59 protein-coding genes and 1 riboswitch (1 of these 60 running past the window's edge) are annotated in these 57671 nt (G+C 35.8%); of the genes, 13 read left to right on the top strand and 46 right to left on the bottom strand.

The window, feature by feature from the left end; genetic code table 11:
* The 3 genes from SH601_RS04945 to SH601_RS04955 form a co-directional block, all read right to left on the bottom strand.
* Positions 1-68, bottom strand: partial view of a hypothetical protein gene (locus SH601_RS04945; protein ID WP_319957143.1) — the beginning only. It extends 403 nt beyond the left edge of the window; only the first 68 of its 471 coding nucleotides appear in the window; it begins with the start codon at positions 66-68; its stop codon lies off the left edge, out of view.
* Between the two features lie 8 nt (positions 69-76).
* Entirely contained in the window at positions 77-256 is a 180-nt protein-coding gene (locus tag SH601_RS04950) for a hypothetical protein (protein ID WP_319957145.1), read from the bottom strand.
* A 156-nt stretch (positions 257-412) separates the two neighbouring features.
* The gene (locus tag SH601_RS04955; RefSeq protein ID WP_319957146.1) at positions 413-610 is read right to left on the bottom strand and encodes a hypothetical protein; all 198 of its coding nucleotides are present in this window, start codon (positions 608-610) and stop codon (positions 413-415) included.
* A 236-nt stretch (positions 611-846) separates the two neighbouring features.
* On the opposite strand from SH601_RS04955, the gene SH601_RS04960 reads away from it, so the two are divergent.
* Positions 847-2424 carry a cation:proton antiporter gene (locus SH601_RS04960; protein WP_319957147.1) on the top strand — a complete coding sequence of 526 codons (1578 nt, stop codon included), beginning with the start codon at positions 847-849 and terminating at the stop codon, positions 2422-2424.
* Between the two features lie 77 nt (positions 2425-2501).
* Here the strand turns inward: SH601_RS04960 and SH601_RS04965 are convergent, their stop codons facing one another.
* The 4 genes from SH601_RS04965 to SH601_RS04980 form a co-directional block, all read right to left on the bottom strand.
* Positions 2502-2774: a hypothetical protein gene (locus SH601_RS04965; protein WP_319957148.1), complete on the bottom strand. Its 273-nt coding sequence runs from the start codon at positions 2772-2774 to the stop codon at positions 2502-2504.
* A 129-nt stretch (positions 2775-2903) separates the two neighbouring features.
* Complete coding sequence (locus SH601_RS04970) at positions 2904-3158, bottom strand: hypothetical protein (RefSeq protein ID WP_319957149.1); 255 nt, start codon at positions 3156-3158, stop codon at positions 2904-2906.
* A 4-nt stretch (positions 3159-3162) separates the two neighbouring features.
* The gene (locus SH601_RS04975) at positions 3163-3528 is read right to left on the bottom strand and encodes an SHOCT-like domain-containing protein (RefSeq protein ID WP_319957150.1); all 366 of its coding nucleotides are present in this window, start codon (positions 3526-3528) and stop codon (positions 3163-3165) included.
* Between the two features lie 153 nt (positions 3529-3681).
* On the bottom strand, positions 3682-4053 hold the full coding sequence (locus tag SH601_RS04980) for a DUF2089 domain-containing protein (protein ID WP_319957151.1): 372 nt from the start codon (positions 4051-4053) through the stop codon (positions 3682-3684).
* A gap of 377 nt (positions 4054-4430) precedes the next feature.
* Here SH601_RS04980 and SH601_RS04985 point away from each other — a divergent pair, with 377 nt between their 5' ends.
* Positions 4431-4949 carry a TetR/AcrR family transcriptional regulator gene (locus tag SH601_RS04985; protein ID WP_319957152.1) on the top strand — a complete coding sequence of 173 codons (519 nt, stop codon included), beginning with the start codon at positions 4431-4433 and terminating at the stop codon, positions 4947-4949.
* Between the two features lie 436 nt (positions 4950-5385).
* Positions 5386-6342, top strand: a complete 957-nt coding sequence (locus SH601_RS04990) for an SDR family oxidoreductase (protein WP_319957153.1) — start codon at positions 5386-5388, stop codon at positions 6340-6342.
* A 374-nt stretch (positions 6343-6716) separates the two neighbouring features.
* Here SH601_RS04990 and SH601_RS04995 read toward each other — a convergent pair whose 3' ends face one another.
* The 6 genes from SH601_RS04995 to SH601_RS05020 form a co-directional block, all read right to left on the bottom strand.
* A complete protein-coding gene (locus SH601_RS04995; protein WP_319957154.1) occupies positions 6717-7280 on the bottom strand; it encodes a histidine phosphatase family protein in 564 nt (187 codons plus the stop codon).
* A gap of 56 nt (positions 7281-7336) precedes the next feature.
* On the bottom strand, positions 7337-8320 hold the full coding sequence (locus tag SH601_RS05000) for a ketoacyl-ACP synthase III (RefSeq protein ID WP_319957155.1): 984 nt from the start codon (positions 8318-8320) through the stop codon (positions 7337-7339).
* A gap of 442 nt (positions 8321-8762) precedes the next feature.
* Positions 8763-9323 (bottom strand): class I SAM-dependent methyltransferase, encoded by a 561-nt coding sequence (locus SH601_RS05005; protein ID WP_319957156.1) that lies wholly within the window; start codon positions 9321-9323, stop codon positions 8763-8765.
* 125 nt (positions 9324-9448) lie between these two features.
* Complete coding sequence (locus SH601_RS05010; RefSeq protein WP_319957157.1) at positions 9449-9754, bottom strand: DUF2178 domain-containing protein; 306 nt, start codon at positions 9752-9754, stop codon at positions 9449-9451.
* Between the two features lie 117 nt (positions 9755-9871).
* Positions 9872-10576 (bottom strand): dihydropteridine reductase, encoded by a 705-nt coding sequence (locus SH601_RS05015; protein WP_319957158.1) that lies wholly within the window; start codon positions 10574-10576, stop codon positions 9872-9874.
* A 133-nt stretch (positions 10577-10709) separates the two neighbouring features.
* Positions 10710-11909: a DUF819 family protein gene (locus tag SH601_RS05020; RefSeq protein WP_319957159.1), complete on the bottom strand. Its 1200-nt coding sequence runs from the start codon at positions 11907-11909 to the stop codon at positions 10710-10712.
* 281 nt (positions 11910-12190) lie between these two features.
* Between SH601_RS05020 and SH601_RS05025 the strand changes: the two genes are divergently transcribed.
* Positions 12191-13291, top strand: a complete 1101-nt coding sequence (locus SH601_RS05025; protein ID WP_319957160.1) for a M24 family metallopeptidase — start codon at positions 12191-12193, stop codon at positions 13289-13291.
* 59 nt (positions 13292-13350) lie between these two features.
* Here the strand turns inward: SH601_RS05025 and SH601_RS05030 are convergent, their stop codons facing one another.
* From SH601_RS05030 to SH601_RS05110, 17 genes are all read right to left on the bottom strand, one after another.
* Positions 13351-13968 (bottom strand): hypothetical protein, encoded by a 618-nt coding sequence (locus tag SH601_RS05030; protein WP_319957161.1) that lies wholly within the window; start codon positions 13966-13968, stop codon positions 13351-13353.
* 13 nt (positions 13969-13981) lie between these two features.
* Positions 13982-15196 carry an ABC transporter permease gene (locus tag SH601_RS05035; protein WP_319957162.1) on the bottom strand — a complete coding sequence of 405 codons (1215 nt, stop codon included), beginning with the start codon at positions 15194-15196 and terminating at the stop codon, positions 13982-13984.
* Positions 15193-15870: an ABC transporter ATP-binding protein gene (locus SH601_RS05040; RefSeq protein WP_319957163.1), complete on the bottom strand. Its 678-nt coding sequence runs from the start codon at positions 15868-15870 to the stop codon at positions 15193-15195. Before SH601_RS05040 ends, SH601_RS05035 begins: the two co-directional genes overlap by 4 nt.
* A gap of 67 nt (positions 15871-15937) precedes the next feature.
* The gene (locus tag SH601_RS05045) at positions 15938-17641 is read right to left on the bottom strand and encodes an alkaline phosphatase (protein ID WP_319957164.1); all 1704 of its coding nucleotides are present in this window, start codon (positions 17639-17641) and stop codon (positions 15938-15940) included.
* A 379-nt stretch (positions 17642-18020) separates the two neighbouring features.
* Positions 18021-18110 carry a putative holin-like toxin gene (locus SH601_RS05050; protein ID WP_319957165.1) on the bottom strand — a complete coding sequence of 30 codons (90 nt, stop codon included), beginning with the start codon at positions 18108-18110 and terminating at the stop codon, positions 18021-18023.
* A 393-nt stretch (positions 18111-18503) separates the two neighbouring features.
* Positions 18504-19517: a 2,3-butanediol dehydrogenase gene (locus SH601_RS05055; protein WP_319957166.1), complete on the bottom strand. Its 1014-nt coding sequence runs from the start codon at positions 19515-19517 to the stop codon at positions 18504-18506.
* Positions 19518-19574: 57 nt separating this feature from the next.
* The gene (locus SH601_RS05060; protein WP_319957167.1) at positions 19575-20402 is read right to left on the bottom strand and encodes a methyl-accepting chemotaxis protein; all 828 of its coding nucleotides are present in this window, start codon (positions 20400-20402) and stop codon (positions 19575-19577) included.
* A 15-nt stretch (positions 20403-20417) separates the two neighbouring features.
* On the bottom strand, positions 20418-21251 hold the full coding sequence (locus SH601_RS05065) for a methyl-accepting chemotaxis protein (RefSeq protein WP_319957168.1): 834 nt from the start codon (positions 21249-21251) through the stop codon (positions 20418-20420).
* A gap of 427 nt (positions 21252-21678) precedes the next feature.
* A complete protein-coding gene (gene tnpB / locus SH601_RS05070; RefSeq protein ID WP_319957169.1) occupies positions 21679-22812 on the bottom strand; it encodes an IS200/IS605 family element RNA-guided endonuclease TnpB in 1134 nt (377 codons plus the stop codon).
* 1070 nt (positions 22813-23882) lie between these two features.
* Positions 23883-24065 carry a putative holin-like toxin gene (locus tag SH601_RS05075; protein ID WP_319957170.1) on the bottom strand — a complete coding sequence of 61 codons (183 nt, stop codon included), beginning with the start codon at positions 24063-24065 and terminating at the stop codon, positions 23883-23885.
* A gap of 134 nt (positions 24066-24199) precedes the next feature.
* Positions 24200-24370, bottom strand: a complete 171-nt coding sequence (locus SH601_RS05080) for a hypothetical protein (protein WP_319957171.1) — start codon at positions 24368-24370, stop codon at positions 24200-24202.
* Between the two features lie 454 nt (positions 24371-24824).
* A complete protein-coding gene (locus SH601_RS05085) occupies positions 24825-25241 on the bottom strand; it encodes a hypothetical protein (protein ID WP_319957172.1) in 417 nt (138 codons plus the stop codon).
* Positions 25241-25429 (bottom strand): hypothetical protein, encoded by a 189-nt coding sequence (locus tag SH601_RS05090; RefSeq protein ID WP_319957173.1) that lies wholly within the window; start codon positions 25427-25429, stop codon positions 25241-25243. Before SH601_RS05090 ends, SH601_RS05085 begins: the two co-directional genes overlap by 1 nt.
* Before the next feature lie 139 nt (positions 25430-25568).
* Positions 25569-25883 (bottom strand): hypothetical protein, encoded by a 315-nt coding sequence (locus SH601_RS05095; protein WP_319957174.1) that lies wholly within the window; start codon positions 25881-25883, stop codon positions 25569-25571.
* A gap of 449 nt (positions 25884-26332) precedes the next feature.
* Positions 26333-26557: a hypothetical protein gene (locus tag SH601_RS05100; RefSeq protein ID WP_319957176.1), complete on the bottom strand. Its 225-nt coding sequence runs from the start codon at positions 26555-26557 to the stop codon at positions 26333-26335.
* A gap of 380 nt (positions 26558-26937) precedes the next feature.
* The gene (locus SH601_RS05105; RefSeq protein WP_319957177.1) at positions 26938-27843 is read right to left on the bottom strand and encodes an ABC transporter ATP-binding protein; all 906 of its coding nucleotides are present in this window, start codon (positions 27841-27843) and stop codon (positions 26938-26940) included.
* Positions 27844-28536, bottom strand: a complete 693-nt coding sequence (locus tag SH601_RS05110) for an ABC transporter permease (RefSeq protein ID WP_319957178.1) — start codon at positions 28534-28536, stop codon at positions 27844-27846.
* Between the two features lie 152 nt (positions 28537-28688).
* Between SH601_RS05110 and SH601_RS05115 the strand changes: the two genes are divergently transcribed.
* Together SH601_RS05115 and SH601_RS05120 are read left to right on the top strand one after the other, a co-directional pair.
* On the top strand, positions 28689-29405 hold the full coding sequence (locus tag SH601_RS05115; RefSeq protein ID WP_319957180.1) for a response regulator transcription factor: 717 nt from the start codon (positions 28689-28691) through the stop codon (positions 29403-29405).
* Positions 29392-31107 carry a sensor histidine kinase gene (locus SH601_RS05120; protein ID WP_319957181.1) on the top strand — a complete coding sequence of 572 codons (1716 nt, stop codon included), beginning with the start codon at positions 29392-29394 and terminating at the stop codon, positions 31105-31107. The genes SH601_RS05115 and SH601_RS05120 overlap by 14 nt, the downstream gene beginning before the upstream one ends.
* A gap of 456 nt (positions 31108-31563) precedes the next feature.
* Here the strand turns inward: SH601_RS05120 and SH601_RS05125 are convergent, their stop codons facing one another.
* The 3 genes from SH601_RS05125 to SH601_RS05135 all read right to left on the bottom strand — a co-directional run bounded on the left by SH601_RS05125 (position 31564) and on the right by SH601_RS05135 (position 33853).
* Positions 31564-32184, bottom strand: coding sequence for a DUF3298 and DUF4163 domain-containing protein (locus SH601_RS05125; protein ID WP_319957321.1), 621 nt, complete (start codon positions 32182-32184; stop codon positions 31564-31566).
* A 419-nt stretch (positions 32185-32603) separates the two neighbouring features.
* Positions 32604-33329 (bottom strand): ribose-5-phosphate isomerase RpiA, encoded by a 726-nt coding sequence (gene rpiA / locus SH601_RS05130; RefSeq protein WP_319957182.1) that lies wholly within the window; start codon positions 33327-33329, stop codon positions 32604-32606.
* A 356-nt stretch (positions 33330-33685) separates the two neighbouring features.
* The gene (locus SH601_RS05135) at positions 33686-33853 is read right to left on the bottom strand and encodes a hypothetical protein (protein ID WP_319957183.1); all 168 of its coding nucleotides are present in this window, start codon (positions 33851-33853) and stop codon (positions 33686-33688) included.
* 114 nt (positions 33854-33967) lie between these two features.
* Positions 33968-34066, top strand: a riboswitch (purine riboswitch).
* 61 nt (positions 34067-34127) lie between these two features.
* Between SH601_RS05135 and SH601_RS05140 the strand changes: the two genes are divergently transcribed.
* On the top strand, positions 34128-35303 hold the full coding sequence (locus tag SH601_RS05140; RefSeq protein WP_319957184.1) for an MFS transporter: 1176 nt from the start codon (positions 34128-34130) through the stop codon (positions 35301-35303).
* A gap of 306 nt (positions 35304-35609) precedes the next feature.
* Here the strand turns inward: SH601_RS05140 and SH601_RS05145 are convergent, their stop codons facing one another.
* Positions 35610-37136: a glycine betaine uptake BCCT transporter gene (locus tag SH601_RS05145; RefSeq protein ID WP_319957185.1), complete on the bottom strand. Its 1527-nt coding sequence runs from the start codon at positions 37134-37136 to the stop codon at positions 35610-35612.
* Between the two features lie 994 nt (positions 37137-38130).
* On the opposite strand from SH601_RS05145, the gene SH601_RS05150 reads away from it, so the two are divergent.
* Entirely contained in the window at positions 38131-38403 is a 273-nt protein-coding gene (locus SH601_RS05150; RefSeq protein ID WP_319957186.1) for an endonuclease/exonuclease/phosphatase family protein, read from the top strand.
* Between the two features lie 316 nt (positions 38404-38719).
* Here SH601_RS05150 and SH601_RS05155 read toward each other — a convergent pair whose 3' ends face one another.
* The 4 genes from SH601_RS05155 to SH601_RS05170 all read right to left on the bottom strand — a co-directional run bounded on the left by SH601_RS05155 (position 38720) and on the right by SH601_RS05170 (position 43856).
* A complete protein-coding gene (locus tag SH601_RS05155; protein ID WP_319957187.1) occupies positions 38720-39772 on the bottom strand; it encodes a 5-methylcytosine restriction system specificity protein McrC in 1053 nt (350 codons plus the stop codon).
* Positions 39759-41855, bottom strand: coding sequence for an AAA family ATPase (locus tag SH601_RS05160; protein ID WP_319957188.1), 2097 nt, complete (start codon positions 41853-41855; stop codon positions 39759-39761). The genes SH601_RS05155 and SH601_RS05160 overlap by 14 nt, the downstream gene beginning before the upstream one ends.
* Before the next feature lie 52 nt (positions 41856-41907).
* Positions 41908-42402 (bottom strand): LURP-one-related/scramblase family protein, encoded by a 495-nt coding sequence (locus tag SH601_RS05165; RefSeq protein WP_319957189.1) that lies wholly within the window; start codon positions 42400-42402, stop codon positions 41908-41910.
* A gap of 167 nt (positions 42403-42569) precedes the next feature.
* Positions 42570-43856 (bottom strand): type II restriction enzyme, encoded by a 1287-nt coding sequence (locus SH601_RS05170; RefSeq protein WP_319957190.1) that lies wholly within the window; start codon positions 43854-43856, stop codon positions 42570-42572.
* A 313-nt stretch (positions 43857-44169) separates the two neighbouring features.
* Here SH601_RS05170 and SH601_RS05175 point away from each other — a divergent pair, with 313 nt between their 5' ends.
* A complete protein-coding gene (locus tag SH601_RS05175; protein ID WP_319957191.1) occupies positions 44170-44913 on the top strand; it encodes a hypothetical protein in 744 nt (247 codons plus the stop codon).
* Positions 44914-44932: 19 nt separating this feature from the next.
* On the opposite strand, the gene SH601_RS05180 is transcribed toward SH601_RS05175, so the two are convergent.
* Positions 44933-45877: a DNA adenine methylase gene (locus SH601_RS05180; RefSeq protein ID WP_319957192.1), complete on the bottom strand. Its 945-nt coding sequence runs from the start codon at positions 45875-45877 to the stop codon at positions 44933-44935.
* Positions 45878-46005: 128 nt separating this feature from the next.
* Between SH601_RS05180 and SH601_RS05185 the strand changes: the two genes are divergently transcribed.
* The gene (locus SH601_RS05185) at positions 46006-46239 is read left to right on the top strand and encodes a helix-turn-helix domain-containing protein (RefSeq protein ID WP_319957193.1); all 234 of its coding nucleotides are present in this window, start codon (positions 46006-46008) and stop codon (positions 46237-46239) included.
* A gap of 553 nt (positions 46240-46792) precedes the next feature.
* A complete protein-coding gene (locus SH601_RS05190; RefSeq protein ID WP_319957194.1) occupies positions 46793-47089 on the top strand; it encodes a hypothetical protein in 297 nt (98 codons plus the stop codon).
* A 167-nt stretch (positions 47090-47256) separates the two neighbouring features.
* Here SH601_RS05190 and SH601_RS05195 read toward each other — a convergent pair whose 3' ends face one another.
* Positions 47257-48702: a carbon starvation CstA family protein gene (locus SH601_RS05195; protein ID WP_319957195.1), complete on the bottom strand. Its 1446-nt coding sequence runs from the start codon at positions 48700-48702 to the stop codon at positions 47257-47259.
* A gap of 629 nt (positions 48703-49331) precedes the next feature.
* On the opposite strand from SH601_RS05195, the gene SH601_RS05200 reads away from it, so the two are divergent.
* Both SH601_RS05200 and SH601_RS05205 read left to right on the top strand, forming a co-directional pair.
* Positions 49332-50300: an aromatic acid exporter family protein gene (locus SH601_RS05200; RefSeq protein WP_319957196.1), complete on the top strand. Its 969-nt coding sequence runs from the start codon at positions 49332-49334 to the stop codon at positions 50298-50300.
* 1683 nt (positions 50301-51983) lie between these two features.
* Positions 51984-53108 carry an NADH-dependent flavin oxidoreductase gene (locus SH601_RS05205; protein WP_319957197.1) on the top strand — a complete coding sequence of 375 codons (1125 nt, stop codon included), beginning with the start codon at positions 51984-51986 and terminating at the stop codon, positions 53106-53108.
* Between the two features lie 177 nt (positions 53109-53285).
* On the opposite strand, the gene SH601_RS05210 is transcribed toward SH601_RS05205, so the two are convergent.
* From SH601_RS05210 to SH601_RS05235, 6 genes are all read right to left on the bottom strand, one after another.
* Entirely contained in the window at positions 53286-54122 is an 837-nt protein-coding gene (locus SH601_RS05210; RefSeq protein WP_319957198.1) for a hypothetical protein, read from the bottom strand.
* A 169-nt stretch (positions 54123-54291) separates the two neighbouring features.
* Positions 54292-54390 (bottom strand): DALR anticodon-binding domain-containing protein, encoded by a 99-nt coding sequence (locus SH601_RS05215; RefSeq protein WP_319957199.1) that lies wholly within the window; start codon positions 54388-54390, stop codon positions 54292-54294.
* Positions 54391-54450: 60 nt separating this feature from the next.
* Positions 54451-54573 (bottom strand): hypothetical protein, encoded by a 123-nt coding sequence (locus SH601_RS05220; RefSeq protein ID WP_319957200.1) that lies wholly within the window; start codon positions 54571-54573, stop codon positions 54451-54453.
* A gap of 453 nt (positions 54574-55026) precedes the next feature.
* The gene (locus tag SH601_RS05225; protein ID WP_319957201.1) at positions 55027-56430 is read right to left on the bottom strand and encodes an STM3941 family protein; all 1404 of its coding nucleotides are present in this window, start codon (positions 56428-56430) and stop codon (positions 55027-55029) included.
* A gap of 148 nt (positions 56431-56578) precedes the next feature.
* Positions 56579-57106, bottom strand: a complete 528-nt coding sequence (locus tag SH601_RS05230) for a hypothetical protein (RefSeq protein WP_319957202.1) — start codon at positions 57104-57106, stop codon at positions 56579-56581.
* A gap of 194 nt (positions 57107-57300) precedes the next feature.
* Entirely contained in the window at positions 57301-57597 is a 297-nt protein-coding gene (locus SH601_RS05235; protein ID WP_483401884.1) for a hypothetical protein, read from the bottom strand.
* Positions 57598-57671 lie beyond the last annotated feature (74 nt).

Raw genomic sequence — 57671 nt, forward strand, 5'->3', positions numbered from 1 at the left:
AAAAAGAGTCTTAGTATTAAAATGTTACCTGTAGTTAGGGCACTTGAAAAAGGGTGTTTTATCTTCAACACTCCCTTTATTTATTCTTCATCATTACTCCGAAATCATATGCTGCACTTTCGTTTTTCCCTGGTTCTGGTGCATATGTCACCATCATTAAGATGTTAGCATATTGGGAGCTTTGCAACATATCCCGAAGATTAAATACATCACGATCACGCATATTTAATAAATCTGGGAATTGAATAACTTTCACATCACTGCCTTTCCTTTCTTAAATCCGGCAAACTGTACGTTGGATACATACTAGCCATCTTCAGTATGTGATCAATTCTACTTTAATTAACAAAATAAATAAAAACGACATTAGGAATCATTCCCTAATGCCATTTTACGTTTTAAACGAAACCATTCAATCGTTAAAGTCTTTATTCCATTGAATAATGCCTAAGTGCAAAATTAATCCGATAATACTCCAAACTTTTAATATAGCACCTATCGATAATAAAACTATCTCCATAACCTGTGGTAATGCTGTCCTAGAAGAAATAAGCGTTACACCACAACCTATTGTAAACATAGCGATTAACAAAGGTAAATTTTTAACCATTTGAATTACTCCCTCGCCGAAAAATATTCCGTTAACCGTGATACAAATAAAAATCGCATATTACTAAAAAAATGAGACAACTTAAGTGTATCATAACCTTCCATATTATACATTAATTTTCCATACGCAATTCATTTTTTCTCGTTGTTTTATCTAAGGAAATGAGTCCTTACATCTTTTCCCGCCATCTGGGGAACCTAACTCCCATCAGCCTAGTAACAGAGGAGGAACAGAGCGTGCACGACTTAGATTTACATCATATCTTTCAACTTGGTCTTATCTTAGTCATGATAGCTGCGGGAATTACCGCCATTGCGAAGAAATTTAAACAACCATATCCGATTGCCTTAGTTATTGTCGGAACAATTATTGGGTTAAGCAATATTCCTGTGTTACAACCATTAAAAACCTTTATAACAGAGGGAGAAGTATTTAATTTTGTTATTATTACGTTGTTCCTGCCTGCTTTATTAGGTGAAGCCGCATTAAAGATGCCTTTTTCCCATTTAAATGAAAATAAGAAGCCTATTCTTGCTTTAGCTTTTGGTGGAACCTTTTTATCATTTATTATTATCGGCTTTTTATCGATTTGGCTCTTACAATTTTCCATCCCTGCCGCATTCGTATTTGCTGCATTAATGAGTGCTACTGACCCTGTTAGTGTTTTGTCTATCTTCAAAAGCGTTGGTGTGAAAAAAAGACTTGCGACAGTAATTGAAGGAGAGAGTTTGTTTAATGATGGACTAGCCGTTGTATTATTTAATATTTCAGCATTTTCGTTGATTTATTATTTGGACCTCGGTTTACTAGGTGCAGGCTATGGTATATGGGAGTTTGTCAAAGTAATCTCACTCGGCCTTATCACTGGTGCTTTATTAGGCTACCTGTTCTCACGTCTGACAAAATACTTTGACGATTATCCATTAGAAATCATCTTTAGTATTATTTTGTTTTACAGTGCCTTTTTAATAGCAGAAACGATTGATGCATCTGGTGTTATCGCTGTCGTTGTTGCTGCTCTTGTCTTTGGTAACTATGGCGCAAAGATTGGGATGAGCCCTACAACAAAATTGAATATTAATAACTTTTGGGATGTCGCTTCACTCCTTGCCAATTCACTTGTCTTTTTGATGGTCGGCTTAGAAATCACGAGAATCAATGTGGCGGAGAATTGGATTTTTATTCTACTTGCTATTGCCATCGTGCTAGTTGCTAGAAGTATTGCCGTATATAGTAGCCTTCTTTTTATCAAAAACATTCCTATCGCATGGAAACATATTTTGAATTGGGGTGGACTAAAAGGGTCATTGTCGATTGCTCTTGTACTAAGTCTTCCGAAAGATTTTGATGGCCGGGAAGAGATATTGCTGATGGCTTTTAGTGTTGTATTGTTTTCCCTTGTAGCACAAGGCCTGTCCATTAAGCCCCTTATTGCACGATTGGGTGTGAACAAACAGGAACAGAGCTATGAAAAATATGAAGCGCTCATCGCCAGATCCCATCAATTAGAGACAGGAATTCAGGAAATTATTAGAGTGAAAAAGAATCTGTTTGTTTCTGAATTCTTAACAGACGAGTTGATTAGTGACTATGAACAACAACGTGAGGCCTTACATCATGATATCGAAGAGCTGTTCCAGCACTATCCAGAACTGAAGGAAAAACAGAAGATCGCTTTACTAAAACATGCACTGTACGCTCAACATGAAGCAGTGAATCATTTGTTGCGAGAAGAAATCATTTCTGAAGACGTGGCAGAGCGTGAGCAAGGAGTGATTATGAATCGAATTGTAGCGTTGGAGGATGGGGAGTGAAGGAATTCTTTTATTACAGACACTAACAATCAGTGGGAGCTGACAACTCCTACTGATTAGAAGTCTTTTATAATGAATCATCTTTTCCTTTTTAAATGTTCCAGCACTTTCTTTTTCATTACTTCTTGCAAATCAGTATGATGCAAAATTTTAGCATGTTTATAGGATCCAGCAATTCGTTCGATTTTTTTGTCATGATTAATAGCATTTGCCCACTCAGATCCTTTTTCAAACCATCCTTGTTTTTTCATCCACTTAATATTTTTTTGTGCATCTTGCTTATTATATTTTTTACGAAAACCTAAAAAATCAAACAAACTAAATAAACCGTCAAAAATATGATCAAGCATATTGATTCCCCTCCAATATGTTAAATTATAACATATCTTTTCTGTATCTATTTATTAAACGCTGATCATTAGATTCAAAATAACACAATAAATCCTTACCACCCATATTGATGGTAAGGATTTGTTTCATTATAACGTAATCTTCACTTCTGTCCCATCTTTCGCTTTCACATTGACTAGCTCTGTTCCTTTATATTCTTTGAACGTTTTAAATACTTGCTTTAACGCTTTACGATCCAGTTGATGAAGGATTTCTTCGCCATTATCTACACGCTTTAAGAAGATTTTCAACATTCGTTTTGAAGTGAAAAAACGCAAAAGAACATTAGGAAGAAAAATACGTATCGGAAACCTCAACTCGTTTGTTACCACTTTTATTTTCATAGCATTACTCAATCACAATTTTTACGACTTCGCCACTTGAACTGTTTATATCCACAATTGGTCCCTCCACATTATTGGAGATGGCCTCAAGGATTAAGTTGATGTCCGCTCCACCTAAATGTTCTTGCACTGCAGGGATGTTCTCAACAGCACCATGTAAAGATTTCACTAATTTTAACGGCAAGTTAACATTCACTTTATCACCATCCGAATCAACGATGATTTTCAAACTTTTAGACATATAGCTATCGTTCTCTACTGTGGGCGCTACGGATTCTTCCTTTAATGTAGCTATAATTTCTGCTGCTTCATCTTTACTTAACTTACCTTCTTGGACAAGCTCTAGCACTTTCATCATTTCGTTTTCCATTTTGCTCGCTCCTTATTTAGTTTTTGTATTGGTCTGACCATTCAAAAAAAATCAACTGAAGAAGGAATGCGCATCTTGTTGCTTTGATTTCTTTTTGTTACAATGAACATATCAATTTTTTTCTTGCCTTCACTTTTTTGAGTGGAGGTTTTTTTATTTTTTCTTTAACAGCTTAATCGCTTCCTCGGCACTTAATTCGCCACCAGCTAGTCGATCAATAACATCCTTCTTCTCATCCTCTTTAGCCTGCTTGACTTGGTATGGATCACCTAATTCCGCAATGACCTCTTCCAGCTTATTTCGTACGGTTGGATAAGAAATATTAAGAGCTTTCTCTACTTCTTTAATACTTCCACGGCATAAAATGAACGTCTCGACAAACTCAATCTGCTCTTTTTTTAATGAAAGTAACTTCGGAAACTCAAATGTGTTTTCCATTGTTGTATGGCAATGCCCACATGTTAGTTTCGTAACATTTAACCCCTCCCCACAAACGGGACAAGTTGTAATAACTGGTAACCCCACTTTTTCACCTCCTTTTTATTTAGTATATGATTATAAATAATAAAAATCAACTCAGAAATTAATTTATTTAATTAAACAATTGATTTATTTAATTTTTCTTTGGTGTTACAAATCTTTAAGGAGATATACTTATCTTACTGGATTGAATAATTGAGGAGGATTAGATTACAGGATTGCTACTCATGATAAGGCCCTTGTAGTTTTTTGATAGACAAATAATACTCAGTAGTGTTTGAACATTGATATTTTACGAGCAAGAATAATGCTATTTAGGAATTAGGATTATATATTTTAGGAAGAAAATTTGTATTTGCATTTAGTCATATAGTTAATTATAATGTAATTGAGTAATAAATAACTATGAGTAGGTGTTTGGTATGGCTAGGTTGAGTGGGGAAAATCGTAAGGAGGAAATCCTTGAAGCGGGATTAGAAGTATTCGCAAAAAAAGGCTATTATAATACAACTACCGCACACATTGCAGAAAAGGCAGGTATATCACAACCATATGTCTTTAGATTTTTTAAAACAAAGGAAGAATTGTTTATCGCAGCTTTAGATCGAGCATTTGAAAGGATTCTTCATACTTTCAAAAATGTAGAAGCGAGTCCAGAACAACTTGTCGAAAAAATGATTGAAGCATATGAAAAACTGTCTGAATTGCATCCTAATGAAATTGCACTACAGGTGATAGGAATTTCTGTAACAGAAGAGGCTATCCGAAATGTAACACAAAAAGGATTGTCAAGCATTCAAAACTACACCTTAGAGCGATTTAAAGCTGCAGGAATTAGAAACGTTGAAAATGAAGTTACTACCTTCTTAGCGCGAGGGATATTATGCAATATCTCTTATTTCTTGAATCTCCCAGAGCTTATTGATAACAAAAATAAATAATCGAATTTAGTAGATTATTTATTTTTTTAAATGTTATTTATTGTTCAATCAATAACAAATATAAGGAGCTGATATCATGAAATTAAACAAACTTGACTATGTTTCTATCGGAGTAATTATCGTTTGTATCATTAGTTGGTGGGATTAAATGTTTATTATCAATCATATTAAAAAGGGAGGGATTACCGATGTTTAAAAACGATAAGGAAAATTCTATTTCCACTTTGTCCATTGGATTAGGTATATTAGCCATTGTAATTATATTGTTCACGTTTTGGGATTAATAAACGGCAACTACTAATGAGAAGTATTCGGTTAGAAAGTTCTGAAGGAAGTGCAATACAAAATGTATAAATCATAGTGGCGTAAAATGATATCATATCATTTTTTAAACCGTTTGTTATTGATTAATCACTAACATAAAGGGGTGGTATAAATGAAATCAGCGATTGTGTTAGGTGCAACAGGTGGTACAGGTCAGGTTATTGTTTCTGAATTATTGAATAGAGGAATAGAAGTCATTGCTTTCGGACGCTCTCAAAGTAAATTGAGGGCACTAAAGGCAGAACATGATAATCATCCAAAATTAACATACAAACTGGGAGATATATTTGATTATCAAACAATTATAGAAGCTGCAAAAGATGTGGATGTTATTTTCCAATGTGCAAATGTTAAATATCAGGAGATGAAGACGAAACTCTTATTACTTGGAGAAAGTGTGATGATGGCAGCTGATACTTTAGGGAGGAAGATCGTCATTGTAGATGGTATTTACGTATATGGACATCAAGTTGCGAAGGGGGATGAAAATCATCCATACCAGCCCCATACGAAAAAAGGTAAAATTAGAATGGAATTCGAGCAACTGATATTTGGTACCAAGTGGAAAAGGGCTAAACCATTAATTGTCAGGTTGCCTGATTATTATGGGCCAACATCACAAAATTCTTATCTACAACCCACACTTGAAGGAATAGCAGCCGATAAAATTTCTATTTTTATTGGTAATTTGAGAACATCTCGTGAATATGTCTATCTACCAGATGCCGCTAAAATGATTGTAAATATAGCTGAAAAGGATGATTCCTATGGGGAGAATTGGAATATACCAGGGGCAGGATTAATTTCGGGGAAAGAGATTATCAAGATAGCTCGTCAAATAACAGGAAATAAAAAGTTAATTATTCCACTGACTAAAAATGCTATTCGTTTTATTGGTTTGTTTGATGTATTTATGAGAGAAATTGTTGAAATTATGTACCTTACTAAAGAAGGGTTTATTTTGAGTGGAGAAAAATATGAAAAACGAATCGGCCCCATTCCTAAAACTCCCTTTAAAGAAGGCATGGAACAGACATTACAAACATTAATGTATAAAGAAAATTGTTGATGAGGCCTATGAAAAAAATAGGGACGGTTATTTGTTGAAGTGGCTAGACCGTCCCGATGATTTATTATCTTTTTGGAGCATTAATTCTGGAATTATATTAACTAGCAGAAGTTGACCATCTATCAATTCAACAGTTAACATTTCTAAAATCTTCCCTAACAACATAAGAGAGGAGACATGATAACCTAAATTGTTGAGTTGGAATGGACTACTGGATTTTACTTACGACAAGGCTCACCATAGTTATTTAAGAGTACAAAAGCTGATAGAATAATATTTTCCTGTCTGTTTGAATTGTTAAAATGGATAGGTCCATTGATTTATACAAAGTGAATTACTTATCCAAGATTTTAAATTTATTAGTTTGAATTGAATTAGGTATTAAAGTAATATGTCGTGCAGTTCCAGTGTTTACTACTTGTTTTTCTTTTACCTATCCAACCATTTTTTAATAATTCTTTTGCTATTAACATATTGAAAAAACCATGTCCAACTAAGGCAATGGAATTATGTTCTTGAGCATGTTCAATTAATAATTGAGCTGCTTTTTGCGCTCTCCTTTTAGCATTAAATATAGACTCACAATCCTTGGAATACCCCATAAACCATAAACATCTTAAAATAAGTGCCCAAATACTGGGGTTTAACTTAACACCTTTTACTAAAGGAATAGGCAGTTCCGTTTCACGAAAAATTGGTATGGAGGTAATTTTAATAGCTTGATGTAATAGCTTTGCTGACTCTATTGACCTTTTTAAGTCACTTGCCATTACCATATTGGCTGATTGTATCTTGATAAGTGTCTCTTGAGGATAAAAATCTTCTTCAAATACTCCCTTATCATCGTAATTTTTCACCCAATTATTAAACTCATTAACTGTTATACGGTGACTATCAGTAAATTTAGATTTACCATGTCTAATTAATGAAATCTCCATACACAAACTCCTGAATACTATTTTTTTAAACTACTATCAAAAAATCATCACTTAAATTACAGAGTCCAATTAATTAGTAATCCTGCGTGTGCTAAGCCGCCACCAAAACCATACAACAATACTTTATCACCATTCTTAATTTTCCCATTTTTCACCCCTATATCTAAGGACAATGGGATAGTAGCTGAGGATGTATTTCCATAATCGACTAAGCTATATAATGTTCGTTCAATAGGGAAATTGCTTTTTTCACAAATAGACTCAAGCATTCTTAAATTAGCACTGTGAGGAACAAACCAATCAACTTCGTCCAAATTAATCGAAGCATTATTTATAACTGATTGCATTCCCTTTGGTACAGTTTTCACAGCCCATTTATAGACCTCTCTACCATTTTGTACAATATATCCACTATCTGTTAAATCTTCATTATTCATTCTTTTGGATAGATTGGTACAATATAAATTTTGTCCACTCTCTCCTTCTGACCCCAAATGTGCTGAAATAAAACTTGGTTGTTGTTCATCATATTCTACAAGAGCCGCTCCTGCACCATCACCAAAAAGTACACAAGTCGTTCTATCCGTATAGTCAGTTACTTTTGATAAAGTTTCAGCGCCAACTACTAGAATTTTCTTGTTTAAACCAGATGTTATCAAACCGTTTGCCACATATAATCCATAAGTAAAACCTGCACAAGCAGCATTTAAATCCATTGCTCCTGTATTCTTTATGCCTAGTTTAGCTTGAAGATACGAAGCTACACTAGGAGTTTTGAAATCAGGGGTTAAAGTACAAACAATTATTAAGTCAACATCTTCAACAGATTTACCGTAGCGTTCCATTAAGTTTAATACAGATTTATAGCTAATATCACTTGTAAACTCTTCTTCATGGGCTATTCGTCGCTCTTTAATACCTGTACGCGTAACAATCCATTCATCATTTGTATCCACAATCTCTTCTAAATCATTATTTGTTAATCTTCGCTCTGGTACATATGAACCTAATGCAGTAATTCTTGCTTTGGAACTTAACATTGAATGTCACCTCATTAGCTTTTATGTTTTAGCACCTATTACTATTACCTGGTACTAATTCTTTGTAAAAGTCTACCACTAACATAAACTTCTCGCAACTCTTTTTATACACAAGAGCCAGTGCTATGTTAGTAAAGGGAAATTCAACGAGTGTATTTACAGGCTCACAGGACTTCTAAACTTCATCATACACTTTTGTGAACACCTCGACCATTCTTGTAAATTCTTCTCCATGTAGCTAAACGTCTGCCCGCCACTTTTAACAGCTAGCTGCATTGTGGCTATAACCATATCATCGCCCATCTGCTAGACTTTCTCTAACAATTGGGCTTAGCACGCCAAGATTGACTTCAAAAAAAGGCTAACATATAACAACTTTTCTTTTTTCTTATTCAACTCAAGCACCAATTATTTTACGTACATTTATTCACAAAAGTACTTTTTATAGCTTCAGAGCGTCAATAATCAGAGAGGGAAAAGTGAGGCTTTCACCTTGATTTCTTGGGTCATATTTCTTAGAACGAAAAATTACACCGTCAGCTCCATCCCATTGATTTTGATAGAACTTTCCTTCTTCATCACAATACTCAAGTAATTTAACTTCATATCCAGCAGCTTCAAACATTTTCGTCACTGTCTTATAATTATGAACAATTTTATGAGTAGCCGCTGCGTGATCTTTTGGACCAGGACCTCCTACTTGCACTATACGCTGATACGTTTCATCTGGAAAATATCCATCAGGTACTGCACACCGAATATACCCAGAATGTTTTAAGTACTTATAACACATTCTAGCAGCCTTAACACCTTCTTCATATGTGAGGTGCTCCCAGACGTGTTCAGCCAAAATTGCTTTAATGGATCTTTCGTTAAACTTGCTTTGCCACGTATTTTCATCTAATAAATTTAATTCGTCTTCCTGTGTGTGTATCCATCCAGGATTGTTAATGTATTCCCCTGCTCCAATGACCACTCTAATGTCCTCTTCATCGTTAGGCAATTAGGGCTCATCCTTTCACTATTAATTATCCTATCTTCGTTATATATTAAATTCTACAAAAAAAGCGTTAATCCTTCCTGAATTAACGCGACTTTTAACGGTGTACCTACAACTATTTCATTAAGCTAAGAAAAATCTATTTTATATTTAATAGCTAGATATATTCCCGAAGCAGTGAATCCCAAACCATATTTAAATAAGAAGAAAATTTGCCACATGTAATCTTTCGGGAAAATCAGATCACATAAAACTATTCCACATAACATAAAGAGGGAACTTTTTAAGTTTATATAATTTGTTCTTTCATCACCTTTACCCATTTTCTTTGTAAATACGAGTATCAGAACCATTCCAACTATAAGCAATACAAAGCCACTACCAAGAAGTATATTCCAATTCCCCTGTGATTCTTCCGCCCAAGTCTTATACAAATTAACAGAAAACTTATTTAATTTTCACAACAGCTTCCCAAATCAAATAACGCAAAAAAAGCCTAGCCTCCCCTTATTTCCCAAGAGGAACTAGACTCACACCAATAATCTTCTCTTTTAAAACGCTAAAAACTCTGATTTCGTTTGTTCATGCTTATCGAGCATAATTTGTTCGGCTTTGACACCTTGTGCTCGCAACACCTCAATGTTATGAACAAGGAATTCATCACTTCCTACAACATAGAAGATACCATCTTTATCAGCCGCAAGCTTTTTCACTTCGTCATAGTAATCATTGCGGTTATCAACGAATTGTGATGTGAACTTCTTGTTAGGTAAAGATGCAAAAATGTTCGTGAATAAGAAATCTCTGGATGAATCAATATTCAACGAATGAATGTGGTTGACATTGTCAGCACGCTCGAAATAATCAAGCACAAGTGGTCGAAATGTTGCTAGACCAACACCTGATGATAGCAAGTAAACATTTTTATCTTCTCTTTTAAGTGGTACATTGGAATGTGTCTTGAATACTGCTACTTCTTCGCCAATCTTCATGTTTCGCAAAATTGATTTGAATTCAGAACACTCTTCCTTAATACGTGTTGTAATGCCAATTGACTTTTCATGAGGCAACGTCGAAATCGACATATGGCGAATCAGGTTACGGTTCGGTTTCTCTCCTGCATTAAAACCTTCCAGTGCCAAATGAATATGTGAACCTTCTTCCCATGTAAAACCTTCTGGGCAGTCAAGCATATATGTTTTAATCTCAGGTGTTTCTTCAATAATTTTATTGATTTTCGTCCAATATATTTGCATCATACATTCTCCTTATCACATTATCGTATTGCTACTATCTACTATACACCAAATGATAATAATTCTCAATTAAATAATTCCAGAAAAAAACCACCCGTCAAAAAACGGATGGTTCGCTGTACAAAATATGAAGTTATCCCCCGATAATCATCTGTGCTAATTTTCCACACAGTAACGCTGCATAAGTTCCGACAATGTTACCTAAAATACCCATCAATAGCCCTACAGGCGCTAATGCTGGTTGGAATACCGATGCAACAATTGGAGCAGAACTTGTTCCACCAATATTACCTTGCGATCCAACAGCTACGAAGAACAACGGTGCTCTTAATAATCTCGCAGCAATAAAGATACAAAGAACATGAATAGCTAACCAAACAGCTCCCATTAAGATAAATTGCGGAGCTTGCACAATATCTGCTAAATTAGCCTGTGCGCCAATACCAGTTAAGAATAAATAGATGCCTAGATAACCTATTTTACTAGCACCATAATATTCAAGTTTTCTTACTTTTGTAAAGGAAAGGATAATTCCCACTGCCGTAATAATAATAAACGTCCACGTGGAAGTACTCATTACATCACTTTTCGGAATAAAGTCCATACCTGCGAAAACACGGATCAAATAAGAACCAGCAATTCCAATTCCTAAAATTCCGAATAGCTGCGGAAGTTGTAACGGCTGAGCATTTTGCTCAATTTCTGTTGCAATATCTGCATTCACTCGCTTAATTGTAGAATTATCCGCGCCATTCCACTTATTAAACTTATCTTGGTAATTAGCTAATGCGATCATAACACCCATCCAGCCAATGCCGACAATTGTATCCGTCAAAATTACTGGACTTAATATATGATCAGGTGTTTGGAATGCTTCAATCATTGCACCCATATTGGCTGATCCACCAATCCAACTTCCGGCAAGTGCACCAACTCCACGCCAAGCTTCATCTGGCAATATCCCTTGGAAAAGGGCAAATGCAATTGGTCCACCAATTACAACACCAAGTGTTCCTACTAAGAACAAGATAATTGCTTTTCCACCAAGCTTAAATGTCGCTGGAACATTCGTACTAAGCATAAGTAATAACAAACCTGCTGGTAGAATATACGTACTTAAAAAGCTATATAGATCCGAGCTCTGTGGAATAATACCAAATGTCGTAGAAAGCATTGGTAAAAAGTACATCCAAATTAATGGTGGAGCATATCGGAAAAATGTACGAAAAAATTTATTATCAATTGTAGATAACATAAATACTATTGCGACAATTGCGCTTAAGTAAGCAAAAATCGCCATAGGATCTTGAATTAACACCATATCCTCATTCATGATGATAAACACTCCTTGCTATTTTATGAAAATTTTCAGATAATTAAATATTAGCACTAGAGCATTTTATCATCTTTTGTCGAAATTTCAACCGATAAATATTGTTAAACTTACTATTCAACCCCAAATGATGAACTTTATACTGGTTTCATCCTGTTCTCCCCCTTATTTACCATCTGTTTTTGACGTGATAAGTCTAATCAACAAGTTAGACAAGTTCATAGATATACTATACCATTTTAACTAGATAAACTTACATAACTAGCGAGGTGTGTGGCATGATGAACAAACGATTACAATCGATCACGAATTGGCTACATAAAGAGGATATTGATGTTCTATTTATCAATTCTGTAGAAAATGTCTATTATTTTTCTAACTTCTATACAGATCCACATGAACGATTGATGGGGGTATTTGTATTTAAACAAGCTGATCCATTATTTATTTTACCTGGAATGGAGGTAAATCAGTTAAAGGATGCTGGTTGGCCATATGAAATCATTGGGTATGCAGACCATGAAAATCCATGGGACAAACTAAGAGAGGCGTTTAAAGCAAGAAATGTAACCGACGCAAAAAAAGTATCTTTTGAAGAAGAAATCCTTACGTTTAGCCGTGCCAATACTTTTCTTGATCTCTTCGCAACCCCTGAAGTCGTCACTGCTGAGAGTCAATTAAATGAATTACGTCTGGTAAAAGATAGTACGGAAATCGCGATCATGAGACGTGCTGCCGAAATGGCTGACTACGGTGTGAAAGTAGGAGTAAACGCACTAAAAGAAGGGGTTACGGAGCTTGAAGTGTTAGCCAAAATAGAATATGAGCTGAAACAAAAAGGTGTACGCGACATGTCCTTCTCAACTATGGTATTGTTCGGGGAAAAATGTAGTGACCCTCACGGCAACCCTGGAGAAAAACAGTTACAAGCAGGAGACATGGTTTTATTTGACCTAGGTGTTATCATTGACGGTTATTGCTCAGACATCACAAGAACCGTTGCCTATCAATCAGTAAATGACAAACAGAAAGACATCTATCAAACGGTATTAAACGCACAACTTGCAGCATTGAAGGCAAGTAAGCCAGGTACTCGTATTGGAGATCTAGATCTAACCGCAAGAAAAATTATTACAGAAGCAGGCTATGGCGACTACTTTCCACACCGCCTTGGCCACGGTTTAGGAATTAGTGTACATGAATTTCCATCCATGAGTCATTTAAACGATGATCTGTTACAAGAAGGAATGGTCTACACGATTGAACCAGGTGTTTACATCCCAAATGTCGGCGGCGTTCGCATTGAAGATGATGTACTTGTGACAAAAGATGGCTGTGAGACATTGACGAAATTCCCGAAAGAACTGCAGATTATTACGTGATGAATCAGTAAAAAAAGAGATTAGTACAACACTAATCTCTTTTTTAACTTACTATGCTACTATTGTTTAACCACCTCAAATTGAGCATCATAGAGGCGAAACATCGTTCTATAATTCGATTCATCCACTTTCACCCCTACATCAAGCCTGCCTGTCACTTTAAGTGGACCATTGGTAAAACGTAGATCTTGTTTATCATCCACAAAAACAATCATAATTTTGTTCCAATACGATTGATCTCCATTGTCAAAAGGACATTCTGCACCTGGTTCAGGGATCAGCAAAAACCAACCACCTGCTAAGGACAATACCTCTCCCATAAAACCATCAATCACAACTTCTTCACCGCTTAAATCCCAAAACTTTTCAGACGGCGTTTCTTGCTGATCATCATCAAAAAAATCATCCCAAGTAATGATATTTTCATCGCCTGATTGCTTGGGTTCAGGTTGATTTACTTTCTCTTCTTTTGGTTCTTCTTGTTGAGTTGTCGCTTCTTCTTCCTCTACCTCAACGCTCTCTGAGTTGGACTCCTCATTTACCACTTCTCCACTAGCATTTTCTGTTGATTCCGTATTCATCTCAGCTAAAGTGACCTCTGAATTTGCTTGTTGATTTTGAGAACAAGCGACTAAGAGAAAAAGCCCGGCTACTATTACAATCCTTTTAATGAACATCCTTCTCCTCCTTCTAAGACTTAAATAATTCCAATGGTTGCACTTTGTATGAACGCAAAGCTGGCAAAATAGAAGACAATGTACCGATAAGGAATGCCCCAATAATGATATATATTTCAGAGAATATCGGGGTCCATGGACTTATTTGTATTCCTGCATAGGCAAAAATAAAATCACTTAATATATAACTTCCAACATGACCTAATAGTAAACCGAACACTACTCCTATAATAGTGAGAAGCTGGCCTTCCACAATCATTTCACCTAATACGTAAAATCTTGATTTGCCAATTAAGCGTAACAGACCAATATCTTTCTTTCGTTCAGCCGCTGAAGCAGATAGAGACAGCATAATAGATATAGCAGAGATTAAAATACTGGCTACCGTAATAAATTTAATTACTTTTGCACCAACATCAACAATATTTAATACATCTGCAATCGCTTTACTGCTGTATACAGCCTGAGCCCCTGTCATTTCATCAAATTGCTGCTTCAAACTTTGAAGTTCAATAAGCCCCTTAGGTTTTACAACAATCGCAGTAATTTCCTTGTCATCATGACCACCTTCATCTTCATGACCCTCATCTTGATGAACAAGCCAAGCATAATCTAAAGTAGTGAAAATTGCCTTATCATCTGGTGTATGTAACTGTGGTAAAATACCGACTACCTCATATATAAACTCTTGATGATGGTCGTCATGATGATCATCATGATGCGCTCCTGCTACTACACCATGTGATCCAACAAACTCATCTCCAATATTTAAGCCTTGTTCTTTTGCTACATTAGCACCTAAAACAACCTCACCAGAGTCTTGATATAATGCTCCTTCTTGAAGTACTGCATCAGGATAGCGTGTACTCAAATAACCAGATGGAGTACCGACGATTTGAAAGCCATTATAGTTATCTCCTTTTGTAATAGGATAGGCTTCCTCCACACTATCACTTTCCAAAAGTTCTTCATATGCTTCATGTAAAATGTTACCTGTCGGAGCACCTATATGATAAAAGGTATTTAATGCTAATTGAGTACCAGAGCCTTCCGCTCCAATAACTAACTCATATGGCCCATACCCTTTTGCTGCTCCTGATTCAATACCATCCTCCGCTAAAAGGATAAAAACAATCAATGCTGTCCCTATCGCAACAGATAGTATGGTAAGCAAAGAAAGGATCTTTTTGTGAAAAATATTTTTACTTGCTAACTGAAAAAGGTTCATACGCTCACCTTCCCTTGACTTATCACATTATTCCATTGTTCCATCTCCATACTTTGTGGAAATCGTTGCATGAGATGACGATCATGAGTAACACACAGAAGTGTTTGATTGTTCTCAACCGATAATTCCAATAACAATTCCATGATCTGTTCTGCTGTCTCAAAATCTAAGCTCCCTGTAGGCTCATCTGCTAGAACAATGGAAGGATTATTAATCAATGCACGTATAATCGCAACACGCTGCTGTTGACCTCTAGATAATTCATTTGGAAGATGCTTTCTTCGATCATACAAACCTACTTTATTAAACCAACTTTTTAATCGTTCCTCTGTTTCTTTTCCTTTTTTACGTAATACAATTCGTATATTTTCCTCCGCACTCAGACTCGGGATTAAATGAAAATCCTGAAAAATATAACCGATATGGTTGGCACGATATAAGTCACGTTCTTTTTCCTTTTTAGCAGTTAGCTCCACATCATTTATCATCACAGTACCTTCATCTGGAGACAAAATCCCGCCAATAATATGGAGTAACGTACTCTTGCCTGAACCACTCCGTCCACTAAGTGCTATTCTATCCCCTTTATTAATTGTCAATTGCGGGATATCTACTATTGGTAAGGCTTCTTGATTTACTTTATAGGACTTTTTTAAGTTCTTAATGCTAATCATAACTATCTCCTCAATTTTTTAAAAAGACAGGAGACACAAAAATTCCCCTGTCTTCCTATTTTTCATATTACGGTAATACAATACGCTCAGATAATTGATCCCAAGTAAGATCTTTACCAGTCAGTTTTGAAAATGCTTCTAATGGTAAATACACTTCTTCGTTATCTTCTTCCCCTTGGAATGTCTCGCCCTCAATCTCAACAGAAGCATCATCGTTCACTTCAATTTCTGATTCTAAGGCTTCTGCAAGTGCTTTAGCAGGGAATAAATAATCTCCATCACGATTTTGTATAAACTTAGGATATAGATATTTTTCTTGCAGATTTTTCGTTGCTGCATCTAGATCAAGTCCTACAACCTCAGCACCAGCTTTCGCAAAGTCTGTATTGTCCGAATGACCTGCTAAAAGATCCGCAACTGGTCCATAAGCATATACATTTACATCTACACCTGTATGACCATGTCCTGTCCATCCGATTAAAGAACGTTCCGCAATAACTGCATTAAATGAACCTTCACGCCCATATTGAGATGGCGTTCCATCCACTTCTTCACCAGCTAAGATCATATCTACTTCTTCATCTGTTAGGTTGTCGATCCCTGTATAATTTTCCACAATATCACGCACATCCTGATCCTCTTCAGCTTCTTCAAGCTCCTGCCCAATTAATTCAGAAGATGCTTCGATTGCTTTAAACACTTCAAAATACACATCATATATACCATGACTTCCAATTGTTAATCCACCTGTTTCATGGTCAGCCGTTACCATTACAGATGTTTGTTCATCTTCTTTTGCATAATCTAAAGCAACTTCAACTGCTTCATCAAATTCAATTGTTTCTTGTATAATGCTATGAATATCATTCGCATGACCAGCATGATCAATTCGACCACCTTCAAGCATAAGTACGAATCCTTCGTCATTCTTGTCTAATACTTCAATTGCTTTTTCCAATTGCTCTGCAAGTGAAGGAGTTGTGTCACCACGATCTAAGTTATAAGGGATATGACTATCATCAAATAATCCTAATAACTTATCTCCTTCTGCATTTCCTAACTCTTCTTGATTGTAAACAACTTCATAGCCGTTTTCACTAAATGGCTCGATAAGATTCACTTGGTCCTCACGCTTTGTCGCGCCGTATCTAGATTCTTCTTCACTTGGTACAAAATGACGCTCACCGCCACCTAATAATACATCTACACCTGCATCCACATATTGTGATGCAATAGCATTTTCCATTGGGCGAAGGCGTACGTGTGCAGCATATGCTGCTGGTGTTGCATGTGTAATACGCGCTGTAGAAATCAGTCCAGTCGCTTTCCCTTGCAAGCTAGCTGCTTCAATAATAGATGCAACAGGCTTTGCCACCTCTTCATTTGTTACAGAAATTGCACCATTGTATGTTTTATGTCCTGTACCGAAAGCTGTTGCTGCTGCTGCAGAATCTGTTACAACTCCGGATTCTCCTTTATATGTACTGTCTCCCGCAAAAGTTGTATTTGTTCCAACTAATATTTCATCTAATGCTAAAGAGTCTTTATCATGGTATTCTTGTTGATATAAACGCGTTAAAGAGATTTGTGGAGGTCCCATTCCATCTCCAATTAACACGATTAAATTTTTAGATTCTGCTTGTTCTGTTGATGTCTTTTGTTCAGAGTCAGCCGGATCTGTCGACGCCTCCGAATCTTCATTCGAACATGCTGATAATACAAATAATGATAATATCGTTACTATTAGTCCATTAAAAAACTTATTATCCACATTCATAACTCCCTTTCTAATTTAGTATCTGTTATCAATGACCCAACAGATATTCTATAGAAAGAAGATTAATAGATTATTAACCTCATGTAATTTTTTTGTAAAGATGGATTTTTATTTAAACAATGACAATATATATTTTTTATGTGAGATATTTATATGTGGAGGGCTTAGAAACGAATGGAAATAACAAGAGAGTAATTGTACATAAAATGATTTTACTAGTTCGAGCTTTGAGCCTAATGGTTCAATCCTATAATAAATACCCCGTAGCTGTCACTTCGGGGTATGGATAAGCGTTTCCCCACAGGGAACGGCTATCAGCATGCGTGATAGACCTCGCCTACTATATGTCAGGGTAAATAGGGAGAGCTATTTTCTATTGCTCAGTGCTACGATCAAAAATAAGTAATGCAATCAAGAATGTTCCGAAACCAAATAGAACCATGAAGCTCTCATACATACTCATAAACATCATCCCCTTCCACTCGGGGTTAGCCAACCTTTCCCTAAAAGAACATTATCCATTTTGGGGTACAACGCACTTCATGCGTACAGTTGTTTCAATTATAAATTTAATTAGGTAACATACGTACAAAGAGGCGTCATTATTTAGCATAATACTGTGAGATACACTCCATTATTCATGATGCAGGAAAGATCCCTACCTCTTTTTTCAGTTTCCATTGGACTAATTAGGCAATACTAGTTTACCTTTCTCACTACTGGTTCTTATCCTACAAATATATAATACCCCCTTGAGAGATATATAGCATTTTTTAATGCATTTAAAATAATGTATCGTTTCATATGTATAACAGAAACACTATCTCCCATTTTTTCAAGGGGTCTGACTAAACATTTACGGTCGCACTAAGATTTTGCATTCATTTTTATCATTTATTAATTTTTCGAAACCTTGTTCAACAATATCTTCTAAGCTAATTCGATTTGTAATAACTGGTTCCGCATTGATAGAGCCTTTGGCCAACAAATCAATTACTTCACTAAAAATAAAGTTATATCCAAGTGAAGCTGTAATTTTCTTTTCGCTAATTAATTGTGTGGCGGGATGGTAGGATATAGGTTTTGAGAAGACACTTACCACCATAAACTCACCATTCGGCTTTGTACATTCAAGTGCATTGTTAAATGTCACCTCAATACCTGCTGCATCATATGCAACATCGACTCCGCCATTCGTCATCTCCTGAATGACCTTTACTGCATCTTCCTGTGACGGATCAATCACGATATCAGCCCCCAATTGCTTGGCAAGCTCACGACGTTTTTCATTCACTTCAACAACAAAAATCTTACTGGCACCAGCAGCACGTAATGTTTCAGATAGCAATAAGCCGATTGGACCAGCTCCAAATATAGCTACCTTATCTCCTACTCTAAATTCGCTATTCCTTACAGCATGAAGTACAACAGCAGTTGGTTCCACCAATGCCGCAAGTTCATAACTAAGCCCCTCTGGTAGTAGATATACATTTTCCTCTTTTACGACAACATATTCTGCAAATCCGCCATTCTCATGAATACCATAGGATTTCATGTCAGGACATGTATTATAGTTACCTTTTTTACAAGCCGCACATTCCCCACAGCCCCATATTGGTTCAACTGCGACACGATCGCCCAACTTAAACCTTGTAACATTTGCTCCTACCTCTACGACTTCACCGGTAAATTCGTGACCTAATATCATTTTATCTTCGGTAACAAAACTTCGATGCATATATTCGTGCAGATCTGTACCGCATATTCCAGCATATTCCACTTTAACCTTTATAGTACCAGCTGTTAACCTTGGTTCAGAAATTTCTTCCACTTTTGCATTTTTTGTATCATAGTACACTAACGCTTTCATAGTAAGTTCCTCCTTCATTATAGTTGTATGCTTTATATACAAGGGCTTGCTCTAGTCTTATTGGACGATTTCTTTTACAAATTGGGTGATTTCTTCACTTTGTTTATCCAGTTTGCTTATATCATTCATAAATTCTACCATCACGCCGGACTGTTCATCGGATGATACAGATATTTCTTCCACACTATTTTTCAGATAGCTGATGCTAGACTGTATTTCGGATAAAGACTGACCTATTGTAGCGACAGCGTCTGTTGTACCCACTGATAATTTACGGATCTCATCTGCCACAACACCAAATCCAAGTCCTGCTTCACCAGATCTGGCAGCTTCAATAGAAGCATTTAAACCTAACAAATTCGTTTCTGATGATATATTTTCAATTAACTGAACTACATTACTAATTTCTTCTGAATTCGTTGTCGCAATAGATGCCTGGTTATTAATATCAGCACTTGTCGCAGACAGTTCTTCAGCCTGTGATGCTACATGTTCTACCTTTGCCTGAAGGCTACTAATAATATCGCGAAGCTCCATCATCTCACTTTTTACTTCCTCTTCTTCTTGCAATGTCGAAGTTATCATTAGAGTTCCGATAATTTCACCATTTTCATCTAAGATCGGGGAAGCGGAGCTCTGCATGGCGACACCATAACGTTCTTTTGGTATGTACTCTTTTATTTTTTCTCCAGTGATCGCCTTTAAAAGAGCTTCATTTTCATCTAACATGGCAAAGTCCCCAACTTTCACACCTATGTCAAAGCTCTTAGAAGGAGAAAAATAGACATATTTCTCTTGGTCTGTCACTGCAATGATAGTATTTTCACCGAGTATTTCCTTTAGTAAAGTTGCAGTATTTACCATTGCTTTCAGTGTTGGATGCAATACGTTTCCTCTCCTTTAATTTTGGTTAGTAATATTTTTCATTAAACTGACAATTTTTTTGCTTTTGTTATCAAGATTTTGAATATCATCCATAAACTCTACCATAATTTTAGACTGTTCTTCAGAGGATGATGATACTTCCTTGATACTTAAAGTGAGATTCTCCATGCTGGAGCGAATCTCGTTTACAGAAGTGTCGATTGTTTTCACTGCATTTCTTGTATTATCCGATAGTTTACGGATTTTATCAGCAACCAGACTAAAGCCTTTTCCAGCTTCACCTGAACGCGCTGCTTCAATTGCGGCGTTTAAACCAAGCAGATTTGTCTGGTTGGATATTTGATCAATCAACTGAACTACTTCACCTATATGTTTTGAATTATCATTAGCATGTGTTGCCCGATCACTAATTTCATTACTAGTTGCAGATAATTCTTCGGCTTGTGCTGCCACATGCTGGACTTTTCCCTGAAGGCCGTCAATTAAATTGTTGATACTTTCCATTTCTTTATCAATTCTAACCTTATGTTCTAATGTTCGGCTCAGAGATAATAACCCCACGATTTCGTTGTTATCATCTTTGATTGGTAAAATATCCGTTACAACTGGAGCCCCAAAAATTGTTGGATCCAGCGTAGTATCACTGAACTTTTCTCCCTTGATGGCACGCGCATATTGCTCGATATCTGGAATAGCAGGCGTTCCTACTGCAACATCAAGATTGAGCACGGTAGACGGTTCAAAATAGACAAATTTTTCAGTATCTATAATGGCCATTGCGGAGGTAGGTCCTATGGTTTCTTTAATAATAGGGGCAATATTAACTACTGCTTGTAAACTGCTGTTCATAGTCTAACTCCTTTTTCACAATAATTACATCATGTTTTATATCGGTTGTTTTCAATAGATAATAAAGCATATTTCGACAAAATATACTTTATTTAAAAATATTTAGACATCAATGTTTATTTTTCGCAAAAAAAAGCAAGAAACATTTTTTTGTTCTTGCCTTTTTTATAAATATTCTTTTATTTTGATATTATGAACACTCCACCACAATGTGATACAGCATGAAATTCAACATGACAGTAATCTGTCAATAATGGGTTCATTTCTTCATAGACAAGTTGAACTACCCCCACTTAACCTCCCTTCAAGATGTTTGAAGTGGGGGATTCTTGGGAACAGAGCATACTTATTAGTTTATTCCTTCCCTAACAGTGGTTTCTCTTCTTTACCAAGCTATTCCCGTAGTCCATACGGTTTTATCGATTGTTTAAGTCGAAGCTACGATTCGTAATCCTTCAGCTAGAATATTTTTACTCGCATTGACATCTCGATCATGATGCATGTTACAAGCTGGACAAGACCATTTCCTTACCTGAAGTGACTTCTTGCCATCGTGATGTCCACAAGCAGAACATAGTTGACTGGATGGAAACCATTTACTTATTTTCACGATCGTTTTGCCGTACCATTCTGTTTTGTATGTTAGTTTGGATACGAAGCTAGACCATGATACGTCTGAAATGGATTTTGCTAGTTTATGATTTCGCAACATTCCTTTTGTGTTCAAGTCTTCGATACAGATTACATCGTGGTTTTTAATGATGGTTGTACTTAACTTGTTAAGGAAGTCGTCACGTTGATTCATGACTTGTTCATATAATCTCGCTACTTTGCGTTTTTGTTTTTGATAGTTTTTGGCATCAAGTAGGTCGATTCCGTTGTTTTTCGCATGCAGAGCACGTCTGGATAGTTTGCGTTGTTCTCGCTTTAATTTCTTTTCCATTTTAGCAGTGAACCGATGATTATCCTCTTTTTGACCATCAGAAAGAATCGCAAAGTCTGTGATGCCTAAGTCGATTCCAATAGCTGATTTTGTTTTTTCTAATGGTTGTACGTCTGTTTCTGCAAGAATAGAGGTGAAATATTTACCGCTTGGATTGCGTCTAATCGTGGCACTTAGTATCCGACCTTCAACTTCACGACTTTTGGCAAAGCGAACGAGCCCTATTTTAGGTAGTTTGATTTTGTTCTCTTCAATGGAGATATTTCCGTTTATCTGCTTCGTTGTGTAGGATTGAACAGGATGCTTTTTGGACTTAAATCGTGGGGCTTTGTTTTGCTTTTTAAAGAATCTGGAGAAGGCATCTGAGAGGTTTTTGAGTGAAGATTGAACTGCAATGCTGTCTACTTCTTTTAGCCAGCTTAATGCTTGCTTCAGTTGAGGTAATTGAGCAGAATAAGCGTTATACGTCAGTCCTTTCCCTGTTTCTTTGTACATATCGTTCCACTTAGCTAAAAAATGATTAAAAACAAAACGAGAACAGCCAATTGTTTTCGCAATCTGTCTTCCCTGTTCTTTCGTTGGATAGATACGGAATTTGTAGGCTTTTTTGACGAGCATTTTTTTCACCTCTCTCTGTATCACGATACATCTATTATACCATATTTTGCGTGGTGGAGATGTCATTTCAGGGGAAAAAAGAAAGAATGTAAGAGCTCGAATAGTCGAACAATCGAGATGGCGATTCACCTCCCACCTACTCATTTCTCATTCCTTGAGGTGGGAGTCTTCTCGCCTATTGATGATAAAGTCATACTTATTATTTTGTATAGGCTCCGGAATTCCCTTTGAAATATCCTACTCCATTAAATTTGCCAATGGCATTTTAGCCTGAGCAATGCTAATCATCTTCGTCGAAAAATCTAAACCATCAATATCATGGCCATTTTCATATAATTTACTAGTTAATAAAGATGTACACTATCATGACAGAAAGGAGAACTCCTCAAGTTTACTCTTGAAAGAAAAGGTAGGAAAATGAAATGTTTGTAGTAATTCGTCTAACTACATCAAATTTTGATGATTCACGTGGAACATTGATGTACTAGGATGCTCATTAACACGCTGTTCACTACTTCTACAAACCTATCACGACGCATAACAACGGCTATTCCTAGATATTTTTCTCAAATCAATTGTCTATATTGTTGTAACATTTGTTCCATTTCTGATTCATCTTCTACTCTTAATTTATCTGGGCCAATGACGGTTGCCTTCGTTCCCATTCCTAAAAGTCTATTTCTTTACGGAGTGTGAACCATTCAAAGTTACTGTAATAAGAGTTGGAAACTACTATATTCTCTTCCCTTATCATCAAAATCATTTTTCACTTCATGAAAGCCTAAACTTTCAAACATCTATCTTGAAGGAACAAATATATTGTATGGGCGTATTCCAAAATGAAAGTCACTCGTAATTTACCCATTCTCCAGAAAGATTTTTAAGATTTATTTCACCAAAATAACTTTCACACTTATGAAAATAATTTGTGACACTTTCTTTATTGAGTGTGAACCGTTCAATGTTCCCTTCCAAAAAAAGCGTGTGACATTAAATGACTTACTCCACATAATATGATATGATTTTAGTAAGAAATGCATATAATAATAACCCGTAGCGGACACTACGGGTTATGGATAAGTGGTTCCCCCAAAGGGATCGGCTGTCCAATGATTGGATAGACCTCTCCTAGTTACTTCTTGGGCAAATAGGGAGGTCGATTTACGATTGATCAACGAAACGATCAATGCGAGTAATGCAATCAAGAAGATACCAAAACCGAATAGTACCATGAAACTCTTATACATACTCATAAGCATCACCCCCTTTCTTGCGGGGATTAGCCGATCCTACCCTAAAAACTTTTTCCATTTTTAAGTATAATACAACTAACTAGATCGTACATTTTTAACTACAGATATTAAGCTAAGGAAATTCTCCGTATAAGTTATGAATGATTACTTTCTTTCTGTTTATTCGTATCTGTATAGTCAGGGATAAGTAATCCGCCTCCAAAAAATACAGTAATCCCTATTATTTGTACTATTAGTGCGTATTCAGTAGAACGTAGGAATAAAGCTCTGACTATAATAATAACCGCACCAATTATAGTTATCATTATCCCTATCCTTTTTTTAGAAAGCATCATTACTCCTCCAATAACATTTTTAATTCTTGCACCTTACGCTACCTTAATTAAAGAACAACTTAATTTAACCTTAACATTATATTCCATTTTTCCACAAAAGGATGAACTTCTCCTTTTGAAGGTCCACTATTTGCTTCTTACATTGTTATCTAAAAATTCTTCAGACTACTACATAACACAAGAGTTAATCAACCATGCTTGTTTGGCTAAAAAAACATACTTTATTTTCCAAAACAAAGCATGGTTTCACCAGAAGGGTTGGAGTAGTGTAAAACTCTACCATTCTTTAGTACACTTTTGTCTTTTGATAGTTAATAGCATGTCAGTTGTAGCTCGTTCAACGGCTGGATCACCACATAATCCCCTATCACTCATCAAACAATCCAAGCTGCTCAGTCTGCCCTAACCGATCAATCACAGCTGGTTAATGATCTTGAAAATAAGCATGATGCAACCATTTATCAGTTGTCATAATTTTGGTGCTGGCGTCCTTCGATGCTCGTAATCGGCAGTTATAGATAATCGGGAAGTAGTCCTGTAGAAACTTGCCTTCTGCATGAGCGGTTAACGCAATGATTTGGAAGCCCAACTGCTCCGTAATGAAAAAGACTGGACTTAATACATGGTCACTCGATGCTTTACCAAACGGGTTATCTAAAATAACCGCACGATCCGTTAAGTTAGCTTTTTTCTTTTCTGCTACATATTTTAATATTCCTAAGAAAAGCGTCATGTTTTTACTCCATTTTTCACCGCCTGACCAGACATTGCTCTGCTCCCAAGAGTATGAACGAGTGGAAATCTGATTATCATTCGTTACTTTGCGACAATGCACCTTCATCAATCACGGTCCATTACCACTTTGAGCAATTGCTTCGATTCCAACCACTTCTCTAAATCAGTACGGATTTTATTCATATCTTGATGACCTTGGTCATTGCGATATTTCTCACTATCCAATTGGTTAATGATCATTTTACCACGACCATAAATCAACGTAGCAAAATTTGTTTGTTGAATGAATGGCAATAAACCTTGATAAGTCGTTTTATTTTCAAAATTAAGTGGAATTGAGTTGGTGCTTGGATTTGATTCGGGTTAATCGCATATTTTAGTGGTTCTGAAACAGGCATGATATTCATTTTTGCGAATAAATGAACACGCTCTATTAATTCTTTCCCTTTTTTTCGGTGATCCACTTCTCATCACCAACAAGCTCATAGCTTCTTTCTGGTGCTGAAATGGCCTCTTTAGGGATACCATTTGCTCGTATGTATTGATCGATTTGCTGTAAATAGAGCAGATCGTCCTGCCATTCTTTTGGATCATGCTGATAGTAGTAATCCAGATTGATATCTCGATGTAATTGTATACAGTATCGTTGTAAGAGGTGATGATGTGCTTGTTTTAACTTCGCTTTTTGAATACGATAGTGTAAAGCAACAGATGGTTTTCTAGGTGAACGTCCTTTGCTTTTTACCATCGTTAAAATGCCCGCTTCTTCTAACGCGAGCACTTCTTCGGCAAAAGCTTCATAGCTATCAAAAAAAGGACGAGGATAATTCTTGTAGTTGGTTGATATCAATGGTTTTCTTTGGATATAGAGCAAGTGCTTCTTTTAGCTTTTCCATATGGTTCATCCTATATGTTGAGATATGTATTATTTTATTATATGGGAATTGTAGAGGAAATTGGGGAGTTTGTAATTTTCGCCAATAAAAAAAGCGGTAATTGCTCAAAAAACAGCATTTTTCACATACATGAGTGAATTTTTGTAATTTATCCTTCTACAAGGTAAGATTTCAATCAGTAGGAAGTTATGCCCGTTTATCCCCCTTATCCTCCTTGTTTTAACTAAAAGAAGTTTACGGGCTCATATACTATTGACTCTCATTATATAAGCCTGTACTAGTATTGTACCGTGCTTCTCCATTATTCTGATTCCGCCTTTTTTGCTTTGTTATAAAGAAATATTATCATTCCAGATACCACCAAACTTACAACCAGTGCTTTTGTATCTACTGTAAAAATATTCTTTAATCCATTAATAAAATATGTCCAAAACACGTATATCGTAATAGCACTTAACAGAAATTTACCAAACCATCTAGGAATAGCAAGCCAAATTTTAATAAATCGCTCTGATAATCTTCCCATTCTATCCCCCCTATTAACAGTAAGACTTATTATTTAAAACATAACTTTCCGGCGAAATAAATCATATAAAGTGATACTCATCTAGAAGATAGCATCCATTTATGCCCCACTTAGTTTTCGTATCCTGAAGTGGACTATTACGGACTCGTGCACCGTAATGAAATTCACTTAATGATAGTGCCATCTTATAAACACTAAGTTAACTTGCTGCTTAACCAAACTGACATAGAAGCAATCTTTGATCTAAGCGTACCATGATTATCTTGACCATTGCAATATCCAGTATTTTCATAAAAATTACAACAAAAACATAGCCTTAATAGAATAAATTCCCTATAATTGTGGGGGATAGCGTTTTATTAACAATGATTTATTTGGCATTACTCTTCCAAGAATATTTCCTCTAATGATGGCTCTTCTACATCCACACGATAAATATCTATTTTATATGTACCAAGCGCTCGAATAATTTCGGCAATCTTTTGCTCACTTTCTACTTGGATTGTAAAATGAGATTTCTCCATCTCTAATGACTCCCCTACTTGCTGAAGCCATTGTTGTATTATACTTAAGTCAGTCGATCGAATCGATGAATGCTTAATAGTAACCGTAATCGTTGATTGATAATACGCTCGAAGTTCCTCCATAGAGCCGACTCGTTTAATACTTCCATCCTTCATAATAGCAATACGAGAGCAAATTTTTTCTACTTCATCTAAATTATGAGATGTCATAAAGATTGTTTTCCCTTGTTGATGTAATTGTTGAATTAATTGGTGAATGTGAATAACCGACTCAGCATCTAGTCCAGATGTCGGCTCATCCAAGAAAATTAATTGCGGATCGTGGATAATTGCTAGGGCTAGCGCCAGCTTCTTTTTCATCCCAAAAGAGAATTTAGCTGCTTTCTTATTGGCGTGTTCTTCTAGCCCGACTAATTTTAATACCTCAATACACCACTCACGAGATACAGTCTTACCTGAAACAGCCGCTAAATAGCTAAGATGTTTCATTGCTGTCATCGAGCCATATAAAGAAGAGTAGTCAGGCATAACACCTACCTGCCTTTTTATAGCATCATTTGCGTTCTGTACGCCTAATAAAGCATAAGACCCAGAGCTAGGCTCCATTATTCCTGTTAACATATTAATAAAAGTTGATTTTCCTGCACCATTTCTACCGAGAAAACCGACTATTTCTCCCGTTTTAACTTGCAAATCTATACCTTTAACAACCTTATGTTTCCCAAATGATTTCGTTAATTGTTTTGCTTCAATCGCCCACATTTAACATTCCCTCCTTTTAAATACCTTGAGCGCAATAAATAAGAGAACACCTGCTAAGAGGAAAATCACCATAAAACGATAGTCTTGATCATTCACATAATAGAATGGTAACAAATACTTTAGCCAGCTTATCCATGCATTAGTAGTAAAAAACACCCAACCATTAAAGATAGGAAACGCTATCCCAATGATCATACTAAGAAACATTGAGAAGCCTGGTTTTGAAATAAGGACGGATAATAATAACGTGCAAGCACAATAATATACAAGCAAGCTCAGAGACTGAAGAAACGTTATAACATCAAATTGATGTGCAAATATGCTAATAATAAGGAAAGAAGTTAGTAAGCAGGTAAACCAAAATAACACTACACCTAAAAATTTCCCCATAATGATAGATACACGTGAAGTCCGTGTAACTAAAAAACGTACCGTGCGCTCATGTATTTCTCTGTTCATGACATCATGAGAAAGTCCCATTGTAAATAACATGCCAAAAACTAGAATTAATACGGAAATAGCAAATGTATGAATCAGTTCTGTCTCCTGACTCGTAAAGTCGATATTCATGAATAACAACCAATCAGAAAATTTAGTAGAAAAGTAAGCTGTCATTAAAAAAATTGCAATAATAATAATCGACTTTACCCCTTTAAAAGATTCAAAAAATTCCCTTTTACTAATTGCAAACATCATTCCTCCTCCTTTCTTCTTACGCAACCAATTATAAAACATCTTCCTTAACCTCTATCAAATACTACCTTAATTTTTCCTTAATTAGACTTCAATTTTAGTAAAGAATGGTATGATAAAGCGTATAGAATACTACAAGTAGGAGTGTCTTTATGCAACAATCATCAATATTAATAGTGGATGATGAACAAGCGATATTACATATGCTACAAGTGATCTTACATAAGGAGGGCTTTACGCAGATTGATACAACTACCACCGCCGAAGAAGCTGTCCAACTATGTATGCGTAATAAGTATGATCTCATTCTATTAGATGTGATGCTTCCAGGCGAAGATGGGTTTGAAGTGTGTCCTAAAATAAGAGCAATCTCAGATGCGACCATTTTCTTTTTAACGGCTCGTACAACAGATCTAGACAAACTTTCAGGCTTTGCGGTTGGTGCAGATGATTATATCACTAAACCTTTTAACCCACTAGAAGTCGTTGCCCGAATGAAAGCACATTTGCGGAGAAAACATGATTCTGTCCCTAAGCAACAGAAACAATATTATGAATATGGACATTTACTTATCAATACATTATCTGCTGAAGTTACTATCCGTGGTAAAAAGGTTCCACTACAAGCACAAGTATATCAATTATTATTATTTTTTTGTCAGAATCCAAATCAGGTATTTAGTAAAAGTCAGCTTTATGAAAAAGTTTGGGATGACCAATACTTAGGGGAAGACAATACAGTAATGGTCCATATTCGTAAACTTAGAGAGAAAATAGAAGCGAACCCTAGTAATCCTCGCTATATCGTTACAGTTAGAGGACTTGGCTATAAATTTGTGTCAGATGGTGACCTGCATGAAAACACATAAAAGGTTTATCATACAATTCCTTTTTCAACTGTTCATCCTATTTCTCTTTTTACTAGTCTTGCTCTTAATTACTTTTGTCTTAATTGCCTATTTTTCTGAAAGAGTAGAAACATTTGATGATTTAACGAAGGCTAGTGATTTATTTATTGAGAATCGAGTAAATATTGATGAAGAAACGGCAACATTTGATCAAGATTTACAAGTGTTAGCGGAAGAACAAGATGGATGGCTCGCCGCTTTAACAGAAGAGGGAGAGATAATTGGCTCCTTTCATGCCCCAGATCATTTAACAGCAGGGAATCTTACAGCCGTATCATCCTCAAACGAACTCGATATTAAGACATATTGGGAAGTAATCACACTTTCAGAACAAGTATATTATGTCATATTTGGATCATATAACAGCGAAGTAAAACTGGTTGAAGAATTAAAGGAACATGTGAATTGGCAAAGACAAAAGCTAGAGCTGTTACCATCAAGCAAGCAGGAACTAGACAATAATCATTATTGGGCGATTCTTATTAATGATTCGGGCTCAATAGTAGATAGCTACGGTCATGATGTTCCCAGTTCCTATCATACAGATGATTTACTAGCTATACACTCTGATCAAAATAGACAGCTAGCATCCAGTTATGTTCATCAACCTTCTCAACTGACATTGATAGTCGGCAAGGAACCTTCTCCTTCCAGCTTAAAAATAAACTATGACAGAGTCATCAATAATAGTGTTATCGTCGGTATTGTTTTCATTCTCTTGTTTTTATTATTAGCCACCTTCTGGTATGTGAAGAAATTTAGCTCGCCATTACTTACATTGATGAGTTGGATCCAAAATCTTGGTCAAGGTATTTATCAACCGCCGACAGACCAAAGAACCGGACAATCTGTTTTATTAAATAAACATGGCAACACAAAGAGAAGCTACCGCCTGTATAAAGGTTTGATCGCTACCTTGACGCAATTAACTACTATCTTACAAGAAAGAGAAGCAGAACAATCACGCACATCTCGTTCAAGAGAAGAATGGATTCGAGGTATTTCTCATGATCTAAAGACACCTCTTGCCTCCATACAAGGATATGCAAATATGATGGAAGCTAGTGATTATTCATGGAATGAAGAGGAAATTAGAGAGTTTGCTTCCATTATCGGAGAAAAATCAATATATATGAAAGAGTTAATTGAAGACCTAAATGTAACATATCAATTAAAAAATCAGGAGCTACCAATTGTTAAAGAGAGAGCAAATATCAATGAATGTATACGTAGAACGATCATTCAATTTATGAATAACCCAATCCATAATAATAAAGAACTTCGTTTTCAACCGGCAGAGCAGGACATTGTCACAGCTTTTGACCATAAGTGGTTCCAACGAATTATGGAGAATCTGATCGCAAATGCCATAAAATATAATCCTGCTGGAACCATTATCACGATCTCAACGGAACAAATCGAACAACATTTAATCGTTATTAAAATCTCAGATGATGGCGTGGGCATGGACCGTGAAACAGTTCAACATTTATTCACACGTTATTATCGTGGCACAAATACAACCGATACAAATAGCGGGACAGGGCTTGGGTTGGCTATCACTAAACAATTAATCGAACTACACAATGGATCTATTAGTGTGCAAAGTAAGCTTGGATCCGGTACGACTATTCGTATTTTATTACCTATTTTAGAAAAATAGATGTTACAACATAATGTGCATTTAATCATTTATCTTTAAACGCGTTATCTAATAAAACAGCTGTCCTTTCGCAACAGGACAGCTGTTTCTAATATAGTTCAAAAAGCAAGGATTACCCCCTCACTTCTTCCTTCTCCATTACTTTAATTTGCTCTAAATCACTTATTAACACTTTACTTGTCATATTAATAAATAATCCGTTTTCACTTGTGGTTGATCATTGTAATACATAGCGTTAGTTGGATCACTAATTCCTTGTGTATATTTTCAAAAAAGTAGATGGCTTCTTCTTTTTTTTATTAAAGGAATGTGCTTATCCCATGGTATAGTACTGCTTTTGGAGGCATTTATGAATCGAGCACATTAATAAATTTCAGGGTACATTAAGGCATTATTCATGAACCATTCTCAGCTATCGTCTACCCCCGACCTCTACCTACCCTTAGAATAGAAACATTAATTATTAACAGCCAATCGTCCAAGTGGGCCATCTTCAACGATTATATCTTGGAGATCATATATGGAAATTGGAAACATAGGTAAACCAAAAAAATATGGGGTAATTTCATATAGTTGGAAGTAAATAACAAGGGTTTTGTCCGCAACATAAAAGTCTTGATCAGGTCGAATACCAGTGAACTCGCCCAAAAGAGGGATATCCCGCTCCTTTATTTGTTGATCAACTAAACTGGAGAGACTCTCCACATAATTACTTCCTGGCTTAAATAATTCACCAAGCTCACATTTCTTCCCTTTTTCCAAATCAAATGTTAGCGACTTGATATAGGTCATTCCATGTGCCGCCTGATAGTGATACGTATAATTGGAAAGTGATAAACTCAGTACTTGACGCTGGTTGTTTTTTATTTCATATAATCCAATCATTTCTTCCACTGCTGTTGGCATATTTCCGATTTGTTCGTTTATCAGCTGTTGGGTTTGATCAATAATCGCATGATTAATTAGCCCTTTCAATTCCTGATTTTGCAACGCTGCCACTTGGGGATAAAAAACGGTTTTCTTGTGACCGTCACTGATTTTGTGCGTTTCTATATGGACCGGAAATGTATATGACATCATATCATACCCACCCTCTCCTGTTTTTACTCATTGTATTCTTGTAGGTAGGAATGTGTGTAAATGCCTAAGTGAATAATTAACGTGCTTACTCTAATGATGTCATCAAAACTCCTCCTAGTGGTATGGAGTTATATGAGTCTTTTTTCCACTTTTACCCTATACTAAACATGAAGATTACAACAGCTGTTTTTTTAATTGTTATTTCATTTATTCGTCATTTCTAAGTTAATCTGATGGGCTTCACTTTTTATTATTAATTCCTCTGTTGGGTGTATTTTCATATGTGATTTGATAGAAGGTGTCTGTAAAAATAAATAGCGTACAATTAAGGTATTATTTAAATCTAAAGAGGATGATGAATTAGCTTGTATCAACCAAAATTCAGTTATTCCCATTCCATCGTAATAGACTTAATGTCAATTGAACGTTCTCGATCCATAGTTGAATTGACCCCTCACTTCTTCCTTCTCCATTACTTTAACCTGCTCTAAATCACTTATTAACACTTTGCTTGTCATATTAATAAATAACCCGTTTTCAACTACGCCTACTAAAGACTGTAGATCCTTGTTTAACTTCTCTGGGTCTAAGATTTTATCAAACTTACAATCTAAAATATAATTTCCGTTGTCTGTGACATAGACTTGACCATTATCTGTTCGACGTTCAAGCTCACAGCCTAAAGCAGTAATTTCCTTTGCGGTTACTTCCCACCCAAACGGAACCACTTCAACCGGTAACGGAAACGTTCCAAGGTGGTCAACAATCTTTGATTCATCTACAATGACCAAAAACTCTTTAGCAGAAGCCGCAACTACTTTTTCCCGAAGTAACGCTCCACCACCACCTTTGATTAATTGCAGATTCAGATCTACTTCATCCGCGCCATCAATCGCTAAATCTAGCTCCTGTGTTTCAGAGAAATCTGTTAATGGTACATTGAATTCTTTTGCCCATTCTGCCGTTTTATTGGATGTAGGTATGCCTACAACGTTTAAACCATCTTGAACACGCTCACCTAGTTCTTTCATAAAAAAGTACATCGTTGAGCCTGAGCCTAATCCTAGCTTCATTCCATCTTTCACATAGTTTACTGCTTCTTTTGCGACGATTTGTTTCAATTGTTCTGCGTTACTCACCATACTCCTCCTCGTTTAAACATCATTAATACTTCTAGCCAGAGCGATTCCCTACAAGTCTTAGGCTGTGATTATATGGAGAAAAGGAACTTCCACCATTCAATCCTTTTCAAGCATTTTATGAATTCGGACGTTTGCACCGTAGATAAAGCTCTCATACATGCTCATAAGCATCACCCCCTTCTACTCGGGGATTAGCCGATCTTTCCCTAAAAGAACGTTATCCAATTCATAGTATACCACAATAAACAAGAACATTTGTTTCTGTTTTTAACATTCAATATTGCTAATGGAATCACCGGCAAAAAAATATGAATTTTAATATATGTATTATGTTTTTCATACTCTAGCAAACATCACTATTTAGATTTCCTCGCAAATATCCCCCTTGCGATAATGGCCAGAATGATCATGGCTAACAGTCCACTAATATTAACAATTAACGAAACAGACTCATTATCCACCAATAAATGAATGAGAAATGAACCGATCACAATCATTAGAAGAACGTTAATGATACCTTTCACGATGGACACCCCCTCACTTTGATTCTACCATTTTTTACTTGAAAATCCATATAACAAAAGGTAACATCACCACTTGCAAAATAATCAAATACCTAGTAAACTATCCAAAGTGTTTATGAAAAAATCAATAGAACCTGTATAACCTCAGAATATGGCGTGAGGGTCTCTACCAGGAACCTTAAAATCCTGATTACAGAAAATGAATGACTCGTTTTCTGTAATCAGGATTTTTTATATTTCCTACAAAATAATTAGAAAGGATGTAAAGCAGCATATGAATATAAAAGTTTTTATCTTAGCACTATCGACTGTAGCAGTTGGACTTGTTGAATTAATTATCGGTGGCATACTCCCAACTATTGCAGATGATTTAAATATCTCCTTAAGCTCTGCTGGACAATTAATCACGATTTTCGCACTTATTTATGCAGTATCTGGCCCTGTGTTACTAGTTCTAACGAGCAAAATGGAACGAAAACAATTGTATTTACTATCTTTATCCGTTTTCTTCATCGGTAATATTATGACGTATTTCAGTCCGAATTTTACCGTTATGATGATTGCCCGAGTAATAACAGCAATGAGTACAGCACTTATCGTCGTGCTATCCTTAACGATAGCAGCAAAGGTTGTAGCACCCGAACACCGCGCTAAAGCGCTAGGTTTAATTTACATGGGGATTAGCTCATCCCTTGTAATGGGGGTACCACTAGGCATTTTGATTTCCGATAAATTTGGCTGGCGCGTGATTTTTCTCGGAATAGCTGTGTTATCTATCGGATCGTTTATATTAATCTCGATCTTCTTAGAAAAATTAGCCGGAGAAAATACTGTCCCACTTTCACAGCAACTAAAAGCAGTAAGTAGTGCAAAAATAGGTAGTGCACACCTTGCGACAATGTTTATGTTAGCAGGACATTACACACTTTATGCCTACTTCACACCATTTTTAGAAACAGAACTTCAACTAAACTCTACTTGGGTTAGTATCTGTTATCTATTATTTGGGATTGCAGCAGTAAGTGGTGGAGCCTTTGGTGGAAGTCTTTCCGATTCAATCGGCGCACCGAAAAGTATTATTGTCGTGATTATTACCTTTGCAGCAGCATTATTCGTCTTGCCATTCACTACTTTTTCGATGATTTTGTTTATACCAATCATGATGATCTGGGCTGCATTGAGCTGGAGTCTAGCACCACCACAACAAAGCTATTTGATTCAAACAGACCCAGCTACATCTGATATTCAGCAAAGCTTTAATAATTCCGCATTACAAGTTGGAATTTCGATCGGATCAGGCTTTGGTGGGATTGTATTAAGTCAGACAGGGACTGTAGCCCATACGTCTTGGTTTGGCGGGATTTTAGTTCTTGTTTCACTTGGATGTGCGGTGTTTTCATTAACTAGGAAAATGAATGTAAGAGAAGCCGCGAAAAAAGCAAATGCATAATTAGTTGTTACCTAAGTGAAATCAGTAAGGGATTATGTTTAAAAGGAACAGCAACTAGTTAAAATGTCTAATTAAAAAAAGCACCAACCTGGATTATATTTTCAGAGTTGGTGCTTTTTCGTATACTTTTTTTACGGTTCAACAAAAGCTTTACTAGCGACTCTATAGTCTTTTATTAAATACACCGTTGTTAGTTTCATCTCTACAAAAGTACTGCTTTTTACTTTTATCTATATACACGATCTACTATTTAAATATTTTCTAAAAAACTATTTCTACTACTTTGCTTAAGTCAAACAAAATTTATTAACTTACATTCTTTTTTCTAGATTTAGGTTTAGGTTTAAAATAAAGACCTAACTCTTTCTTCTCTTTCGTTAAAGATCTGTATAGCGAGACCATCATAAAACATATAACTAACGAAAATGGTAGTGCAGCGATAATCAGGATATTTTGTAATGCTTGCAGTCCACCACTATATAATAGTACTAATGCCACCGCAGATTGGGCTATTCCCCAAGTTAATTTTACACGGTTTGGAGGAGTTAATGATCCATATGTTGTTTGCATCCCTAATACGAACGTTGCCGAGTCTGCTGATGTAATGAAAAACGTACTAATCAATATAATCGCAACAATTGACAATATAGTTGCTCCTGGGAGCTCGTTAAACATAGCAAACAATACTTCTTCTGTCGCAAATGATGATAAATCAATACCTCCACCACTCTGTACACCAATTGATGACGTTCCAAAAGTGGTAAACCATAGAAAGCTAACTACAGCAGGTAATAATAACACGCCTATCATGAATTCGCGTATTGTCCTACCACGTGATACACGAGCAATAAAAATACCGACAAATGGTGACCAAGAGATCCACCATGCCCAATAAAAGATCGTCCAATTGTTAATCCAATCACGTTGATCACTATTAAGCGGAGCAATACGGAAACTCATTTGAATAAGATTTTGTATGTAGCCACCTATAGAATCTGTGAACATGTTTAAAATTAATATGGTTGGTCCAATGAAAAACATTAAGGCAAATAGCGCTACTGCTAATACCAAATTCGTGTTACTTAAGTATTTGATACCTTTCCCTAAACCAGTGGATGCAGATATCATAAATAAAACCGTAACAACAATAATAATAATAAGCTGTACAGTAAAATTATTAGGCACTCCTGTCAAATAGGAAAGGCCACCGTTTATCTGTGCGGCACCAAATCCTAAAGTGGTTGCTACCCCAATTACCGTAGCAAACACCGCTAATACGTCTACCATCGTGCCAAATTTCCCATTCATCTTCGAGCCAAACACTGGCTTCAGTGTAGCTGATATTAATCCTGGTTCATCTTTTCGGAATTTATAATATGCTAAGCCTAAAGCAACAATAGCATAGACAGCCCACGCATGAATTCCCCAGTGGAAAAATACATGTCTCATCGCTTCCCTCTGAGCAGCATTTGAGCCCCCTTCAGCAAGAGGCGGCTCTAAATAATGTGATAGAGGTTCTGCGGCTCCCCAGAAAACAAGTCCAATACCCATCCCTGCACTAAAGAGCATGGCAAACCATGTTCCCTTTTTATATTCGGGCTTCTCATCCGGTTTTCCTAATTTAATTGCGCCAACAGGGCTAAAAATCAAAAACACACAAAATATTACAATGATTGTAACTAAAATAAGATAATACCATCCAAACGTTGAAGTAATCGTTTCTTGTATATTTGCAGTCAGTTCTTCGAAACTACTTGGTGCTGCCATTCCAAAAATAACTGCTGCCAACACGATTGAAATCGTTATCCAGAATACACTCGATACCTTTTTCATTAACTTTCTTCCTTTCCATGATGTTATCTTTATAAAAGTAACTACAATAAACTAACATAACCATAGTTAAGTGAAATCTTTGTAAGTATCTTTTTCATAAGCAAGGTAGTCACAAATATTCCATCTCAACTCAAAAACAATTCAAATGGTTGTTAACCAAATAGATTACTATATACTATAGTAATCTATTATTCTTCTAAAATCAAAAAACCTCAACAAATGCTTTAATATAACTGGGGCCTATTGTAATAAGAGCCTCGACCATCATAACGTTCAAAAATTACTCAAATACTATCTTAAACCTTTTTCCAAACTATCTTGATATGGAATTGCATATTGAATTGAAGTAAATATAAGAGATTGCCATAAGTTGATAAAGTTCAATCGGTGTCTCAGAAGAATTAAGGGGCTTAAGCATAGGAATCAAACTATTTACAATTTATACACTTTACGTAAAACGCACACCGATAATTAATTATAACACTTTATGAAGAAAAGATAATACTGATTGAGCAATCTTCATATTTTTCTCTGTTTATCCCTTAAGTGGCCAATGTCTTACCTTATTGCCTGTCAAAAAAATAGCACTACTCTATATTAGACTAGAGTTGGTGCTATTTATTTACGATATAGCTCACCTTTATGCATCTAAACTTTTACATAGATCCCTTTTCGAATGTATATCTAATAAAAGAAAGTGGTTACTAGGAATGTTAACATTGCTAGTATTGATTGGTAGCAAAGAGCCTCTGATATGAAAGTAGAAGAAAACACATTTAACTTTTTGACTTATAATAAGGCAGGTCTATCGAATGCTATCACTAGTAAAAATCTCCAGGTAAACACTGTTAAAATCAGTCCCTTATTAAATAACTATGACTTTAGCGCGGTTCAAGAAGATTTTGCATATCACAATTATTTGATCAAATATACGACACACCCTTATCTAACTTCCCTATTAAAGATGTGAAGAGAGTTAACACCTAAAAGGGTTATGTACTCTCAAGCGACGATTAAACCGGGAGTGTACATTGATATTTATACATTACATACAGATACAGGAGGGGACAAAGGCTCACTTACAGTGAGAAGAGATAACGTCAATCAAATTGCTGAATATATTGATACGTACTCATCTGGCAGTGCTGTTATAGTTCTAGGCGATACAAACTTCCCTTATACTGGAGAAACTGGTAATCTTGAAACAGCATTACTTGATACTAGTGATTTACAAGATCCTTGGATTGAACTTGTAAGAATGAGATAAGTTACGAGGTTGTAGACAAAATTTTTTATAGAAGTAGTCCTTCCTTAGAACTAAAAGCATTATCTTATAAATTTGCAGATCAACTTAGAGTTATAAAATATTAAATAGTTAAAAGATAAAAATAGACGAGGGAACGTTAAATCTCTCGTCTATTAAAAAATCCTTTTATCCTCTGCATTTTTCGCATTCTTTATGATAAACTTCCTATTTTGTATCGACATGTAACCATCTCTTCTCACGATGAAAATACCTCTCTAAATAACAATATCGCATTAATTTATAAAGATAGACCTCAACCAGTGGAAATAACGGGCGTTTACACCTCCATAAAAAATTGATCGGCATGTGCTAATAAGTTTTCCTTTATCCCACTAAAATCTTGTTGTAAATCAAGTGAGACAACAATAATTTGATTACCTTTGATGTGATAAAGATGATTAGGTTGATTTAATGCGGTTGTCTTCGCATATAGTAGCATACCGGCGACTGTTTCATCCGCCTCTTTTTCCCAATTATTTATATAGGTAAATATTTGATAAAGGTTGCTTGATTTTTGTTTGGCAACGCCACCCTCAAATCTTACTGCCATATTCTCAGAATAAACTTTCGCATCTACAATCAATGTTTTTTTATCCTTTTGCAGAACAAGGTCTGTTTGCATAACCGGCAATGCATCTACGAAATCATCATCAACACTCCACTGAATTTGAGGATGGGATACATTATAGTTTGTTTCTCGTTTAAAAAAGGCATAGATAAACTTCTCATATAAAGACGATAATCTTTGTTCATCTTGTACCTCTTTCATCATTTGAGATGCAGAGCTTTCATCCAATAACAACTGCTCATAAAGATATCTGCACACGTCTACAGTAAATTGATAACGAATGTTCTGGCGGTCATATTTAACGTTTTTCCATAAATTCAAACTTAATTCTACATCTGACACTTCTGTAAAATAAGGGAGCAAACCGTAAAATAACCTACGCATTTTTTTACTTATTTGATATGAGCGTGATAAATAAACGAGTGTCGCTTTAATAATTTGATTCAACAATATGTTTTCAGAGAACTCATCATAAACGACCGCAACTTTCTTATTTACCAATGCATTATTCTTTATCGTAGAATTGATATCCATTTTTCCTTTAATAACATTGGAAGTCTCTTCAACACTTATATAATCTTTACTTAGTCCTCCGCGAATTAAAACAGGTATACCAATCGATAAAATCTTCGCATAAAGTTCTTTGATGTTCTCAAACTTTTCTGTTCCAATTTGTTTGTACTCAGAAAAATTTAATGTTTGATATGCATAAGAAAGCATATAGTATATATTACGAATTGGAATATGATTATTTTTCTCCATCGTAGCAACCTCTTAGCCGTTCAGCCCAATCGTTTGCTTTCTGTTCATCATCAAACCAATACTCGTACAGCTGTGGAATAATTTCATATTCGATTACTTCCTCTACACGATTGGCAGTATCTACTTTATAAGCATCACCTACAAAATAGCTATGCCCGATTTGAAAGCCTGTCCCTAGTTCTTCAACAATTTGATTATTTAAACGTTTCATTTCATCTATGACACGATGTAAAGCTTCCGGATTATTTAACCCGTTTACATATGACGTAAATGTCTCATTTTGGAATGCTGGTTTAATTTCGAAAAATGAAAACCTTCTTCTAAGTGCATAGTCTAATAAAGCTAAGCTTCTGTCTGCCGTATTCATCATTCCAATAATGTATAAATTAGACGGCACAGAAAACTTATCATTAGAATAAAGGAGATTAACTTGCTCATCACGCTTATCTGCTTCAATAAGCATCATTAATTCCCCAAATATTTTACTCATATTCCCACGATTAATTTCATCAATAACAAAGAAGTAGTCTCGCTCTGGATCTCGAGCTGCTTTTCTAGCAAATTTCACAAACGGACCTTGTTTCAACTCAAATCCCTCTCCGTCTGATTTGGGGCGGAACCCTTCAATGAAGTCCTCATAACTATAGCTTTGATGGAATTGAACCATATGGACACGTGTTTCGTCCTTCTCTTCCATCATTACATAAGCTAAACGTTTAGCAATATATGTTTTCCCTACGCCGGGTGCTCCTTTCAAAATAAGATTTTTCTTATTTTCAAGTAAAGAAATTAAACGTAGAAGCTCCTCCTGCTCAATGAAAACATCTGAAAGAAATGCATCCATTGTAAAGGATTCATTTTCTTGTACAGTAGGCTTAGATTCAATAAAACGAATATAATAGTCAATAGAACTTCCCGATACACCTTTATATTTTGAGTAGGATTCATCTGATGCAATGATATCTTTTAACTGTTTCAGTTGCTCCATATCTGTTTCACCAAAAATGGAAGCATCAAAATAGTGTTCTATATCCTTTAACGCCTTTACTTTTTGCTTAACAGTTTTTTCATTTAAACTAACTCCTGTATCAGTAACTTGATTGGATAACCAATTTTGAAATTCATTTACTTCAGCACGTTTTGGATCAATACTATCTTCATTCATTACTTGATCAATTTCTTGGATTAAACTTGGATAGGAATTGAGACATGTTAACGTTTTTTGAGCAAAGGACTGATGTAATTCCCACTTTCCAACTTGAATCCAATCTACTTTTCTTCTATGTTTATATTCTAGTGCTTCATTGTCAAAGTAATATTCTCCTTTAACAACTCCACGTGCGAGAACTTTCGTGATTCCTTCTTTTACAAATACAACATCACCTGTTTGAATTTCATGGTAGAAATCCCATACGGCCTTTGTATCATGAACTGGCCGTACCCCATTCGCCCTTTGCTCCGCTATTCCTCGTTCAATAGCTTCCTTTGAATCATAATTGTTTAGTTCACCTAAATAATCCCAACCAATTGCAATAATATTTTTTTCATGGAAATGATCCCATAATCTCGAGTGTTCACCAGGTGAAATGACCCAATAATTAATGCTGTTATCAATTTCCTCCTGTGTACCCTTCTCTTTTTTAGGATAGATTAAGGTCGGATTTTCATCATAATATAAAAATATTAAATATGATCGCATTAAAACGCCCCAATCAGGCACCCCACCTAAATTATCAGGCTTACTTCTTAAGCCACGGCTATATTCATCCTCCGCATATTTCCTTCTAAATTGGATTCTTGTCGCACCAAACTTTTCTGGATATCGGGGTATACTTTCACCAGTTACTAACCTCTCAATATCTTCATCACTTTGTTCTGTCATTTGTTGATAGATATTTTTATATTCCGAATATGATTGATATTCAAAGAAATTTTCCTTATAGCCACTACTTAATCCAAACTTTTCTAACAGGTGCCCAAGTTTTTCAAGATATGGCGTGTACCACATACCTGTTTTTTCACCCAAATTTTTCGTAACCCAAGCTTTATATTTTTCTTTTTGATCATTCACGGTATTATTCATAACGTACCTCCAAAAAAAATTTATTACTTTAAATCTAGCGTGCAATTAGGCGTTATGTCGTCGCTGAAGAGGTTGCTGCTTGATCAGCCTTCACACAATCTATAGCAACTACAATCGCAATAATGATCGTCTCCATCTCTTCGTTCAGTACTTGAACCTTGTAGCTATCCCCCCATTTGAACCATTCTTTATTCACTTTACCTACGACTTCCCCATACTGAGAAACTTCAAACTCCATATCCCACCAATTCCCCTGCACTTCTATCCCCGCTGCATCAATAGAATAACGTGCTTTAAAGAAGGACAGCTCTTTCTTAATCGTTAATACCTCTTGTCCGTTTACCTCCACATGAAACTTCGGCAGGAAGCTGAACACCTTTTTCGTGATAAGCGCAACCTCTGAGCCTGCTGCATTAAGGACAGAGAAACTTTTGGGGATTTTCAGAAAACTTCCTTCGACATAATAAACATCATTTTCTTGCTGATCCTTTACCGTGAATTTTTCATTTATACTAAGTATTTTCTGTTTGATATACAGTTCTTTCAACGTAAAAACTCCTTCTTTTATGGAATTTTATCATTACTAATTATACGATTTCTAGCTCTAGGAGGTTTCATATCAACGAAAGGGTAATATTCCATTACTCCTATCTCTTTTTAGTTTGTTTATGATCGAAAAAAGGAGAAACAACAGTATGTTGCCTCTCCCTTTTGCTAGTATGTCTCAGGTAAGTCCAAAATCCAATTTGTCCAACCAATAACAGTTGATGCTCTTCTGAAGTAAGTGCTCTCTGAATTAACATTATAAAGGTTACACCTCTTCATTATTTCAACAACTCTCTCTTTCTCTGGAGGAATGTCATTCTGCAAATACTCCACTAACACTTGTTTAAATGGCTCATGAGCTAAAATACTCTTAGTCAATCCTAAGAATTTATCTTTCGTTCCTCGCCGCATAATGTCTCTTCCTGTTCTTGTGAGAGCAAACATTACTTGGCCATTTTCTCCTTTATATTTTTCTATTAAGCCAAGATACATTCCTGCTGAGGTGTAATAATTAGTTTGTCTCACATCGAAATCATAATTCCTCGTGATATGGTCTTTACTCATATCGGTTTCAACAAGCAAACCTAACAAATCAACAACTCTAGTAAATGAATCAGCTTGAGGAAACGGAATCTCTGGTTCTGGCACCATTTCAACTGTTTGAAGAACTTTAACAATATCCTCTAACTCCAGCCTCTCATGAGTAAGGATAAAGTCCTTTTGTTCAATAAGCTTTAATGAATTGTACCGCTTAGGATCCGTAAACTCGTAAATAAAGAAGCTGAAAATATCATTCGAGTAAGTAAAAAAGACCGGTCGAACTTGTTTAGAAGTTTTATTTTGCCATAATCGGTAAGGATAATAGAGCTGTCTCACAAGAAAATCATCAACCGTTTCATTCTTAGCCTCCACTAGCATGAATTGATTTTGACTTTCGTACCCTCCATCAATTTCAATTTGTGAATTTTTAATGTTAATGAGCCTGTCAGTGCCTTTTCTAGTTCTAATCGTAAAGTCAAACTCTTTGGAAGACATTCTCCCAGAGATAGTCTGAAATGACTGTTGGCCCATAACCATATCTATCATTCCAGTAACATGTGCACAGTGAAGAGCTGAGCTTTCCGAGTATAGATTAGTAGGATCAATAGTTGTTAAGTTACTTGGAAAGTCTATTTGAATTGGTTTTACTTTTTCATTGTAGTCAACCTTCTCATAAGCATCGAACTCACCAATAATATAATTTGAACGTGACAAAGGTAATATAGATAAACCATTATCTTTAAATATCTTTGGTAAGTTACTAAAATGGTCAAACTTCGCCATTAGCCTTGGTTCTCTTTCTTCTTTTATTTCCTTAGCCTTAATTTCGAAAAAGCCATGTCGTTGAACATTTTCAAGAATCTTATATCGTTCAAACAAAATTTCCCAAGCCTTTTCCGTTTTTCCTTGACTCATCATTCATCACCAACAATTCATCAGATATTTTCCCCTTATTATAACTAATACTAGTCAAGGGATGGAATTAATATCATCTTTTTTCTCGCTCGTTTTCATACTGAATATCATGAAATACAACATGAGAATAACAATTATTAAGAGAGTAATAAAGATAAGTATCAAAAAAAACAGAACCATGCTGAAACAACTTTCATTATAAGTGAATTTACTTTTTATTCATAACAGGGTAATATTTACTATAAGTCATAGCAAGAGGAACATTTACAACAACGTATCTTTAACTAAATGTTTGAACGGAGGTACATAATTTATGACAAACTTAACGCCCTACGAATTTTTAAGATGCTATTTATTGCAGCAATTTAACCGCCATGATTTCGCCAAAATATGGTGCGATGGACAAGCAAATAAGACCAAGTCTAACAACACGTATAATCCGAATGCGAATACCAAAACTATCCACATCAAGAACAAGCCTAATCTCAACCTTGAAATCAGTTTCCCAGGCTATAAGACGAAAATCACCAACCATAAAGTCACTTATGATTACCGCGTAAGCCTCAAAGGTATTGCAATCTCTCATGCAAATATAATCGTTGATCTGTACAATAAAGCTATTCAATTACAGGACCGCGCTTACTTATTGAATGATTATTTACTGGATATAGCAGAAAGAGGCTATGATTATAATCGGCAACAATATATGGCTTTTAATCAGATAACAGCTCCCGACAGCTCGTTGTTAAATCGTGTAGAGAAGATCCATTCAAGTATTGGGAAACAATTCGGAAGAAAAGGGAATGAAGATTGGAATTACTCCTTAGATGAACTTAGTTATATGATTATGTTTATTGTATTACAAGAGGATATTAATTATCCGCCACCTCACTATGAAGGACGCAAAATGCCCTTCGCTCGATATTTAGAGGCAGTTTACCTAGCCCAACATCCCCAAAATGGTACATTCAATTTAAAAGATGTTTTCTTAAGAACTTTAGCACATCATAAAAGACCAATCCCTTATAAACTCGATGGCCTTCAATACTACTCATAACGAAAAAGGGAGAAGAAAATTATTCTTCCCCCTCATTAATAACGACCAATTCAGTAATTGCTCCTCTTTTACTAGCTTTTGAATTAATAGCTCTTGATGCATAGATGTTATCATAAAGTTTAAAGCCTTCATATAACTCATCAAAGAAAGTATCCTCGGGATTTGTATTTTTGGGATTCGAGTTACTTAACATTAATGCTGCTCCCGTTCTTGACATTTCCCTAAACCATTTTGCTAACCGCTTCTGTTCATCGTCATTAAAGTCACCCTTCGAATAACTACTAAAGCTCGAGGTAACATTCAACGGTCTGTAAGGCGGATCTAAATAAACAAACGTATCTTTTGTAATGTATTTAGTAAGACTTTCAAAATCTCCACTTTTTAATGTTGCCTTTTTTAGCACTTTATGAATACTTAGCAGATTCTCTCTATCTAATATCTTAGGGTTTTTATATTTACCAAAAGGTACATTGAATGCTCCCTTCTTATTCTCTCTATAAAGGCCATTAAAACAAGTTTTATTAAGGAATAAAAAATAGCTACATATCAACACTTGTGTCCGAGATATATCACTATCTTCACTATTAAATTCAATAGCACCTTTTAACTCATTAAATTCAGCTCTAATTTGATAATAATAACGTTCCCTTTCTTCCGTATCTTTTTCAAAATACTGAGTTTGAAGGCTTTCAAGCTCATCTATCAGCTGATCTACATCATTTTTGATAACAGAATAGGTTGTCACGAGGATTTTATTAACATCATTTAAGACTATTTCTTCAAAATCATATTTACTAACTAAGTCGAAAAAGACTGCTCCTCCACCTACAAAAGGTTCTACATATCTTTTTATTTTTCCTTGTTTAAGTTTAGCCGGGTATAATTCATCGAAGGTCGATAATAATTGTCTCTTCCCTCCCGCCCATTTTACAAAAGGCTTAGCTTTAACTTCTATATCAGTCATTTTACTCCTCCTAAAAAATCACGAACATACTTTCTTATTCTATTATAACACTTGCTTCACTAATGGTGAACGCAGTAATTTCCTTTTATGATAAACGTTTTATTAATCCGGAAAAAAGGATGGTACATATGACCAATAATTACTATGGGATTTACAATATGGTAGGAAAGAACATTAAGAAAATACGTCTGAAAAATAGATTAACCCAAGAAGAATTTTGCGAGCAAATCGGTGTAAGTATTAGTTATTTAGCTAAAATAGAAGCCCCAAATTGCGAGAAAAAGTTTTCTCTAGAACTTCTGTTTATCGTTTCTCATACATTTAACGTTGATATAAAAGAATTATTCACCTTTGACAACTAAAAATCTCAACTAGACATGTCCTAGTTAACCAAGAAAGTCCTCTGTTTTATTCTCTTATCTCATTAAACAGTATTTTTCATCGAGTTATTTAACGATGTTGCATGCTTTATCGACATATGAAAAAGCAATTACAAACCATGGATTCATTGATCATAATTGCTTTAAGGAAGTTATTCAATTATACATTTCCTTATATACACTCACAATCAACTCCAGCTGAAAACTCTCTTTTCAAACGTATCTAACCTTTGATGCTCTAGTATACTTTTCCCTAAGTAAGATACTCCTATTCTATAGAACGAGACACACATTCCGTATACGTCCTTCTCGTTTCCTATAACAACCGATTTATCCTATTTTCCTTCACTATACATTGAAATGATTAAAAGCATTATATCACACTTATGAACCTAAGATACAATATATTAATAGTTACTCATGGTTGCTTATAGAAGGGAGTCTGATACAATATACCAAAAGTGAAGATATACCCCTTTTTTCTAATGTTAACCACTTTTTATATTGACTGTTTTTTGAAAGGAGAGGCGAGCTTTTGGAAAAATTATTTGTATCCACGTGCAATTGGCTAGGAATCGTCCTTTTACTTCTTTCTATATGTAGTGCTGTACTTGATATTTCAGCATTTGGGTCTAATTATATCGTTGTTTATGGACTTAGTGTATTAGGTTTCATCGCTGGGTTTATGGGATGGGTACTGCTACGATTTAATAATGTAGGAGCATTCACTAAAATCATAGGAAAGATTGGCTTTTATGGCAATTTAGCCATTGTTATTCTGTTCTTTCCTCTATTTTCACACCTTTGGGGGACGTTTATTTTCGGTCCATAACAGTTCGATCAAGTCGATCATAGGGGTGCAGAACGTGAGATTTTACAGGCATTGACACCGTGATAAATAATCATTTCTTATAAACAAAAGTAGCACCACTCTTAATTAATTCAGAGTAGTGCTACTAATTTACTTGCGATATAGCTTACCTTTAGAAATACTAATTATTATCCTACTTTTAGATCCTTCTGATAGTTGCTGGCTTTTTTATGTCTCATCAGTTGCCATACAAACCAAGCAAGGACAGCCACCCAAATAACCATTCCTAAGATGAGAGAGATACCATAATCCAGATTAAAGCCTTCTGGTGCATAGAAGAAATACGTACTTACTACTGCTGTCATGAACAATGCCGGAATACTACAAATCCAATGAAACTTGTTATTTTTCACGAGATACATCGTTGCCGTCCACAACATCACCGCCGCAACAATCTGATTCGTTCCCCCAACATAACGCCAGAGGAAGCTATAATCAATCGTCGTTAGATATAGTGTTGCCCCTGTCACAGGTATCGTAAGTAAAGCTAATTTCTTTTTCCCGTTAAAATCCTTCTTCGTCATCTGAGTCAATACTTCTGCAAGCATCATTCTGGAAGAACGCAATGCCGTATCTCCCGTTGTAATCGGAAGAATAACAATACCTAAAATGGCGATAAATCCACCAAACGCACCTAAAGTCGTTATACTCACTTCATTAACGACCCCAGCTGGACCACCTGCATCAAGTGCTGTTTGTAATGCACCCGTACTACCGAAAAAGGTCATCCCTGCTGCAGCCCAGACCATCGCAATGACACCTTCACCAATCATGGCACCATAAAATACTTTTCTACCTTCACTTTCTTTTCTTAACGTTCGAGCTAAAATCGGACTTTGTGTACTATGAAACCCAGAGATAGCCCCACAAGATATCGTGACCATTAACAATGGCCAAATAGGCAAGTCCCCAGGATGTAAATTACTTAATGTTAAATCAGGAATTGGATGATCGAAAAAGAAGAACATTCCAATACCTATTGATACAGCCATGAAGATTAAAATAGCTCCAAATATCGGATAGACTCTTCCGATAATTTTATTAATTGGGAGAACCGCTGCTAGTATCAGATAAGCAAAAATAATCACCAACCATGTCGTTGTATTAAGTGGTGTTATTTGTGTAAGTAACTGGGCAGGTGCTGCTGTAAATGCTGCTGCCACTAAAACCATTAATATGATGGAAACAATCGTTGTAATGAATTTCATTTTCCCGCCCAAATATTTACCAACAAGTGTCGGAAATTGAGCGCCATTATGTCTAAGTGATATCATTCCGGAAAAGTAATCATGTACCGCTCCGGCAAAAATACAACCAATAACAATCCATATAAATGCGACCGGACCATATAATGCGCCCATTATTGCACCAAATATCGGACCGGTTCCAGCGATATTTAATAGTTGAATTAAACTCGCCTTCCACCAACTCATTGGCATATAATCAAGACCATCATTGTTCGTATAAGCAGGCGTTGAATCCCGGTCATTAATGCCAAAAATTCGTTCAACCACCTTTCCGTAAACAATGTAGCCGACAATTAACAATACAATAGATGCTATAAACGTAACCACCGCTGAAACCTCCTTTTTTTGAAAAGTACATACTATGATAATATAAATTGGAAGGAAAAAGCAATAGTATTTTTTAAATTTTCTGATATTTATTGCTATTTTTTAATAGGCTAGGTAACTCCACTTTTTTTCACTACGATATAAGTTCTACAATATTATCATCCAGGTCTATAACACGAAATGAGGAGAAACAATCGCCATATTTATATGACTATTTTCCATTTAAGTTTCTTGCTAGAACGATGAAAGGCTGTTTGAAAAGATTGATTACTTCCCCTTAACATGAATGTTATTTCTTTTAAGGTAACTAGCATAGCCTGTTTCAAAAACTTTACTTTGCTTGGCAGTCGATACGCTACAGAAGTCACGTAAGTACCGCCCCCGAAACACAAAAAACCCATTTAAAATTAAACAGTTGGCAAGTTCCTCAATATCTAATGAGTAATCTAGAATTTTACGTTCATCCCTTTGCCATAACCAGGATGGATTGATGAATGATAGACAAAATTAACTCATAAGTGCCCAGATATGATATGTTATTTTTGGACGGTTTTAACCTTTGCCGTTTGGATTATAATAAAGGTACGCCTTTACAGGATCTCATGAAAAGAGGAAAGGATATAGAATATATGTTTAACATCATAGGTTATCGCACACTAAAAACTGCTATAGGTGCGGCACTTGCCATATTCATAGCAGAGCAGCTACAGCTTGATTTTTATGTGTCAGCAGGTATTACTGCGATACTTTGTATATCGGTGACAAGAAAAGACTCTCTAATGGCTTCATGGCAGAGAATCGTTGCGTGTGTCATTGGATTAGCTTTAGCGGCAGTCATGTTTGAACTTTTCGGATATCACGCTATCGTGCTCTGTGTTTTATTACTTTTATTCATTCCGATAGTTGTGTATTTTAATGCAAAAAAAGGCATTGTGACAAGCACTGTGTTCATGCTCCATCTTTATACACTTGAACAAGTTACACTCGGTATTCTGCTCAATGAAATCTTACTATTATTAATTGGGGTCGGAGCGGCATTGCTAATGAATACCTATATGCCAAGTAATGAAAAACAAATGCGGAACACTCAAGGAGAGCTCGAGCAATGTTTTCAAAAAATCTGGTATGAATATGCGCGTTATTTACGGGGAAATATCACAAATTGGAGCGGGGAGGAACTCATAACTGCTTCCAAGAAAATTGATGATGGGCTTGCAAATGCGTTAAAAGCAAGCGATAACCAATTATTTCGTCATGATGATTACTTTTATCATTATTTTAAAATGAGGGAAAAACAGCTTGAAATTTTGAAACGCATGCTACCGTTGATATCAACGCTTGATCACACAGTCGTACAAAGCCAAAAAATAGCTGAATTTATGGAGGAGTTGAGTAAGGCCATTCACCCTGGTAATACCGCCATCTTTTATTTAAAACAGTTGCACGAATTAACAGAAGCACTTCGCGAAATGGAGCTTCCACGTTCCCGAAAAGAGTTTGAAGTACGATCTGCATTATTTCATTTATTGTATGAAATGGAAATCTATTTAACCATTAAGAAAAAATTCAAACCAGATCCAAAACGGCACCAACGATAAGAGATTTGAGTCTTCATCACATAAGCGTTAGTAGTGGTTGATATCATTATGAGTATCTTAAAAAAAACTGTAGGTTGGAGGTGCGATCCTCCGACCTGGTGATTTAGATTTAAGACTCAGACAAGGTACGGTGATTACTGGATTTGTACTTTGAAATAATACTGTCTCATTAATATTGAATGAATCTCCAGAACGTCTTGCCCTGACTATTACTACTATAATAATATATATCTTTATTCTTTAATTTCTTTAATATATCTTTGGAAAAGCTGAATCCCTTGTCCTGACTGCTCTCTCGCTAGTTATCGGTAAGTATTTTACTAACTTGAAGGTTCGTGTTTTACTTACCATTATGCTCTTCTTAGTCAGTAATTTACTTACCTTGAGATGTGGTGGAGTATGTTGTTTGATTTTTCTCGAGTCTGAATTCGTAACGTTTCTCTGATTTTTTCGTTGGATATTTGTATGGATAAGTTGGTCTAAACGTTCATTGTCCTATTTTCTGTTCAGAATGATTTACCATTGATGATTGTTTCCTGACCCCAGTCAAGCACCCTATAGTCTGCTAAAACATTTTTTTTCGTTTTTAGCATAATGAAAATATACCACATGAAAAAAGCAACCAACAGACTAAATATCCATAATAGTATGGAACGGGGCCTTTGAACTTCCCTATATATAATTCTATTATTTCGCTGTTTGATTTTACCCCTCCTTCAATATCACAATGTCGCATGAAAATAACATGAGTTAAATTAGCAACCTACTATTTGTACTGTTTTTGTAATCAAGACTGTTGTTATCCCGAAGAATAAATTGGTGGACATTATTCTTCATATAGAAGCAATTTGTTAAAATCCCTGTAATCGGGTATAATAAAAATAGAAAGTCATATAATATTAAAAACCGCAGACGCTGCAACGTCTACGGTTACAATAAACCGAACCCCGATAAGAGGGGCTAGGCAGACCAAAGAAATAATCCCTTAGCGCCCGTCAAAGCACATGAGGGGTTATTTTTTGTTGTTTTTGTCGGACATGATAAACGCTATTAGCATGCCAAATGATAGCATAAGCGTTAATACGTTTTCTATATCCATGAGCAACACCTCCCTCCCGTGAAATCTCCCATCGAGACTAACGGCAGGACAACTGGTGCTACCTAAACCCCTCATATGAAGCCGATCTATTGATATATCTATTATAACATTTTTACTTGTTTGATAGAGAATTTCGACAACCTTTTTTATATTGGTTCCAACCAGATTTACTTGTTTCTTTTTTAATTGATGAAAGGTGGGAAAAGCTATATCTACAGAATATTGTTCTCTTCAAAACCCACGAACACACTTCTAGTTATTCTGATTAACCTTCATTGATTCATTTCTTCAGGTTATTATTTTTAAATCGTGTACCAAGATGAGGACGAACACGATATCCAAATGCAATTATCATTTCGAGGTGACAGTGTTTTGTTTTATTTTTCCCCATCCTTTGCAGTTATAAAGAAAAACTTGACAACGGAATCCTGTTCCATTTCCTCCTCTATTTTACTTAGTTGATTGATTTAACTCTGTTATTACTTTTGGGATCATCCGAACTGGCTAGAGAATGAATATTGAGCATAATAATATACAAAATCAAGCTGACCTATTATCATATCGAAAATAAGGAGGAATAAAGAATGAACCACAATAATCAAGATATGTTTTCTCCATTAACATTAAAAAATGGAGTTGAATTAAAAAATCGCTTGGTCATGGCTCCAATGACGCACACTTCTTCCAATCCTGACGGTACAGTAAGTGATGAAGAAGTACGTTATTATGCTCACCGTTCCAAAGGGGTAAGCATGGTCATTACTGCGACTACTTATGTTACCCCAAACGGCATGGGATTCCCTAACCAATTTGCAGCAGATCGAGACGACATGGTGCCAAGTTTAAGAAAACTGGCAAAAGGAATTCAAGACGAGGGCGCCAAGGCTATTTTACAAATTTTTCACGGTGGAAAATTATGTCCACCTGCTCTAGTTCCAGATGGAGACGTTGTGAGTGCGAGTGATATTCCATCAGATAGAGAAGGTGCCGCAATCCCGCGTCCTCTAGAAGAGGCTGAGATAGAAGAAATCATTGAAGCTTTTGGTGAAACAACAAGAAGAGCCATTGAAGCAGGTTTTGATGGCGTTGAAATTCACGGTGCTAATGGCTACTTAATTCAGCAGTTCTTTTCACCTTATTCCAATCGCCGAGAAGACCGATTTGGAGGAAGCTTGGAAAAACGCATGACTTTCCCACTTAAGGTTATTGATAAGGTGCAAAGCGTTGTAGCTGAACATGGTAACGAAGATTTCATCGTTGGTTATCGTTTTTCACCAGAAGAACCAGAAACACCTGGAATTACAATGAAAGAAACACTCCATCTAGTTGACGTGTTAGCTGATAAAAACTTAGACTACCTACATGTCTCCTTAATTAACTTTTTCTCCAATCCTAGAAGAGGTGTAGATGATTTAACTAAAACACGAATTCATCATTTATTGGAGACGATTAATAATCGCGTGCCATTGATTGGTGTTGGTTCCATCTATACTGCAGAAGATGCTCGAAAAGCATTTGAGACAGGTATTCCACTTCTCGCCTTAGGGAGAGAGCTGATCATTGATCCTGATTGGGTTCAAAAGGTTGCTGAAGGCAGAGATGACGAAATCATTACAGAGATTGATAAAGCGAAACAAGAAGAGTTGGTGATACCAAATCAATTGTGGAAAAACATCGTGAATACACCTGGATGGTTTCCTGGAGTATAAGTCATTAAAGTCAGATCTATGGTCTGGCTTTTTTGATTGTCTTAGCGATTTAAAATTGGTACTTTCCCATCAGAGGACCTATTTCGCAAGTGAAAAGTGATCCACTTCCTCGGTATTTATTGTTGATCGACCTACTTACTTTCTCATCAACTCCGAACCGTCACCGTGTTTCGACATTTATCGATAGCTAACCATTACATTATCTATAAAAAGTGTTGCTAACTCTTTATCTATACTGTTTAATCGTTGTTCTAAAATAGACGCCATCTCAGATGACATCAACGTTGGCCGATGGATAACAGCCTCTCTTTCTCTATTACTATCCTCTAAATTATCCAGCAACATAACCACAGCATGGATATCTTGTTCATTTAAGTTCATATTTCCAAAGTTTATCTCTTTACCTTCACGACTAACAAAATATAAATCTAATTTAAAACTTTTATTAGCACCACCTTTTTTAATGTACGTTGCGACTCTTGGATTTATATCAAATCTTGTTACTTCATCTAACGAAATTGTAGTTGATGAGAATAATCCTTTACTGTGAATTGCCTCCTCATCGACATATTGATAATGATTAAGCAATGCACTATTGCATCCAATAAAAAGCAATAATACCCATATTGTTGAATGCCATCTTTTAAACCCAGATTTTGTTGAATATAAGTAAGAATAACAAAACACTAGGGTGCTTATGAAAGGAAAGAAGATAAACAACATGTCGGCATATTGATTATGAAATTCACGCACATATAATGCATCATTAGGTATAAACCAATCCATCTTCTTATCTGTTAAAAAACCAGATATATGAATTAATGAAACGAAAAACATTACACATACATAACCCTTAAACCACCTATTTTCAAACCATCGTTCTCCTTTTTCCTTCAAAATTAATACACCCGCAATACAAAAAAGAACCGAGCCTAAAATTCCGATCCAATGATCAATCATTTTTAGCAGAATAAGATAACCTATCACTAAACTAAGTCCCCCAAAGAACTTCAAGTATATCCCCCCATGTGTCTCACTTATTTGAAAAATTGATTAAAGAAACTAGTGGATAAATCCCACTGTTGATAAAATCTCTTCAGTCTTTAAAGATCAAAAAACTCATTTATTTATGATGCGTTTCCTTTTGTTTTATTAGGGTTGAAAATCTCTCCTCTTCCTAATACTACATTTCGTTGGGTGCTTCAGCTCCGAAAAGGCGTAATCCTTCTTTAAGAACAATTTGAACTGAATGTACAAGTGACAATCTTGCCTGTTTTTGCACCTGATCATCTAATATACGAATAGATCCATAGTATTTATTAAAAGCTTTTACAAGTTCAAGTCAATATTTCGCAATTTGGGAAGAATCGCTTCCTTCATAAGCACGCTTAATCGCATCATTTAATACGTCTTCTAATAATACAAACTTCCCTTTACGCGCAGATGTTTTTCCACATTTTAACATCGAGCCATTTGTACCCCATTTTTTCTAAAACCAGAAAGAGTTGTTTAAAACGAAGCATTTATTCGTTGGCTATGACATATAACGACTTAACAAATTTGTAAGTATCTTGGCAGTAAATCATCGTTTATTTCTACTACTCTAGCTCCATCAGATTCTCTTAACAAATTCTCTTCTTCCACTCCACAGGATTATTTGTAATTTCAATTAATGTCATTAACACTAACGTTTCGATACTTGTTTTTACGGATAATAATTAACCATAAGGAACCCTTTGATGCATTAATCGATTGACGAATTTAGACAACATTAACTCCCTGCATAGCCAGGTTGCGTCCATACATATCCAGTGTAGAAGTTACCATAATAATACCGCTCCTCGCTTTACATTGTGAAATCGGCAATTATATATCGTTCATTTTCACCTGTATTAACTACTAATTGGTTTCACTCTTACTAACTAGCCCGTCGCATTTCGTCCAGATGATACACCAACCGACGCAAACTTCCCTTCCCCCATAAATAAAAGAGGTAACTTGGCACCAAAAATAATGGAAGCGAAAGTAGAAATAAAACAACGGTTCCGGTATACTCGTCTCTCACGTTCCATGAGAACAGTAATGATTGAAGCAAAAAGCAAATGCCGATTCGCCATAAATACGCAACCAAACTTAAAAAGTAACTTCTCTTGTCAGGATATAAAGCGACATAGACAGAAAAGGTCACACCGTATAGTATAAGGGCTGCTAATCCTAGGAAATTCTCGATTTTCAGAGCAAGCAGAATAACGGCAAGCACGTACATGACGATAACATTCAGCGGAAAAATGACAAAACGCATAGAAAATGACCTTTTACTTGATATTTCCGTATCTAATCTATTTCTCTTTATCCTAGCTTGATGACGGACGGCTATAAAAATATAATAAATAATGCCAAACGGAGCAATAACAAGACTAAAAAAGTATAGAAATAGATGAATAAAAAATAGAAGTCTGTAAAAAAATATAGAAAGAGACGATTCATCCTTGTCCATCTTATACCTTAGTCGAAATCCCAAGAGAACATCCCATATTACTTTTGCGAAAGGATACAAGATAAACGAACCGACAAGCAGAGAATGATTTTCATCCTTATCTGACCAATAAAATAGGAGAAACGCAGCGCTCGTCAGAAGAAAACTGATGCCATAAGATTGTAACAGGTATTTACCGTTCACTTGGCTGCGAGCTTTTCGTCTTTTTTTATCTAACTTCATTTGTCCCTGTATTCCACTTTGTCTGTTAAGAACTTTTTCCGTTTTATCCGCTTCATTGACAGAATCATAAAGTTCATTGAGATGCTCATCGGTTTCAAAAGCACGTCTGTCCAATTCACGTGCCAACCTGCTCCGTTCCTTGCGTTTAACCTGCCCCCAGCTAATTCCGAACGGTCTATAGTTCATCACATCATTCATTTTATTAAACCATGCTGCGGATTTAGACATCTGGTCACGATATTTTTCTTCATCACGCAACTTAATTTCTATGACTTTACTAAAGTTAACACTTCGTATATCATACCCTTCGATATCTTCCCATCTTAGTGGAACAGCGTTCTTGGATGGGGCGCTGATTGTTAATGTTTCTTCGGTTAAAATGAGATAAGGTTTCGATCCAAATATCCTTTTAAGCGATATAAATATCAAAAAACCAAAACATATTGCTAGTAACGCTCCTACCCCACTCATTAAATAATTCTGTTCGTTAAAAGCAAAGCCACCTACCACAACACCAAATGCCATATAGACCGAGCACATTATTAATAGCAAAATGTTTTTAACTCTTGGTCGATAAAAGTATAATGCTTGTTTTCTTTCCATATTACCCTCCCCAGTCGACTCTTATCATTAAGTATCCCCAGCTCTCCACTGTAACAGGATAATATTTCACCTTCCTCCTGTTTGGGAATAATAAAAGGCAACTCCCATATTTACATTTATGAAAATCTGTCTTTTCCAGATATCTGTATTAATCCTCAGCACGCTTGAGCTTGTAGAATTCGCTGTCTTCATCTTCGTTTTCAATTTGCTCAAGATGATATTGCTCCATTATTTTATCCCGGTAGTCGAGAACATCCTGATACTTCTCGTTCAACTCTTCCGTATACTGCTCAATATCTTGTTCCGAGACATCACCACCCTCATAATACGTGATAATGTCCCACAATCTATCTACCACGTACTCTTCTGCTTCAACCTGTAGATCATTCAGTTTCTTTATCTTCCTATTCTTCGAATCCACAGCTTGGAGACGATCTAGCATCTCATTGAAAATCGGTAAAATTTCGTCTTTAGTAAGATCAATGACTTCGTCGTTCTTATTTTCTTCTGCTAATCTATTCATTTTAAAGGGAAGACCACGCTGTTCCTTTTCCTTCATGTCATTAATGGGAACCCAAATAATGGACGAACTCATTAGCCACTTCGTCCTTATTGCCACAAGAGACAAGCAAGAACAAGGTAAAAAAACAAATGTTAGACTGATAATTTTCTTCATAGATTTCTCCTTTGTATACACTCAAAATAGCTATCAGCATATTTTTTAGCGTGCGGACAACTTGTTATCCTACATGTCTAATTATGAATCAGTGTTTCTACAGTTGTTCAGCACCATTAATTTGCTCATTCCTTCTTTTAAATATATTATGGTTCCTATTGATAACGTAACGCTTCACATCTCCTGGTTTTATTTCATCTTTGCACTAAAAAATTCACAAACCGCGCTTTCTCTCTAGTCATCGCTGTCTCAATCTGATTCATGATCACTTTTACATCTGTTTCATCACCTTTATTGGTGAATAAAGCTAAATCTCCTTCCACTTCTTTCACTTTCTTAATTATCATGGTTTTGCCCTCATATATATCCGAAAAGGATGGAGACGTTACAGAAGAAATATCGGAAACTTCTTGAATGGTATCATGAATGATCTCGTCCTGTTTCTTAAAGTCCTCAAATACTTCGTTAATGTCTTCTTTCACATCTTGCAAATAAGTACTCTTTATGATGGCAGACTCACTTGAATCTACCTCGGCTCCAAATATCTTGATATGCTGCTGCGGAT

Source organism: Gracilibacillus pellucidus (assembly GCF_033949965.1).
In the GTDB taxonomy this organism is placed as follows: Bacteria; Bacillota; Bacilli; order Bacillales; family Amphibacillaceae; genus Gracilibacillus; species Gracilibacillus pellucidus.

Bases quoted from the DNA above. Each gene is read 5' to 3' on its own strand.
- SH601_RS05200 (WP_319957196.1), top strand. From the start codon at position 49,332: ATGTTTAACATCATAGGTTATCGCACACTAAAAACTGCTATAGGTGCG.
- SH601_RS05035 (WP_319957162.1), bottom strand. From the start codon at position 15,196: ATGAACCTTTTTCAGTTAGCAAGTAAAAATATTTTTCACAAAAAGATC.
- SH601_RS05100 (WP_319957176.1), bottom strand. From the start codon at position 26,557: ATGGGAAGATTATCAGAGCGATTTATTAAAATTTGGCTTGCTATTCCT.
- SH601_RS05175 (WP_319957191.1), top strand. From the start codon at position 44,170: ATGACAAACTTAACGCCCTACGAATTTTTAAGATGCTATTTATTGCAG.
- SH601_RS05020 (WP_319957159.1), bottom strand. From the start codon at position 11,909: ATGAATGAGGATATGGTGTTAATTCAAGATCCTATGGCGATTTTTGCT.
- SH601_RS05220 (WP_319957200.1), bottom strand. From the start codon at position 54,573: ATGTTAAAATGTGGAAAAACATCTGCGCGTAAAGGGAAGTTTGTATTA.
- SH601_RS04975 (WP_319957150.1), bottom strand. From the start codon at position 3,528: ATGGAAAACGAAATGATGAAAGTGCTAGAGCTTGTCCAAGAAGGTAAG.
- SH601_RS04995 (WP_319957154.1), bottom strand. From the start codon at position 7,280: ATGGAGATTTCATTAATTAGACATGGTAAATCTAAATTTACTGATAGT.
- SH601_RS05000 (WP_319957155.1), bottom strand. From the start codon at position 8,320: ATGTTAAGTTCCAAAGCAAGAATTACTGCATTAGGTTCATATGTACCA.
- SH601_RS04985 (WP_319957152.1), top strand. From the start codon at position 4,431: ATGGCTAGGTTGAGTGGGGAAAATCGTAAGGAGGAAATCCTTGAAGCG.
- SH601_RS05030 (WP_319957161.1), bottom strand. From the start codon at position 13,968: ATGTTCATTAAAAGGATTGTAATAGTAGCCGGGCTTTTTCTCTTAGTC.
- SH601_RS05110 (WP_319957178.1), bottom strand. From the start codon at position 28,536: ATGTTTGCAATTAGTAAAAGGGAATTTTTTGAATCTTTTAAAGGGGTA.
- SH601_RS05170 (WP_319957190.1), bottom strand. From the start codon at position 43,856: ATGAGTCAAGGAAAAACGGAAAAGGCTTGGGAAATTTTGTTTGAACGA.
- SH601_RS05040 (WP_319957163.1), bottom strand. From the start codon at position 15,870: ATGATTAGCATTAAGAACTTAAAAAAGTCCTATAAAGTAAATCAAGAA.
- SH601_RS05015 (WP_319957158.1), bottom strand. From the start codon at position 10,576: ATGCAAATATATTGGACGAAAATCAATAAAATTATTGAAGAAACACCT.
- SH601_RS04990 (WP_319957153.1), top strand. From the start codon at position 5,386: ATGAAATCAGCGATTGTGTTAGGTGCAACAGGTGGTACAGGTCAGGTT.
- SH601_RS05180 (WP_319957192.1), bottom strand. From the start codon at position 45,877: ATGACTGATATAGAAGTTAAAGCTAAGCCTTTTGTAAAATGGGCGGGA.
- SH601_RS05065 (WP_319957168.1), bottom strand. From the start codon at position 21,251: ATGAACAGCAGTTTACAAGCAGTAGTTAATATTGCCCCTATTATTAAA.
- SH601_RS04955 (WP_319957146.1), bottom strand. From the start codon at position 610: ATGGTTAAAAATTTACCTTTGTTAATCGCTATGTTTACAATAGGTTGT.
- SH601_RS05080 (WP_319957171.1), bottom strand. From the start codon at position 24,370: ATGATAACTATAATTGGTGCGGTTATTATTATAGTCAGAGCTTTATTC.
- SH601_RS04965 (WP_319957148.1), bottom strand. From the start codon at position 2,774: ATGCTTGATCATATTTTTGACGGTTTATTTAGTTTGTTTGATTTTTTA.
- SH601_RS05115 (WP_319957180.1), top strand. From the start codon at position 28,689: ATGCAACAATCATCAATATTAATAGTGGATGATGAACAAGCGATATTA.
- SH601_RS05085 (WP_319957172.1), bottom strand. From the start codon at position 25,241: ATGAAGGTGCATTGTCGCAAAGTAACGAATGATAATCAGATTTCCACT.
- SH601_RS05120 (WP_319957181.1), top strand. From the start codon at position 29,392: ATGAAAACACATAAAAGGTTTATCATACAATTCCTTTTTCAACTGTTC.
- SH601_RS05095 (WP_319957174.1), bottom strand. From the start codon at position 25,883: ATGGTAAAAAGCAAAGGACGTTCACCTAGAAAACCATCTGTTGCTTTA.
- SH601_RS05105 (WP_319957177.1), bottom strand. From the start codon at position 27,843: ATGTGGGCGATTGAAGCAAAACAATTAACGAAATCATTTGGGAAACAT.
- SH601_RS05160 (WP_319957188.1), bottom strand. From the start codon at position 41,855: ATGAATAATACCGTGAATGATCAAAAAGAAAAATATAAAGCTTGGGTT.
- SH601_RS05185 (WP_319957193.1), top strand. From the start codon at position 46,006: ATGACCAATAATTACTATGGGATTTACAATATGGTAGGAAAGAACATT.
- SH601_RS05050 (WP_319957165.1), bottom strand. From the start codon at position 18,110: ATGAGTATGTATGAGAGCTTCATGGTTCTATTTGGTTTCGGAACATTC.
- SH601_RS05125 (WP_319957321.1), bottom strand. From the start codon at position 32,184: ATGTCATATACATTTCCGGTCCATATAGAAACGCACAAAATCAGTGAC.
- SH601_RS05140 (WP_319957184.1), top strand. From the start codon at position 34,128: ATGAATATAAAAGTTTTTATCTTAGCACTATCGACTGTAGCAGTTGGA.
- SH601_RS05225 (WP_319957201.1), bottom strand. From the start codon at position 56,430: ATGGAAAGAAAACAAGCATTATACTTTTATCGACCAAGAGTTAAAAAC.
- SH601_RS05150 (WP_319957186.1), top strand. From the start codon at position 38,131: ATGTACTCTCAAGCGACGATTAAACCGGGAGTGTACATTGATATTTAT.
- SH601_RS05025 (WP_319957160.1), top strand. From the start codon at position 12,191: ATGAACAAACGATTACAATCGATCACGAATTGGCTACATAAAGAGGAT.
- SH601_RS05230 (WP_319957202.1), bottom strand. From the start codon at position 57,106: ATGAAGAAAATTATCAGTCTAACATTTGTTTTTTTACCTTGTTCTTGC.
- SH601_RS05055 (WP_319957166.1), bottom strand. From the start codon at position 19,517: ATGAAAGCGTTAGTGTACTATGATACAAAAAATGCAAAAGTGGAAGAA.
- SH601_RS05145 (WP_319957185.1), bottom strand. From the start codon at position 37,136: ATGAAAAAGGTATCGAGTGTATTCTGGATAACGATTTCAATCGTGTTG.
- tnpB (WP_319957169.1), bottom strand. From the start codon at position 22,812: ATGCTCGTCAAAAAAGCCTACAAATTCCGTATCTATCCAACGAAAGAA.
- SH601_RS04970 (WP_319957149.1), bottom strand. From the start codon at position 3,158: ATGAAAATAAAAGTGGTAACAAACGAGTTGAGGTTTCCGATACGTATT.
- SH601_RS05075 (WP_319957170.1), bottom strand. From the start codon at position 24,065: ATGAGTATGTATAAGAGTTTCATGGTACTATTCGGTTTTGGTATCTTC.
- SH601_RS05205 (WP_319957197.1), top strand. From the start codon at position 51,984: ATGAACCACAATAATCAAGATATGTTTTCTCCATTAACATTAAAAAAT.
- SH601_RS05155 (WP_319957187.1), bottom strand. From the start codon at position 39,772: ATGGAGAAAAATAATCATATTCCAATTCGTAATATATACTATATGCTT.
- rpiA (WP_319957182.1), bottom strand. From the start codon at position 33,329: ATGGTGAGTAACGCAGAACAATTGAAACAAATCGTCGCAAAAGAAGCA.